The 41,128-nt window shown below is 60.8% G+C and carries 38 protein-coding genes; 12 read left to right on the plus strand and 26 right to left on the minus strand.

Annotated features, from left to right (window positions below; translation table 11 throughout):
• Positions 1–137 precede the first annotated feature (137 nt).
• The 14 genes from AC097O_RS23705 to AC097O_RS23770 all read right to left on the minus strand — a co-directional run bounded on the left by AC097O_RS23705 (position 138) and on the right by AC097O_RS23770 (position 13,169).
• Complete coding sequence (locus AC097O_RS23705) at positions 138–533, minus strand: GlcG/HbpS family heme-binding protein (protein WP_479595391.1); 396 nt, start codon at positions 531–533, stop codon at positions 138–140.
• Between the two features lie 9 nt (positions 534–542).
• Positions 543–1,514 (minus strand): aldo/keto reductase, encoded by a 972-nt coding sequence (locus tag AC097O_RS23710; RefSeq protein ID WP_479589398.1) that lies wholly within the window; start codon positions 1,512–1,514, stop codon positions 543–545.
• A gap of 2 nt (positions 1,515–1,516) precedes the next feature.
• Positions 1,517–2,392, minus strand: coding sequence for a class I SAM-dependent methyltransferase (locus AC097O_RS23715; RefSeq protein ID WP_479595392.1), 876 nt, complete (start codon positions 2,390–2,392; stop codon positions 1,517–1,519).
• Positions 2,373–2,942, minus strand: coding sequence for a DUF1415 domain-containing protein (locus tag AC097O_RS23720; RefSeq protein ID WP_479595393.1), 570 nt, complete (start codon positions 2,940–2,942; stop codon positions 2,373–2,375). Before AC097O_RS23720 ends, AC097O_RS23715 begins: the two co-directional genes overlap by 20 nt.
• 3 nt (positions 2,943–2,945) lie before the next feature.
• Complete coding sequence (locus AC097O_RS23725) at positions 2,946–3,596, minus strand: hypothetical protein (RefSeq protein WP_479595394.1); 651 nt, start codon at positions 3,594–3,596, stop codon at positions 2,946–2,948.
• A gap of 20 nt (positions 3,597–3,616) precedes the next feature.
• Positions 3,617–4,738 carry a deoxyguanosinetriphosphate triphosphohydrolase gene (locus AC097O_RS23730; RefSeq protein ID WP_479595395.1) on the minus strand — a complete coding sequence of 374 codons (1,122 nt, stop codon included), beginning with the start codon at positions 4,736–4,738 and terminating at the stop codon, positions 3,617–3,619.
• 81 nt (positions 4,739–4,819) lie between these two features.
• The gene (gene aroB / locus AC097O_RS23735) at positions 4,820–5,938 is read right to left on the minus strand and encodes a 3-dehydroquinate synthase (RefSeq protein ID WP_479595396.1); all 1,119 of its coding nucleotides are present in this window, start codon (positions 5,936–5,938) and stop codon (positions 4,820–4,822) included.
• Between the two features lie 48 nt (positions 5,939–5,986).
• A complete protein-coding gene (locus AC097O_RS23740; protein WP_479595397.1) occupies positions 5,987–6,523 on the minus strand; it encodes a shikimate kinase in 537 nt (178 codons plus the stop codon).
• Between the two features lie 2 nt (positions 6,524–6,525).
• Positions 6,526–8,073 (minus strand): Ig-like domain-containing protein, encoded by a 1,548-nt coding sequence (locus AC097O_RS23745; RefSeq protein ID WP_479595398.1) that lies wholly within the window; start codon positions 8,071–8,073, stop codon positions 6,526–6,528.
• A 28-nt stretch (positions 8,074–8,101) separates the two neighbouring features.
• Positions 8,102–10,225: a type IV pilus secretin PilQ gene (locus AC097O_RS23750; protein ID WP_479595399.1), complete on the minus strand. Its 2,124-nt coding sequence runs from the start codon at positions 10,223–10,225 to the stop codon at positions 8,102–8,104.
• Between the two features lie 26 nt (positions 10,226–10,251).
• Positions 10,252–10,797: a pilus assembly protein PilP gene (locus AC097O_RS23755; RefSeq protein ID WP_479595400.1), complete on the minus strand. Its 546-nt coding sequence runs from the start codon at positions 10,795–10,797 to the stop codon at positions 10,252–10,254.
• Positions 10,794–11,468: a type IV pilus inner membrane component PilO gene (locus AC097O_RS23760; RefSeq protein WP_479595401.1), complete on the minus strand. Its 675-nt coding sequence runs from the start codon at positions 11,466–11,468 to the stop codon at positions 10,794–10,796. Before AC097O_RS23760 ends, AC097O_RS23755 begins: the two co-directional genes overlap by 4 nt.
• Before the next feature lie 10 nt (positions 11,469–11,478).
• Complete coding sequence (locus AC097O_RS23765; RefSeq protein WP_479595402.1) at positions 11,479–12,093, minus strand: PilN domain-containing protein; 615 nt, start codon at positions 12,091–12,093, stop codon at positions 11,479–11,481.
• Positions 12,090–13,169 carry a type IV pilus assembly protein PilM gene (locus AC097O_RS23770; RefSeq protein ID WP_315191907.1) on the minus strand — a complete coding sequence of 360 codons (1,080 nt, stop codon included), beginning with the start codon at positions 13,167–13,169 and terminating at the stop codon, positions 12,090–12,092. The genes AC097O_RS23765 and AC097O_RS23770 overlap by 4 nt, the downstream gene beginning before the upstream one ends.
• Before the next feature lie 223 nt (positions 13,170–13,392).
• Here AC097O_RS23770 and AC097O_RS23775 point away from each other — a divergent pair, with 223 nt between their 5' ends.
• Positions 13,393–15,786, plus strand: a complete 2,394-nt coding sequence (locus tag AC097O_RS23775; RefSeq protein ID WP_479595403.1) for a penicillin-binding protein 1A — start codon at positions 13,393–13,395, stop codon at positions 15,784–15,786.
• Here AC097O_RS23775 and cyaY read toward each other — a convergent pair whose 3' ends face one another.
• Positions 15,787–16,116 carry an iron donor protein CyaY gene (gene cyaY / locus AC097O_RS23780; protein WP_315191909.1) on the minus strand — a complete coding sequence of 110 codons (330 nt, stop codon included), beginning with the start codon at positions 16,114–16,116 and terminating at the stop codon, positions 15,787–15,789.
• An 11-nt stretch (positions 16,117–16,127) separates the two neighbouring features.
• On the opposite strand from cyaY, the gene lptM reads away from it, so the two are divergent.
• From lptM to AC097O_RS23800, 4 genes are all read left to right on the plus strand, one after another.
• Entirely contained in the window at positions 16,128–16,337 is a 210-nt protein-coding gene (gene lptM, locus AC097O_RS23785) for an LPS translocon maturation chaperone LptM (protein WP_479595404.1), read from the plus strand.
• 135 nt (positions 16,338–16,472) lie between these two features.
• Positions 16,473–17,747: a diaminopimelate decarboxylase gene (lysA, locus tag AC097O_RS23790; protein ID WP_479595405.1), complete on the plus strand. Its 1,275-nt coding sequence runs from the start codon at positions 16,473–16,475 to the stop codon at positions 17,745–17,747.
• Between the two features lie 55 nt (positions 17,748–17,802).
• Positions 17,803–19,065: an amino acid deaminase gene (locus AC097O_RS23795; RefSeq protein WP_479595406.1), complete on the plus strand. Its 1,263-nt coding sequence runs from the start codon at positions 17,803–17,805 to the stop codon at positions 19,063–19,065.
• 72 nt (positions 19,066–19,137) lie between these two features.
• Positions 19,138–19,731, plus strand: coding sequence for a Uma2 family endonuclease (locus AC097O_RS23800; protein ID WP_479595407.1), 594 nt, complete (start codon positions 19,138–19,140; stop codon positions 19,729–19,731).
• A gap of 26 nt (positions 19,732–19,757) precedes the next feature.
• On the opposite strand, the gene AC097O_RS23805 is transcribed toward AC097O_RS23800, so the two are convergent.
• From AC097O_RS23805 to AC097O_RS23825, 5 genes are all read right to left on the minus strand, one after another.
• Positions 19,758–20,393, minus strand: a complete 636-nt coding sequence (locus AC097O_RS23805) for a protein-methionine-sulfoxide reductase heme-binding subunit MsrQ (protein ID WP_479595408.1) — start codon at positions 20,391–20,393, stop codon at positions 19,758–19,760.
• 4 nt (positions 20,394–20,397) lie between these two features.
• Positions 20,398–21,387, minus strand: a complete 990-nt coding sequence (gene msrP, locus AC097O_RS23810; RefSeq protein WP_479595409.1) for a protein-methionine-sulfoxide reductase catalytic subunit MsrP — start codon at positions 21,385–21,387, stop codon at positions 20,398–20,400.
• A 49-nt stretch (positions 21,388–21,436) separates the two neighbouring features.
• A complete protein-coding gene (gene ccsB / locus AC097O_RS23815; RefSeq protein ID WP_479595410.1) occupies positions 21,437–22,792 on the minus strand; it encodes a c-type cytochrome biogenesis protein CcsB in 1,356 nt (451 codons plus the stop codon).
• Position 22,793: 1 nt separating this feature from the next.
• Positions 22,794–24,902 (minus strand): cytochrome c biogenesis protein ResB, encoded by a 2,109-nt coding sequence (locus tag AC097O_RS23820; RefSeq protein WP_479595411.1) that lies wholly within the window; start codon positions 24,900–24,902, stop codon positions 22,794–22,796.
• 373 nt (positions 24,903–25,275) lie between these two features.
• Positions 25,276–25,914 (minus strand): c-type cytochrome, encoded by a 639-nt coding sequence (locus AC097O_RS23825; protein WP_479595412.1) that lies wholly within the window; start codon positions 25,912–25,914, stop codon positions 25,276–25,278.
• A gap of 167 nt (positions 25,915–26,081) precedes the next feature.
• Here AC097O_RS23825 and yihA point away from each other — a divergent pair, with 167 nt between their 5' ends.
• Positions 26,082–26,837, plus strand: coding sequence for a ribosome biogenesis GTP-binding protein YihA/YsxC (yihA, locus tag AC097O_RS23830; protein WP_479595413.1), 756 nt, complete (start codon positions 26,082–26,084; stop codon positions 26,835–26,837).
• A gap of 243 nt (positions 26,838–27,080) precedes the next feature.
• Here the strand turns inward: yihA and AC097O_RS23835 are convergent, their stop codons facing one another.
• A complete protein-coding gene (locus tag AC097O_RS23835) occupies positions 27,081–27,947 on the minus strand; it encodes a lysophospholipid acyltransferase family protein (protein WP_479595414.1) in 867 nt (288 codons plus the stop codon).
• Between the two features lie 26 nt (positions 27,948–27,973).
• Positions 27,974–28,816, minus strand: a complete 843-nt coding sequence (locus tag AC097O_RS23840; RefSeq protein ID WP_479595415.1) for a lysophospholipid acyltransferase family protein — start codon at positions 28,814–28,816, stop codon at positions 27,974–27,976.
• A 141-nt stretch (positions 28,817–28,957) separates the two neighbouring features.
• Between AC097O_RS23840 and metK the strand changes: the two genes are divergently transcribed.
• Together metK and AC097O_RS23850 are read left to right on the plus strand one after the other, a co-directional pair.
• Positions 28,958–30,142, plus strand: coding sequence for a methionine adenosyltransferase (gene metK, locus AC097O_RS23845; RefSeq protein WP_479595416.1), 1,185 nt, complete (start codon positions 28,958–28,960; stop codon positions 30,140–30,142).
• A 54-nt stretch (positions 30,143–30,196) separates the two neighbouring features.
• Positions 30,197–31,420, plus strand: coding sequence for a multidrug effflux MFS transporter (locus AC097O_RS23850; protein ID WP_479595417.1), 1,224 nt, complete (start codon positions 30,197–30,199; stop codon positions 31,418–31,420).
• Between the two features lie 139 nt (positions 31,421–31,559).
• Here the strand turns inward: AC097O_RS23850 and galE are convergent, their stop codons facing one another.
• From galE to AC097O_RS23865, 3 genes are all read right to left on the minus strand, one after another.
• Positions 31,560–32,576, minus strand: a complete 1,017-nt coding sequence (gene galE, locus AC097O_RS23855; protein ID WP_479595418.1) for a UDP-glucose 4-epimerase GalE — start codon at positions 32,574–32,576, stop codon at positions 31,560–31,562.
• A gap of 70 nt (positions 32,577–32,646) precedes the next feature.
• A complete protein-coding gene (locus AC097O_RS23860) occupies positions 32,647–33,159 on the minus strand; it encodes a hemerythrin domain-containing protein (RefSeq protein ID WP_479595419.1) in 513 nt (170 codons plus the stop codon).
• Positions 33,160–33,303: 144 nt separating this feature from the next.
• A complete protein-coding gene (locus tag AC097O_RS23865) occupies positions 33,304–34,296 on the minus strand; it encodes a hypothetical protein (RefSeq protein ID WP_479595420.1) in 993 nt (330 codons plus the stop codon).
• A 186-nt stretch (positions 34,297–34,482) separates the two neighbouring features.
• Between AC097O_RS23865 and AC097O_RS23870 the strand changes: the two genes are divergently transcribed.
• The 4 genes from AC097O_RS23870 (at position 34,483) to AC097O_RS23885 (ending at position 38,469) form a co-directional block, all read left to right on the plus strand.
• Positions 34,483–35,817 carry a diguanylate cyclase domain-containing protein gene (locus tag AC097O_RS23870; protein ID WP_479595421.1) on the plus strand — a complete coding sequence of 445 codons (1,335 nt, stop codon included), beginning with the start codon at positions 34,483–34,485 and terminating at the stop codon, positions 35,815–35,817.
• A 194-nt stretch (positions 35,818–36,011) separates the two neighbouring features.
• The gene (locus AC097O_RS23875; RefSeq protein WP_479595422.1) at positions 36,012–36,449 is read left to right on the plus strand and encodes a tyrosine-type recombinase/integrase; all 438 of its coding nucleotides are present in this window, start codon (positions 36,012–36,014) and stop codon (positions 36,447–36,449) included.
• A gap of 621 nt (positions 36,450–37,070) precedes the next feature.
• Positions 37,071–37,664, plus strand: coding sequence for a phospholipase effector Tle1 domain-containing protein (locus AC097O_RS23880; RefSeq protein WP_479595423.1), 594 nt, complete (start codon positions 37,071–37,073; stop codon positions 37,662–37,664).
• Between the two features lie 478 nt (positions 37,665–38,142).
• Positions 38,143–38,469 carry a hypothetical protein gene (locus AC097O_RS23885; protein WP_479595424.1) on the plus strand — a complete coding sequence of 109 codons (327 nt, stop codon included), beginning with the start codon at positions 38,143–38,145 and terminating at the stop codon, positions 38,467–38,469.
• Between the two features lie 743 nt (positions 38,470–39,212).
• On the opposite strand, the gene AC097O_RS23890 is transcribed toward AC097O_RS23885, so the two are convergent.
• Entirely contained in the window at positions 39,213–40,412 is a 1,200-nt protein-coding gene (locus AC097O_RS23890) for a tyrosine-type recombinase/integrase (RefSeq protein ID WP_479595425.1), read from the minus strand.
• Between the last annotated feature and the right edge of the window lie 716 nt (positions 40,413–41,128).

The following is a 41,128-nucleotide window of genomic DNA, read 5'->3' on the forward strand; positions in this document are numbered from 1 at the left end:
CAACTGGGCTGAGTCCTTTTGATTTCTGGTTCGTTTTGCAACTCCAGACTATCACTGTCAGCGGCTCTGCCCACCCCTTGCTTGCAGGGCAATTCTTCTTATCCTAGTGCCATGAGGTTCTGACCCCTATTAATTTTTCAGGCCAACAAACGTGCAACGAGGGCCTGGGCCACCAGCACATCCTCGTCTTCGCTCAGTGCGCTGACACCTACTGCGCCCACGACCTCGCCGTTAACGCGCAGGGGCAGTCCGCCGCCAAAGCCGGTAAAGCGCGGGTCGGACCAGTAGCCCATGCTGCGCCCGGAACTGCGGCTCCAGGCACCCAGGTCCGCCGTGGCTTGGCGGTCGCGCGCGGCGGTGTAGGCCTTGTTCTGGGCCACCACGCCGCTGTGCAGGCTGGCACCGTCCATGCGGACGAACGCCACAAGTTCTCCGTGGCTGTCGCTGATGGCGATGGACACGGGCTGTTGCTTACCGGCCTGTTCGGCGGTGGTCAACTGGAGGGCGTGCAAGGCGTTTTCTGAGGTCAACATGGCGTGCTTTCAGGGCAGTTCGCGGCCTCGGGCGGCCTCATAAAGCTGGTACCACGCGCCCCGGCTGAGGGTCACCTGGGTGGCCTGGGCGCAGGCGCGGATGCGTTGGGGGTCGGTGGTGCCGATCACCGGCTGGATGCGCGCCGGGTGCTGCATCAGCCAGGCCAGCACGATGGCTTCAGCAGCCACGCCGTGGGATTGGGCCAGTTGCTGCACGCAATCCGCCGCCCCGCGCACCGCGGGTGGCGCATCGGCAGGCGCTGCGCCGCTGAACCAGCCGCGCGCCAAAGCGCCCCAGGCCTGGAGCTGCAGGCCGTGCTGCTGGGCGTATTCCAGCGTGCCGTCCCACGCGAGCGACGATGCGCCCTGCGGGTCGTTGAAGCCGGTGGCAGATTCCAGCCAGTCGCGCTTGAGCAGGCTCATCTCCAGCTGGTTGACCACCAGCGGCTCGTCCAGCGCCTGTTGCAACCAGCCTACTTGCGCGGCGTGCATGTTCGAGACACCCAAAAAGCGCGCCTTGCCCGCCGCCTTGATCTGCTGCCAGGCCTGGGCCACCTCGGCGGGCTGCATGAGCGGGTCGGGCCGGTGCAGGATCAGCACGTCCAGGTAGTCGGTTTGCAGGCGGCGCAATATCGCGTCCACGCTGTCCACGATGTGCTGCGCCGACAGATCGTAACGCTTGGGGCCATCCGCATCGGCAAACCGGATGCCGCATTTGGACTGCAGCAACAGGCTTTGCCGCAGCGACGGCTGGCGCTGGAACAGGCGGCCAAAACTCTCTTCGGCCTTGCCCAACGTGTAAATGTTGGCATGGTCAAACAGGGTGATGCCCGCTGCCAGCGCAGCCTCGGTGGCGGCCTGGGCCTTGTCCACGTCCGATTCGGACAGTGGCTGCGCGTCCCAGCCGCCGCCCAGGCCCATGCAGCCCAGTACCAGCGGGCTGGCCTGGGGCAAAAAAGTGTTTAGGGGCAAGGTTGGCATGGTCAGGCTCCAGGTGTTTCGGGCAACTTGAATCGCGTCGCCAGCAGGGCCGACAGGCCAAACTCGGCCAGCAGGGCCGTGAGCCGCTCTGCCGCCGCACGCTTTTTCTGGCCAATGTGCTTGGCGATGATGAGCTCGTTTTTCATGCTGTGCTCCCAGCCGACCAGCTCGGTCACGGTGACCTGGTAGCCCCAGGCTTCCAGGTACAGGCAGCGCAGTACGTTGGTGATCTGGCTGCCCATTTCGCGGGTGTGCAGCGGGTGCCGCCAGAGTTCGGACAAGGGCGTTTTGCTGCCATTCAAGGCCTTGTTCTGGCGCAGGCAGGCAGCCACTTCGGCCTGGCAGCAGGGCACCAGCACCATGGCGCGGGCGTTTTTTTGCAGGCCAAAAGCAATCGCGTCGTCGGTGGCGGTGTCGCAAGCATGCAAGGCGGTGACCACGTCGATGCGCTCGGGCAGCAGGGCCGAATGGGTGGATTCGGCCACGCTCAGGTTCAGGAACGACATGCGCCCAAAGCCCAGGCGCGCGGCGAGTTCTTGCGATTTGGTGACCAACTCAGCGCGCGTCTCGATGCCATAGATGTGGCCGACACCCAGGGCCTTGAAGTACAGGTCGTAGACGATGAAGCCCAGGTAGGACTTGCCCGCGCCGTGGTCGGCCAGAGTCAGGCCGGTGCTGCTGGCAGGCAACTCGCCCAACAGCTTTTCAATGAACTGGAACAGGTGGTAGACCTGCTTGAGCTTGCGGCGCGAGTCCTGGTTGAGCTTGCCCTCAATGGTGAGGATGTGCAGCTCTTTGAGCAGCTCGACGGACTGGGCGGGATCGATTTCGGGCGGCAGCGTGGGTGCGGTTACCGGCTTATTTTTGGGGGTCTTCATCGGGTGATTTTCCCACGCCTAATGCATCCCATCCGCCCTGCCCTAGCGCCTCCATCGTCGCCTTGTTGCGCTCGAAGATGGTTTCCGCCTCGGGAAAGGCGGCCACAGCCCGGTCGATGCTGGCCTCGCGCAGCAGGTGCAGGCAGGGGTACGGGGCGCGGTTGGTGGCGTTGGTGATGTCGTCGAACTCGGTGAACGCAAACTGGAAGTCGGGGTGGAAACTGGCGATCTGCACCACGCCTTCCAGGTCCATCTTGCGCAGCAATCGCTCGGAACGGCCCACGAAGTCGTTGTAGTCCAGGAAGTCGTGCAGCACATGGGGCGCTATCAAAAGCGTAGTATCTCGTGCCGATGGGTCCAGCACGAGCAGCTCTTTTAGCTCATGAATCAAGTCTTGGCGCAAGCCTTCGGTGTCGGTGGCGGCGCTCACGGCGTAGTGGATCTGGCCCTTGGTGTGCACGGCTTTGGCGAAGGGGCACAGGTTCAGGCCGATCACGGCGCGCTCCAGCCAGCGGCGCATGTCGGCTATCACGGTAGCATCGTTTGCCATGGCCTAACGCAGAAAACGGCTGGGCTGGGCCACCAGCAGACGGGCCAGTTCGTCCAGCACGGCGGGGTTGATGTCGGCCGCCGCCAGCTCGGTGGTGTGCACCTCGAAACCGGTGGCGTTGCTGATGCGAAACGCGATGCGCGACTGCTCGTGGTCGGGGGTGACGCGCACGCTGCCCAGCAGCTCGGTGGTGTACTCGAAGCGGATGGCCAGCAGCTTGTTGGTGTCGGGGTGGCGCTGCTCCCGCCGGTCATGCTTCAGGTGGCCCAGCGCCAGCCGGGCTTCGACACGTTCCAGCTCGGGCGGGAAGTTGACGCTGACCGCCGCCTTCACCGGCGGCCCGGCCTGGGGCAGCACGCGCCAGCCCATGCCGATGTAGTCGGTCACATCGACACCGCGCACACGCTTTTGCCGCACGTCGCAGCGAAAGTCGGCCATCTTCATCGCGGGCCAGGGGGTTTTGCCGTCCAGCGTGAAGGCGGGCGCGGGCGGGTGGATGACGTTGAGCTGCTGGGCCAAATCGGCCAGGTAGGTGGCTACCGTCTGGCAGGCGGCCTCGGTTTGCGCCACGCGGGCCTCGGCCGACATCTGGGCGGCATTTTGCTGGCTGCGCAGGGCGTGGGCCTGGGTTTTGAGTTGGTTGAGGAAGCTCACGGGTGTCTCTTTGTTGTTATCTATCCAAGCAGTCTTTGCCCCGTCAGCCGCTCGTGCTCGCGGGCGGCGAAACGGTCGGTCATGCCAGCCAGGTAGTCGGCCACGGCACGCGGGGCCCCCAGCGCGGCCCGGGCCGCAAAGCCAGGGGCCATTTCCTGCGGCGCGGCCAGGTAGGCGCTGAACAGCTCGTGCACCATGGTTTGCGCTTGCGTGGTCATGGCCATCACCTGGGGATGGCGGTACAGGTTCTTCATCAAAAAGCGCTTGAGCTCCAGCGACTGCGCGCGCATGGCCGGGCTAAAACACAGCAGCGGCGCGCACCGGCGGGCAGCGTCCACGCTCTGCGGCTGCGCGGCTTGCAAGGCGGCCTGGGTGGCGGCGATCACGTCGTACACCTGGGCGCTGAGCATGCGGCGGATGGACTCGTACAGCACGCGGCGGCCTTTTAGCTGCGGGTGCTCGGCCAGGGTTTGCTGGTGGAAATGGGCGACCAGCGGCACGTCTTGCAACTGGTCTAGCGTGATCAACCCGGAGCGCACGCCATCGTCAATGTCGTGGGCGTTGTAGGCGATCTCGTCGGCCAGGTTGCAGAGCTGGGCTTCCAGGCTGGGCTGGGTGCGGTCCAGAAAGCGCAGGCCCACATCGCCCAACTGCTCGGCATTGGCGCGGGAGCAGTGTTTGAGGATGCCCTCGCGGGTTTCAAACGTGAGGTTCAGGCCGTCGAACAGCGGGTAGCGCTCTTCCAGCGCGTCCACCACGCGCAGGCTTTGCAGGTTGTGCTCGAAGCCCCCAAACTCGGCCATGCAGGCGTTCAGCGCGTCTTGCCCGGCGTGGCCAAACGGGGTGTGGCCCAGGTCGTGGGCCAGGGCAATCGCCTCGACCAGGTCTTCGTTCAGGTCCAGCGCACGGGCGATGGAGCGGCCCAGCTGCGCCACCTCCAGCGAATGCGTGAGCCGGGTGCGGAACAGGTCGCCCTCGTGGTTCAGGAACACCTGGGTTTTGTAGACCAGGCGGCGGAACGCGGTGGAGTGGACGATGCGGTCGCGGTCGCGCTGGAACTCGGTGCGGGTGGGTGCGGGTGCTTCAAAGAAGCGGCGGCCCCGGGTGAGGGCCGGGTCACAGGCGTAGACGGCTAATGGCATGAATTTATAAAGAATAGGCCTCTAGCGCTTATTCCATAAGCACGACAAGCTACCATATCAATAGCAAACATGGCGAGTGGCTTAGGCGCAGCAGGCATCCACCACCGCCCGCACCAGGGCATCGGGCGCGCCGCGCACGGTGGCGGTGCCGGGTGGGCCGATCAGCACGAACTTGATCTCGCCCGCTTCGGATTTTTTGTCCACCCGCATCAGTTGCAGGTAGCGACCGGCGTTGTCGGCAGTGTCCAGCACCGCGCCCACGGTGGGCAGGCCCGCGCGCTGGATGAGTTGGGTCAGGCGCTGCACCAGGGCCGCGTCGATCAGGCCCAGCCGCTGCGACAGTTGCGCGGCCATCACCATGCCGCTGCCCACGCCCTCGCCATGCAGCCACGCACCATAGCCCATGCCCGCCTCGATGGCGTGGCCAAAGGTGTGGCCAAAGTTCAGAATGGCGCGCAGCCCGGCTTCCCGCTCGTCCTGGCCCACCACAAAGGCTTTGATCTCGCAACTGCGCCGCACCGCATGGGCCAGGGCGGCCACGTCGCCTGCGCGCAAGGCATCCATGTGCGCATCCAGCCAGTCCAGCAAGGCCATGTCGGCAATAGGCCCGTACTTGATGACTTCGGCCAGCCCGGCGCTGAGCTCGCGCGGGGGCAGCGTGGCCAGCGTGTCCAGGTCGCAGACCACCTTGCAAGGCTGGTAGAACGCGCCCACCATGTTCTTGCCCAGCGGGTGGTTGATGGCGGTTTTGCCGCCCACCGACGAATCCACCTGCGCCAGCAGCGTGGTCGGAACCTGCACAAAGGGCACGCCGCGCATGTAGCTGGCGGCGGCAAAGCCGGTCATGTCGCCCACCACACCGCCGCCCAGGGCAAACAGCACAGTTTTGCGGTCGCAGCCGTGGCCCAGCAGCGCATCAAAAATCAGGTTCAGGGTTTCCCAGGTTTTATACGCCTCGCCATCCGGCAGCACCACGGTGTGGATGGTGGCGTAATGGCTGTGCAGCGCGGCCTGCAGGCGCTGGGCGTACAGCGGGCCGACGGTGGAGTTGGTGACGATCAGCGCCGTGGCCGCGCGCGGCAGGTCGGCCCAGGTGGCCGGGTTGTCCAGCAAGCCAGTGCCGATGGCGATGGGATAGCTGCGGTCGCCCAGGGCAATCTGGACGGTTTGGGTGGCGATGGTCTGTGTGGTTGCGGGCATAGCCACACAGTTTAAGGGGAAGCCCGGGCACTTACGCGCCCCGCATACTCAAGTTGGTGGAGCGCCGCCGAGTTCCAACTGCATGATGATCATGTTGACCAGAGTAGACACCGAAGGCCGCCCAGTTTCGATCACAAAGTGAGCCGTTTCGCGGTACAGCGGGTCGCGAATAGCGAACAAATCGCGCAGCCGGTTCAGAGGATCGGCCACTTGCAGCAAAGGCCGGTTTACATCGTGGCGCACCCGGCGGAAAACCTCTTCGGGGCTGGAGCGCAAATACACCACCTGGCCTCGGCTGTGCAGCGCCTCCCGGTTGGCAGGCCGCAGCACCGTGCCGCCGCCCGTGGCCAGCACGCCCGGGCCGTTCTGGGTCAATGCCTCGATCACCTCGGCCTCGACGTCGCGGAAACGCGGCTCTCCCTCGCGCTCGAAAAACTCACGGATCGAGCAGCCGATGCGCTGCTCGATCACGTGGTCCGAGTCGATGAAAGGAACCTGCAACCGCCGGGCAAGCTGGCGGCCGACGGTGGATTTACCGGAGCCGGGGAGGCCGACGAGGGAAACCCTACCTACACTAGAGGGCATTTTTACAAGGAGCGATATTTCACGGCAATCGGCCTCGTGCTAGAAATGGTACCGACGGTAAATTTGACCAGCAGTTGAACTGTACTGATCGTTGCACCATTTGCTACGCAAGGAGGACTGTCAGTTGAGGCAGTCGAAGCGGTAACACTAAATATCAAAGGCGATCGTACTGTCGATGGACGTGAATCAAGTATCGTGCCTCCGGACGTGATCGAAGCGGTCAAACCTGTCACCGAACCGGTCATACCCACGGTGGTGCCGGAAGGGGCCGCCAATACTCCTGGTGTTCCAACAAAATAATTAAATGTGTTAGCACAAACACCATTTACTGGCGCTACTCCTGCGAGATTCAATTCCGTTATCTCTGCACCTGAAGAATCTGCCGCACTAAATAAACCAAGCGAGCCAGGACTGACCGCAGACAAATATATCTCATCACTGATACTGGTTCCCGTTCCGACCTGCGTAGAGGCAACTACGGTAATCAGCTGCCCATCCGCAGGGCGAGGGTTTTGTACAGTGTAAGTAACAGAACATGCACCATTCAAGGTGACACAACCGCCCCTTGAGGACGATCCAACAGCGCCAGAGTCCGCAGTGAAAACAACCGGAACATTATCCGCTACCGGATTGCCATTTGTATCCACGATACGCACCGTAATAATCGAAGAATCACCAGAAAGATCCGCATTTAAATTAAATTTCGATGCAGACAAATCAAATCCCGCCTGAGTTGCAACTCCCGTAGTAACTAGCAACTGGTCTGACTGCGATGTTATAGACTTACCATCTACCGTAGCTTTTACAACAACCGCAGTTGCAATAGTCTTCGAAGAAACGGTTGTCAAAACTACGCCATCACTATCACTCGTTGCAGATGTAATATTTAGATTAACTGCAGTTGGAGGAATAACACTGAAATTGACCAACGCACCTTTTACTGGCGTATTATTTTTATCAACCACTCTGAATCGCAACGTAGCGGACTCAGAGCGACCACTCCCTCCCGATCCCGCCAAAACTATTGACTTATCGGCCGGGTTGGTATCCAGAAAATTAAGCGCATTAGCTAAATCCTGTGGGTTAACTACTCCCGTAGCTGGCGCACTGGTAATAGCAATTGCTTTTTGCGCTGTTACCGTGATAGTGGAGGACACCGTCGCCGACGCACCGACTAACGTTGCACCTTGAGACGAGATTGTCGTAGCACGAATTTCAACCGTTGCCTGCCCATTTGCATCAGTCAAAGCAGTGGCAGAGGTGGGAGAAACGGTTAAAAGTGCACCTCCTGTAAAGGTGACGATAACGCCTTTGATCGGAGCAGAATTTGCATCTAGCAAAGTCACTTTTGCAACAGCGACCTCCACCGTAGATATAGCACTGGCGCTGACTCCAGAGCCACTTAGAACTTCCAACGTCAAGGTAGGACCAGTCGTACCACCAGTGCCACCACCCGTGGAAGGTGTCCCACCCGGATTCCCCCCTCCCCCACAAGCCGCGATCACCAACGCCAGCAACACCAGCGCCCACACCTTTAAATAACGCATCATTTTTTCCCTGCTCCGTTGTCAGTATTTCTTAGCGCGAGCTTGCGCGTTCCACAATCATTTTTGGCGTAATGAAGACCAGCATTTCCTTCTTGGTGCTGGCTTGCGATTTGGACTTGAAGAGGTTGCCCAAATACGGAATATCGCCCAGCACGGGCACCTTGGTAATACTGTCGGTTTCGTCCAATGTAAAGATACCGCCGATCACCACTGTACCGCCGTTTTCTACCAAAACCTGTGTCTTGATGTGTTTGGTATCGATGGCAATACCGGCCGAGGTGGTCTCACCACGGCTGTCTTTGTTGATGTCCAGGTCGAGGATGATGTTGCCCTCGGGGGTGATCTGGGGGGTGACTTCCAGCTTCAGATTCGCCTTGCGGAAAGCTACGGAGGTGGCACCGCTGGAGGTGGCTTGCTGGTAGGGGAACTCGGTGCCTTGCTCGATCAGCGCCTTGGTCTGGTCGGCGGTGACGATGCGCGGGCTGGACACGAGCTTGCCCTTGCCGTCGTTTTCCAGGGCCGAGATTTCCAGGTTCAGGAAGCGGTTGGCAGCACTGCTGAAAATCGACAGGGCAAAGGCGGCTGCGTCGTAGCCGCCCTGGCCCACTGCAGGCATGTTCACAAAGTTGCTGGTGGTATCGACCGCCGAGCCACTGGAGCCGTTGCTGGCGACAACATTGTTGTAACTGGTGCCCACGGTGAAACGCGTGTTGCCCGACAAGCCTACGCTGCCGGCGGCCACACCCGCCGTGGTGGAGCTGCCCGCAGTGCTGCCGAGCTTGACACCCAAAGATTTGCCGAAGGTGTCGGAGGCTTCCACGATACGGGCCTCGATCAGCACCTGGCGCACGGCGATGTCCAGCTTTTTGATCAGGTCCTGCACCGCAGCGATGCGGCTGGGGATGTCGTTGACAAAAATCTGGTTGGTACGGGGCTCAGAAATCACGGTGCCGCGCGAGCTGAGGAAGCGGGGCATGTTGCTGTTGCTTCCGGTGGTTGAGCCGCCGAGTTGGGTGACGATGTCGCCCGCCTTGGCGTAATTGAGCTGGAACGACTGGGTGACCAAGGGCTCGAGCGCCTGCATGGAGGCGGCAGATTCCAGGTCTTTCTTGGTACGGGCGTCGATTTCGTCCTTGGGCGCTATCCACAGCACCGAGCCCGACTTGCGCATGCCCAGGCCTTTGGAGTCCATGATGATTTGCAGGGCCTGGTCCCAGGGTACGTCTTTCAGCCGCAGGGTCACGGAGCCGGTGACGGAGTCGGAGGTGACCACGTTGAAGTTGGTGAAGTCGGCAATCACTTGCAGCAGCGCGCGGACTTCGATGTTCTGGAAGTTCAGCGACAGTTTTTCGCCGGCATAGCCCGTGCCCTGGACCAATTTGGTGGGGTCGGTTTTTTGCTGCCGGATTTCGACCACGAATTGGCCGTCACTTTGGTAGGCGCTATGGTCCCATGCGCCCTTGGGCTCGATGAGCATGCGCACGCGGTCGCCCACCTGGGTGGTGGTGATGTTTTGCACGGGTGTACCGAAGTCGGCTACGTCGAGGCGGCGGCGCAGGCCCTCAGGCAAGCTGGAGTTCAGAAACTCCACCACCAGGTTTTGCCCTTGCTGGCGCACGTCCACACCCACCTGGGTGTTGCGCAAGGCCACGATGATGCGGCCGGCGTTGTCGTCGCCCCGGCGGAAGTCGATGTCTCGCAGCGGAGCCTTGTCACGGCTGCCTGCATCGGCAAAGGTAGGCGTTGCACTGGCAACGGGGGCCGCGGCTGCCACGGCATCCAGCACCACCAGGATCGACTTGCCTTTGAGTTCGGCCTTGTACGAGGTGGCCTGTTTCAGGTTAAGCACAATGCGCGAACGGTCACCGACCTGCACCACATTGACAGAGCGCAGGTTACCCTGGTTCACATCGATGGACGAGCGGCCAATGCCGTTGGACACGCCCGGAAAATCGAGCGCGATGCGGGCGGGTGACTGGATAGACACCCCCGACGGCAGGGCCGCCAGTGGTTCACTGAGGTCGATGCGGATGACCTCGGCGCCCCCCTGGATGGAGCCAGTGACGGACTCAATGGTGGCTTGCGCATGCGCGGCCACCGAGGTTAGTGCCAAGACCAGCGCCGCGGCAAACTTTTCCAGCTTACGGTCTAGCATGTGCCACCCCATTCGATTCTGCTTATTCATTTCGCTCCCTCTTGTAGCACCAAACTAGCGGGCCGCTCGATCCAGTCTCCGGTCGAGTCCTGCACAATTTCCCGTAACGTAAGTTCTGATTCATCGATCTTCATGACCCGGCCGTAGTTCAAACCCAGATAGTTGCCCACACGCACCTGGTAGAGCAGGTTATCGATTTTGACCAGGGCCACCGGCTGACCGGCTTTGCGCAAGCTGCCCACCATCACCATGGAATCCACCGGGTAGGCTTCCAGCGCCTCTTTGCGGCGCGACATCTCGGGCGCGATCAGCGCGGTGTTGGCCACGCTTTGGGTGGAGTCGCGCTTGAGCGCCTGCGTCAGCTTTTGCAGGCTGAACGGGTCCACCAGGCCTTCTTGGGTATAGGCCTGGGGGATAAATTTCTTGGGCTCCACCAAGGGGATGACGCGGGGGTGGACCTGGTTGCGCTGGTCCGCCATCCACTGCAGCAATTCATCCTCTCCGGAGACGCTGCACCCCGCCAGCAGGACTGCAGCCAAACTACCCAGAACCACAAAGGGAAACCATCTCATTTTTTGGCTCCCGGCTTTTGCGCAGCGATTTCTTCGGTATCGAGGTAGCGGAAGGTTCTGGCGGTCACTTCCATGGACAGCATGCCGTCCTGGCTGGCGGCATTCACGGGGCTGATGGATAGATTATTGAGCGTCACGATGCGGGATAAGTTGGCGACATCCGATGCGAAGGCCCCCATGTCGTGGTACTTGCCAGTGACCCGCACGGCAATCGGCAGCTCGGCGTAATAGTCTTTGACCACCACCTGGCCCGGGCGGAACACTTCAAACTGCAGGCTGCGTCCCAGACCGGCCTGGTTGACATCCGACAGCAAGGCGGCCATTTCGGCTTTGCTGGGTAACTGCTTTTCGAGCTGCGTTACGTACTGCTGGATCTGTTCGCGCTGCTTTTTGAGGGCCTCCAGATTCACGGCCTTGCCCAGCCGGGCGGTGTAGGTTTCGCGTAGCTGGGCTTCCTGGGTTTGCTCGGCGATCAGCTCTTCTTCGTAGCTGCTGAGCCAGGTGTACCAAAGGCCGGCGACCACCGCCAGCACCACCACAAAGAACAACAGATAGCGCGGCACCGTGGGCCACACAGACGGGTCGTTGGGGTTCAGGTCGCGAAACTGCCGCTGCAGCGAATCCTGCATGGCCTTGAAGTCGATATTCACGGAAGGTTTTTTTGTAGCCATGGCACTTTTGCTAGGGGCTGGCGACCGGAGCAGATGCCGCCGATTCAATGGTTTTTTGCACTTCGCTGGAACGCATCAAACGCACCCGTAAATTGAATTTGGCCACCCGCCGCTGGTCTCGCGCAGTCAGGCTCACGTTGCTTGCCACGATTTCCACCAGATCCGGTTTGGACAGCCAGGGCGTGTTGTTGGCCAGATTGCGTAGCAGCTCCGATACGCGCTCATTGGACTGGGCCACACCCTGGATGGTGACGCTTTGATTTTCCTGCTTCAGGCTGGTGATATAGGTTCCATCTGGCAGCTGTTTCACCAGTTCATTGAGTAAATGAACCGGCAGATTGCGGTCGGCTTGCAGGTCTTCTACGGCTTTCTGGCGCTCGGTCAGGGCTTTGATTTCCGATTCGATGTTGGCGATTTCCTTGATCTGGCCGTCCAGCACCGCAACCGCCTGGGTCAATTTCCCGTTGCGCTCTTGCTGGCCCGAGATCTGGGCCTCGTACCACAGGAACCCGGCACCAATGAGGGCTGCGCCCAGCAAAGCCGAAAGCGCCAACATCACCTGGAAGGTCTCGCGCCTGCGCGCCCGAGCCGCCTCGCGGTGCGGCAATAGATTGATCAGGATCACTGCAGAAACCTCCGCATGGCCAACCCACACGAGGTGAGGTACGAAGGCGCTTCGCGCAGCACTTTTTTCAACCGAACATCGTTGCCCATCTCCATGCCTTCAAACGGGTTGACCAGGCTGCAGGCAAAGGATGCATGCTGGGTGACGGCCTCGGTCAGGCCAGGCAAGGATGCGGAGCCACCGGCCAACAGCACGTGGTCCACCTTGTTATGAGGCGTGCTGGTAAAGAAGAACTGCAAGGCCCGGCCCACTTCCTGGGCCAGACTTTCCACAAAGGGCTGCAACACCACACTGCCGTAGTCCTCGGGCAGATCACCGCTGCGTTTTTTGCTCTCGGCCTCTTCCTGCGAAAAACCGTACTGGCGCACGATGAGCTGGGTCAACTGGGCCCCACCAAAGGCCTGGTCGCGCTCGTACAGCACTTCGTCGTTGCAAATCACCTGCATGCTGGTGGCCAGGGCCCCGACTTCAAACAAGGCCACCAGGGCATCTGCACCCCGGTTGGCCATGCGCTCAATCAGACGCGAGGTGGCCAACCGCGCCGAATACGACTCGATGTCCAGAATCACGGGGTTCAGTCCGGCAGCTTCGGCCAGACCTTGGCGGTCTTGCACTTTTTCCTTGCGCGAAGCGGCAATCAGCACGTCCACATCGCCCGCCGAACTGGCGCTGGGGCCGACCACGCAAAAGTCCAGGCTCACCTCGTCGAGCGAAAAAGGGATGTATTGGTTGGCTTCCGATTCGACCTGCACTTCAAGCTCCAGGTCTGACAGTCCGCCCGGCAGAACAATGCGTTTGGTAATCACCGCAGAAGGCGGCAAGGCCATGGCTACGTTCTTGGTGCGGGTGCCGCTTTTTTTCACCAGCCGACGCATGGCCTCTGCGACCTCGTCGAACTTTTCGATATTGCCATCGGTGATCCAACCGCGCTCCAAAGGCTCAATTGCGCAACGCTTAAGCACCAGGTTTCCGACCGCATCATGGTCCAGCTCGACCAGCTTGAGACTGGACGAACTGATGTCAAGACCCAGCAACGGCTGGGGTTTGCGACTGAACAACGATCCCAATGAGATCAAATCTTTCTCCCGGTACTGAGCAGAATGCTACAAAAATTAACATTTGACGGGGATGCTATCAGTAAGCCTAACCCCCAGCAAAGCATATTTCCACACGTAAATCTACAGAGCGTTGCCAAAAGTACACGCACGCTCTTGGCGAACAGCCCCGAGCGTAAGGGCAAAATGGGGGCGATTTGCGGTTGCCGCCCTCCCTTTTTTCTTTTTCTGCTCGCTGTGTCCTATGCCTTCAAAATCTCCGTCTAACACTCCCCCAGCAGCTCCGGGCTCACGGATATTGGCATGGGCCCTGAGCCTGCTGGGTTGGACGCTGGGCTTGGCACTGGCGGGCGTGTTGGTGCTGACCATGGTGGTGGGCGTGGCACTGGCCGTGGCCTACCCCAATTTGCCCGATATTTCCGAGCTTTCGGACTACCGCCCCAAACTGCCGCTGCGGGTGTACTCGGCCGAAGGCATCTTGCTGGCCGAGTTTGGCGAAGAACGCCGCAGCCTGACCCCCATCAAGGACATCCCGCAGGTGATGAAAGATGCCGTGCTGGCGATTGAAGACGCGCGCTTCTACCAGCATGGCGGCGTGGACTACAAAGGCATGGTGCGCGCAGCCGTGGCCAATATGGGCCGCATGAAAAGCCAGGGAGCCTCCACCATCACCATGCAGGTGGCGCGCAACGTGTATTTGTCGGCCGAAAAAAGCTACACCCGCAAGATCTACGAGATCTTGCTGACCTTCAAGCTCGAACACGCGCTGAGCAAGGACCAGATCCTCGAGATCTACATGAACCAGATCTTCCTGGGCAACCACGCCTATGGCTTTGCCACGGCGGCGGAAACCTACTTTGGCAAACCCCTGAAGAATCTCAGCATCGCCGAAGCCGCCATGCTCGCGGGCCTGCCCAAAGCGCCTTCGGCCTACAACCCGATCGCCAACCCCACCCGCGCCAAGATCCGCCAGCAGCACATCATCACCCGCATGGAAGAAAACGGCTTCATCACCGAAGACCAGGCCAACGCTGCCCGCAAGGAAGAGTTGCAGGTGCGCACCGGTAGTGCCGGTGACCGCATCCACGCCGAATACGTGACAGAGACCGTGCGCCAACTGATGTTTGCCCAGTACGGCGTAGAAACCTACACCCGGGGCCTGAACGTCTACACCACGCTCAATGCCCGCGACCAGGATGCCGCCTACAAGGCCTTGCGCCGGGGCCTGATGGACTTTGAGCGCCGCCAGATCTACCGCGGCCCGGAGAAGTTCGTCAATCTGCCCACCGACCCGGCCGACCTGGACGACGCGATCGACGACGCCCTGGTAGACCACCCCGACAACGGCGACGTGATGTCGGCCATGGTGTTGAATGCCAACCCCAAGAAGATCAACGCCGTACGCCAGAACGGCGACGTGGTGGACATCACCGGCGACGGCCTCAAACCTGCGCAGTCGGGCCTGTCCGACAAAGCCCCGCCCAACATCAAGATCCGGCGCGGCGCCATCATCCGCGTGGTGAAAACGGCCAAAGGCACCTGGGAAATCACCCAGTTGCCCGAAGTGGAAGGCGCATTTGTGGCGCTGGACCCGCGCGACGGCTCCATCAAGGCCCTGGTAGGCGGCTTTGACTTTCAAAAGAACAAGTTCAACCACGTGACGCAGGCCTGGCGGCAACCAGGCTCCAGCTTCAAGCCCTTTATCTATTCAGCCGCCCTGGAAAACGGCTTTACCCCCGCCACCATCGTCAACGACGCACCGCTGTTTTTTGACGCAGGCGTGACCGGCGGCCAGCCCTGGGAGCCCAAAAACTACGACGGCAAGTTTGAAGGCCCCATGACCATGCGCACCGCGCTGGCCAAGTCGAAAAACATGGTCTCCATCCGTCTGCTGCAGGCCATCGGCCCCAAGAAAGAGCAGGAATGGATCACAAACTTCGGTTTTGACCCCGAAAAACACCCCCCCTACCTGACCATGGCGCTGGGCGCGGGCTCGGTCACGCCCATGCAAATGGCCTCGGCCTACGCGGTGTTTGCGAATGGCGGCTACCGTGTCAACCCCTGGCTGGTGGCCAAGGTCACCGACCATAAAGGCAAAGTGCTGGTGGAAACCAAGGTCCCCGTGCTGGACGAGTCGGTGCGCACCATAAGCCCGCGCAACGCCTTCATGATGACCAACCTGCTGGGCGAGGTGACCCTGCGCGGCACGGCGGCGGCTGCCCAGCGCACCCTGAAACGCCCTGACGTATACGGCAAGACCGGCACCACCAACGACTCCATCGATGCCTGGTTTGCAGGCTACCAGCCCACGCTGACCGCCATCACCTGGATCGGCTACGACACGCCACGCAACCTGGGCGCGCGCGAAACCGGCGGTGGCCTGGCCCTGCCGGTGTGGATCAATTTCATGGAAACCGCCCTGAGCGGCGTGCCGGTGGTGGTGCCCGTGCCGCCCGAAGGCGTGACCAACGCCGGTGGCGACTGGTTCTATTCCGAATACGGCCGCAGCACCGGCGTGACCAGCCTGGGCGTGGACGATGCGCAGACCGCTCCGAGCAATGGCGGAAATGGCGCGGCCACACCGCCGCCCCCGGCCAACGAAGAGCGCAACCGCATCATTGATCTATTTAAAAACTAGCTACGGCTTAAATTCCAGCGCCAGCCCAGACTGCGCGCTGGCATCGCGCGTCAGGCTGGCAAAAAACTCGCCCTGGCCCTTGGTGTCTAGCCACTGATCGCTATCAAACTTGTAGTGGTAGCCACCCGACTTGGCGGCCAGCCAGACTTCCTGCAGCGGCTTTTGCAGATTGATGATGATCTGGCTGCGGTTGGGGAAGGTCAGGGTGACCATGCCGCCGGTGCGCTGGTTGTCGATATCGGCATCGGTGCTGTCGTTGATGCGGTCGCAGCTGGCCTCCACGGCTTGGAGCAAAATTTCCGCGCGGTCCATGAATTCGGGGTCGGTCATACAATTTCGCCATGTTGAAGTTAAGCCAAATTCTAGTCAGCCGCCCCGTCCTTGCCGCCACCATGGTCGCAAGCCTCGCCTTTCTGGGAGGCTGCGGCCAAAAAGGCGAGCTCTACCACCCCACGGAACCGGCCAGTACGCGCCGCGCCACGCTGCCCCAAACCTTGACTCCCGAGGTGCTGAAACCCTCCGCCCCAGCTTCCCCGGCCTCCGCACCGTAATTTCGATAATTTGCAGGCCTTACCCCCCAGATCCCTGCAAAACCCCGGCCACCCACCGCAAGCACCGTGCATTTGCTATGGATGGGCGCGGGCCACCGCACTACCATTGCGCTAACCTTTTTTGCATCCACACCCATGACATCCCCCCTGCCCGGCCACCCCCACATCGCCTACCAAAATAACGCCCTGTGCATCGAAGGCCAGCCGCTCGCCGCCCTGGCCCAGGCCCACGGCACGCCTTTGTTCGTCTACTCCAAAGCCTCCATGCTGGAAGCCCTGGCCGCCTACCAGCGCGGCTTTGCGGGCCGCAAGGCGCAGATTTGCTACGCCATGAAGGCCAATTCGTCGCTGGGCGTGCTGCAGGTGTTTGCCCAGGCCGGCTGCGGCTTTGACATCGTCTCCAGCGGCGAGCTGGCGCGGGTGCTGGCCGCCGGTGCGGTGGCCTCCAAGGTGATCTTCTCCGGCGTGGGCAAGACCCGGGCCGAAATGCGCCATGCGCTGGGCGTGGCCATCGGCTGCTTCAACGTGGAAAGCACCGCCGAACTGGAAGTTTTGAACGAAGTCGCGTTGTCCATGGGTCTGCGCGCGCCGGTCAGCATCCGCGTGAACCCCAACGTCGACCCCAAGACCCACCCCTACATCTCCACCGGGCTCAAGGGCAACAAGTTTGGCATTGCCCACGAAGAAACCCTGGCCACCTACCAGCGCGCCGCCAGCCTGCCCGGCCTGCGCGTGGTGGGCATCGACTGCCACATCGGCAGCCAGATCACCGAGGAAACCCCGTACCTGGACGCGATGGACCGCGTGCTGGACCTGGTGGATGCCATCGAGGCCGCCGGTATCACCCTGCACCACATCGACTTTGGCGGTGGCCTGGGCATCAACTACCAGGACGACACCCCGCCCGCAGCCGACGCGCTGTGGCACCAACTGCTGGCCAAGCTGGACGCACGCGGCTACGGCCAGCGCCAGCTAATGGTTGAGCCCGGCCGCTCGCTGGTAGGCAACGCGGGCGTGTGCCTCACCGAGGTGCTGTACCTCAAGCCCGGCGAGCAAAAGAACTTCGCCATCATCGACGCGGCCATGAACGACCTGCCCCGCCCCGCCATGTACCAGGCCTTCCATTGCATAGTGCCGCTGGCTCCCCGGACGGAGGCCACCACGCTGGTCGATGTGGTCGGTCCGGTGTGCGAAAGCGGCGACTGGATTGGCCGCGACCGCGACCTGGCGGTGCAGCCCGGCGACCTGCTGGCCGTGCTGTCGGCCGGGGCCTACTGCATGAGCATGGCCAGCAACTACAACAGCCGGGGCCGCCCTGCCGAGGTGCTGGTGGATGGTGCAGCCGCCCACCTCATCCGGACCCGCGAGTCGATTGCCGACCAGATCCGGTTTGAAAAGCTGGTCGCTTAAATTATCATTTTGATAGCACAAAAGCGCCATTCCATAAGCACAGGGCTGGTATTTCATGTCCATCATCCTCGATACGCACTTGAAGAGCTTCCCGGCGACCGCCCCGGTGCAGGCCAGCGACCTGGCAGGTAGGGGCTGGAACCTGTTGGCCAATGACCTGGCGTTTCCGCTGGCCGTACTGAACCGGTCTGCGCTGGCGCACAACATCGCCTGGATGCAGGCCTATGCCGAGCGCAAGGGCGTGGTGCTGGCCCCGCACGGCAAAACCACCATGTCGCCCGAGCTGTTTGCCCAGCAACTGGCTGCCGGGGCCTGGGGCCTGAGCTTTGCCACGGTGTACCAGGCGCGGGTGGGTGTGGCCGCCGGGGCGCGCCGCATCGTCATCTGTAACCAGGTGGTCTGCGATGCCGACTTTGACGCGCTGGCGGCGCTGCTGGCTTCGCAGCCCGGCCTCAAGATCTGGTTTCTGGTGGATTCGCTGGCGCAACTGGATTTGATCCAAGACTGGGCGCAGAAGCGCCAAGCCACCGTACCGTTTGATGTGCTGCTGGAAATGGGCATTCCCGGCCAGCGTACCGGCTGCCGTACCGCCGAGCAGGCCATGGCCCTGGCCCGTGCGCTGGCTGCGTCCCCGGCGGTGCGCCTGGGCGGCATCGAATGCTACGAGGGCGGCGTGGCCCGTTGCGACAGCGCCCACGATGCCAGCGAAGTCACGGCCCTGCTGCGCCGCGTCACCGAGGTGGTGCGGGCGGTGGATGCCGAAGCCCTGTGGCAGGGCGAAGAGCTGCTGGTGTCCGCCGGAGGGTCTGCCGTGTTCGACCTGGTGCTGCCGCTGCTGCGCACCCAGGGTTTGTCGCGCCCCTTTACCGGTGTGCTGCGCTCGGGTTGCTACATCACCCACGACGACGGCAACTACGCCCGGTATCTGAAAAAGTTGGAGCAGCGCGAGGGGCTGGACAGCTCCTTGCGCGCCGCCCTGTCGGTGTGGACGCTGGTGCAGTCGGTGCCCGAGCCCGGTCTGGCCCTGCTCACCTGTGGCCGCCGCGATATTTCTTATGACCTGGAAATGCCGCTACCGCTTATGCATGGGGCGCAAGCAGCTACTAAAAATATAGCAACACCGCCCGACTGGCACATCAGCGCATTGAACGACCAGCACGCCTACCTGCGCTTTGACCCCGCAGGGGTGGTGCCCCAGGTGGGCGACCGCGTGGTGCTGGGCATTTCACACCCCTGCACCACGTTTGACAAATGGCGCTGGATGGCGGTGGTGGAAGACGATGGCCGCGTCACCGGGGCCATTCACACCGAGTTTTGAAGTCACAACTGGCATTCCGCAGCCAACACCCGCTAAGATTCCCTAGTGACAGCAGCACACCAGGAAACTTACATGGGACTACCCCTGAGCCAACCCCACTTTGATGCCGATGCCTACCTGGCCTGGGAGGCCGAGCAGCCCCATCGCTCCGAATACGTGGCAGGAGAAGTGTTCGCCACGGTGGGCGTACGGCGCACGCATGCAACTGTAGCCTTGAATATAGGAGCCGCGCTACGAGAGCACCTGCGGGGCTCGCCATGCCTGCCCTTTATTGCCGACATGAAGCTGCACGTTGCGGCGGCCAATGCCTTCTTTTACCCCGATGTGATGGCTACCTGCGACGAGCGCGACCGCCGGGCCGACTTGTTTGTAGAGCACCCTAAGCTGATCGTGGAAATTTTGTCCGCCTCCACCGCCGCCTACGACCGGGGCGCCAAGTTTGTCGCCTACCGACAAATAGCGGCCTTGCAGGAGTTTGTGCTCATTGATGTGGACACCCGGCGCATCGAAATCTACCGCCGCCAACCCAACAATGAATGGCTGTTGCACGACTACGCGGGCGAGCCTAGCTGCCGTTTGGAGTCTGTGGGCTTGAGCTTACCGATGGAGACTGTGTTTGAAGATGTGGACACGGGCGCGGCAGAGGCGGCCTCGGCTGAGTCTTGACACCGATCAGATCAAAATACTGATTTTTATAGCACTACACGCTTATTCGATGGGCGCTGGAGGCCTTTTTTCTTGAAATATTGGGCCACGCGCCAGCCCAGCAGCACGGCGATGATGGCGGCGTACACACCCACCTCGGCAAAGTTGTTCTTGCCCGCCCGCATCCAGAAAAAGTGCAACAACCCCAGCCCGGCAATGGCGTAGACCAGCTTGTGCAAGGTCTGCCAGCGTTTGGCTCCCATCGCCTTGATGGCGCGGTTAAACGAGGTGGCGGCCAGCGGGGTGAGCAGCACAAAGGCCAGGAAACCCACCAGGATGAACGGCCGCTTGGCGATGTCTTTGGCGATATCGGGCACGTCAAAGCCCATGTCGAACCAGCTGTAGCTCAGCAGGTGCAGCACCACATAAAAGTACACGTACAGCCCCAGCATCCGCCGAAAGCGCGCCAGGCCAGGGGTGTTGGTGAGGGTGCGCAGGGGCGTGACGGCCAGCACGATGCAGATAAAGCGCAGCGTCCAGGAGCCGGTGGCGCGGATCAGGTGCTCGGCGGGGTTGGCCCCCAGGCCGTCGGTAAACGCGCCATAGACCAGCCACAGAAAAGGCAGCAGGCACAGCACAAACACACCCGGCTTGGCAGCGGGGTGGAGCAACAGCTTGTTCATGGTTTTAGAAGTTTTTGGTCAGGTCCAGCCCGGCGTAGAGCTGGCCCACCTGCGCCTCGTAGCCGTTGAACATCAGGGTTTTGCGCTTTTTGGCAAACAGGCCGTCTTCGCCGATGCGGCGCTCGGTGGCCTGGCTCCAGCGCGGGTGGTCCACGTTGGGATTGACGTTGGAATAAAAACCGTACTCGTTGGCGGCGGCCTTGTTCCAGGCGGTGGCGGGCTGCTTGTCGGTGAAGCGTATCTTGACAATGCTCTTGCCGCTCTTGAAGCCGTATTTCCACGGCAGCACCATGCGCACCGGCGCGCCGCTCTGGTTGGGCAGTACCTCGCCGTACATGCCGAAAGTAAGCAGCGCCAGGGGATGCATGGCTTCGTCCATGCGCAGGCCTTCCACGTAGGGCCACGACAGCACCCGTGAGCCCACAAACGGCATGGTCTTGGGGTCGGCCAGGGTGACGAACTCGACAAACTTGGCGCTGCCCAGCGGCTCCACCGCCTTGATCAGCGCGCTCAGCGAGTAGCCCATCCACGGGATCACCATGGACCAGCCCTCCACGCAGCGCAGGCGGTAAATACGCTCTTCCATGGGGGCCAGCTTGAGCAGGTCTTCCAGCGCGTATTTGGCGGGCTTTTTGACCAGGCCCTCGATCTCCACCGTCCAGGGCGTGGTTTTCAGGGTGTGGGCGTTTTGCGCGGGGTCGGACTTGTCGGTGCCGAACTCGTAGAAATTGTTGTAGGTGGATGCGTCCTTGTAGGGCGTGATTTTTTCCATCACCGCAGCCCCCGCCACCGCCGACTTGGCGCCGACCAGCGGGGCCAGCTTGCCTGAGCCCTGGGCCATGGCTTCACGGCCCGCCCAGGTGGCCAATGCTGCCCCGGCGACTCCACTGGCCATCAGCTTGACCATGTCGCGCCGCCCGGTGTAGACGCGCTGCGGCGTGATCTCGCTCGATGCGGGGTGGAGAAAGCCGTCGGAGTGGGTCTTGATCAACATGGTAGAAATCCTGGTGGTTTGGCTATCAGTCGTCCGAGACGCAAAAGTCTTACAAGGTTCCGTAGCTGTGGAGTCCACTCAAGAACATATTCACGCCCAAAAAGGCAAAACTGGTCACGCCCAGCCCGGCCAGCGCCCACCAGGCGGCCACGGTGCCGCGCAGGCCCTTCATCAGCCGCATGTGCAGCCAGGCGGCGTAGTTGAGCCAGACGATCAGGGCCCAGGTTTCTTTCGGGTCCCAGCTCCAGTAGCCGCCCCAGGCCTCGGCCGCCCACAGAGCCCCCAGCACGGTAGCAATGGTGAAAAAGGCAAAACCTACGGCGATGCACTTGTACATCACGTCGTCCAGCACCTCAAAGCTGGGCAAGCGGGCTGCAATGCGTTGGCGGCCCCACAAAATGCCGCCCATGATGGCCGCAGAAATCAGCAAATACACCGCCCAGTAACTGCCACCAGCCTCGGTGGTGGTTTTGCGGAACACCAGCGGCATGAAGCACAGCACCACGCCCAGCAGCCACAGGGGGGTGAGCTTGTGCCAGCGCGTTTCCAGCGCCTGCTGCTTGATGAGGTAGCCAAACGCCAGCATCGCCGCCATGGCAAAGGTGCCGTAGCCAATGAAGTTGGCGGGCACGTGCAGCTTCATCCACCAGCTTTTCAGCGCGGGCACCAGGGGCTGGATTTCATGCGCCTCGCGCACCACGGTGTACCAGAGCAAAAAGCCCACCGCCGCGCTGACCACCAGCATCACCATCGCCCCCATGGAGCGGGTGTGGTACTGGGCTTCAAAGTACAAATAAAAGGTGGCGGTGAGCCAGCAGAACAGCACGAACACTTCGTACAAGTTGCTCACCGGGATGTGGCCCACGTCAGCCCCGATCAGGTAGCTTTCGTACCAGCGCACCATGGTGCCCACCAGGGCCATGGTCACGGCCGCCCAGGTAATGCGGGTGGCTATGGATTCCATGCTGGCGCTGTTGCTGCCGGATGCCACCACGCCCAGCCAGTAAAAAATGGTGGCCATGAAGAACAGCACGCTCATCCACAAAATGGCCGACTGGCTGGACAAAAAGTACTTCAACCAGAACACGGTTTCGGAGCGCGGCAAGCTACCCTGCCCATCGACCTGGTAGGACCAAATCGCCAGCAGCGACAGCGCCGCCACCCCCAGCATCAGCACCCGTAAAGGTCGCCAGAACCAGCCGATCCAGATGGCGGCGGGCACGGTTCCCAGCAAGATGCCTTTTTCGTACACGTCCATGAAGTCCATGTAGCGGCTGAACGCAAACAGGCCACCGGCCACCACCAGGGCGGCAAACAGCCAGTCGAAAGCGCTACGGCTACCAAAGTAGGCCTCGTTGAGCTGGATGGTGGCAGGGGTTGCCGATGTCGTGGTGGAAGTGTTCATATCAGTCTTTCGCCCCAATCAGCTTGGCTTTGAGGTGGTCAAATTCGCGGTCGCCATCCATGGTCTTGCGGTTGGTGGACAAGGCCATGCTGGCTTCCGTTTGGCTATCTCCCTGGCTGAGCCAGACCCAGACGCGGCGCTCGCGCACGTACAGCATGGCAAACACGCCCAGGATCAGAAACGCACAGCCAAGATACACCACCGTCTTGCCGGGTGCGCGGGCCACCTGGAATACGCTGGCCTGCACCTGGGTGAAGTTGGTCAGCCCAAAGGCCATGGGCGCGGGATAGAACTGCACGTCGCTCAGGGCCAACACGGCCTGGGTCATGTAGCCCTGGGTCTTTTCCGAGGGCTCCAGGGGCGGCAGCCCGGCCTGGGTCTGGGCGCTTTGCAGCAGCTCGAACAGCACGCCATTCAAGATACGTACCAGCACGGCACCGGCTTTTTCGCGTTCGGCCTCGGGCACATTGGCTTCGATGAAGTCAGCAATCGCCTGCAGGCCGCCCTTGGCGTTCTTGCCGCCGGGCTCAGTCCCGGCAAACAGGGCCATGGCGCGGTTGGCCGACAGGCTGAGCTGCTGCGCCAGCTCGGGCCGCGCCGGGTCTACCGCCTTGGCGGCGTAGCGCTGCACCGCCTGGGCGCGCAGGGCCGGGTCAAGCAGCGCGGCGCGCAGGCGGGTAAAGCTGTCCATGCTGCCCTCGCCATCCACCGGGATGCGCAGGTAACGGAAGGCATCCACCGGGTTCTCGCGCATGCCCAGCAGGTAGACCGGCACGCCGTCGCCGGTATCCACCGGCAGCATGTAGTTGTGGAACTCGCGGGCCTGGCCTGCGGCGTCGCGCAGCTTGTAGGTGATGCTGGGGCCCACATTGCGCAGCACTTTTTGGGTTTGCGTCTTGTTGGCCGCGCCCAGGCGTGAGTCGATGGCATGGCGCAGATCGACCTTGCGCACATCCGCCCCCGAAGAGGTGGCGTCGGCCCCAAAGTTTTCCACGTTGATGACGCGCAGCGCGGTGTATTCCAGCGTGAGCTTCTCGCCACCGGCCCCCTGGGTGAGCTGCGAGGTGCCGCCGATGGTGCCCTCGATCTCGAACGGCTTGGTGGCCGCCCCCATGGGCATGGCCCGCAGCGAAACCTTGGAGCCGCCGTCGTCAAAGCTGGACTGGTAAATCTCCACGCCCTTGTAGTTAGCTGGGTGGTTGACCTCTACGCGGGCGGGAATGGCCGCGCCGGTTTCCTTGTCGCGGATGATGATGTCGCTGGCAAACAGCTTGGGCATGCCGGTGGAGTAGTACTCGACGATGAACTTCTTCAGCTCGATGGCAAACGGCAGGTCTTGCAGCACCACGCCATCGGCCCGGTTCAGGATGGCGGTGCTGCTTTGCCCGCCCTCGGCCACCAGGATGTTGCCGCGGAAGGTGGGATTGTTGGCATCCAGGCGGTGCTGCACCGGCACATCGGCGATCAGGCCGCCGCCGGTGTAGACCGATTTGCCGTTCAGCAGCATCTGCGCCTTGACCACCAGGTCGCCATCCAGCAAGCCGCCAATGCAGATCAGCACGATGGCGCTGTGCGCGGCGATGTAGCCCAGCTTGTTGGCCGCACCGGCCTTGGCGGCCACCATCCAACCGGTGTCACGTTGCTGCAACTTCACCTTCCAGCCGCCGCTGACCAGGGTCTGGCCGATGCGCCGGGCCGCCACTTCGGGCGATTCCGCCAGGCTGGCCTGGGCGTGGTGGGCAAAGGCTTTCAGGCTCTGGGCGCGGATACCTTCCTTAAAAATCTTGAAATCGGCCCAGATCTTGGGTGTGCTGCGCGCAATGCACAGCGAGGTGCTGAGCACCAAAAACGCCAAAATCAGCATGAACCACCAGGCGCTGTACACCGTGGTCAGGCTGGCTGCCGCAAACACCTGGGCCCAGAACGGCCCGAACTGGTTGACGTAGTTGACCAGCGGCTCCTGCTGCTTAAGCACCGTGCCGATCACCGAGGCGATGCAGATGACGGTCAGCAGCGAGATCGAAAACCGCATCGACGAAAACAGCTCCACCGCAGCGCGCAGCGCATGGGAGCGGGTCTTGACGCGAACGCCGTGGGTGCTGACAGACATGGAAGGAGGAACTCAAAGGCAAAAATAAAAAGGGCGGGCCGTCATCGAGGGCCCGCCCTATTAGGGGACGATTGGCGCGCTTGGTTCCCCAAGCGCCAGGCCTTAGAACGTGTTCAAGGTCTTTTTAGGGCCGCGCAGATACCTGTTCGGGATGCGCAGTTAGGCGCAAAACCCAAGCCAAGGCTTGTGCCTTGGCTGGTTTTGTAACAACGCTGAGCGCCCGAACAGGTATCTGCCCTGCGGGTTGGGGTGAAATCGGGCGATTTGTCTGCCAGAGCCCTTGCATGGGCAGAGAGCCCATGCTGCGGTCTCCGACAACCAACTCATCCCGATTGCACCCCAACGCGGTCCTAAAAAGACCGTGAACACGTTCTTAATGCAGGCCAGCGATGTAATCGGCCACGGCCTTGATTTCGCGGTCGTTCATCTTGGCGGCCACCATGCTCATTTGGGCGCTGTTCTTGCGGCCACCGTCGCGGAAAGTGGTCAACTGTGCGGCCACGTAGTCGGCATGCTGGCCACCCAGGCGCGGGTACTGGGCTGGAATACCGGCACCGTTGGGGCTGTGGCAACCGGCGCAGGCGGCGATCTGGCGGTCGGCAATGCCACCGCGGTAAATGCGTTCACCCAAGGCCACCAACTCTTTGTCTTTGGCGAAACCGGCTTTCACCTTTTTGGAGGCCGCCCAGTAAGAGATGTTGCGCATGTCGTCATCAGTCAGGCCGGCGGCAAAGCCCTTCATCACCGCGTTGTTGCGCTTACCAGACTTGAATTCCTGCAACTGCTTGAGCAGGTACTCGGGGTGCTGTTGCGACAGCTTGGGGTTGGCGGCGATGGCCGAATTGCCGTCCGCACCGTGGCAGGCGGCGCACACCGCGGTAAAGCTGGCCTCGCCTTTGACCAGATCGGGCTTGGCGGCCATGGGCGCTGCGGGTTTTTCCCCGGCAGCAAAAGCCGACACAAAAGGGCTCGCCAGCGCGGCGGCGGTCAACAGGGAGACAAGGAGCTTCATATTCGAGGGGGCCTATCGATTTGTCTTTTCGGGGGCGATTTTGGTGCACATCTGGCGTGAATCCAGGGCGCACAAGCCAATGATTCTACAATGCAGGTCCGGTTCTCTTTACGAGAACTCTTGAAAACGACAGCCGCAGCACCTGCACCCTGTCCTCCGAAGATTCCATGATTCCTACCTCTCCCCCGGCAGCCGACGGCGCGCCCTTGCCCAAATTGCCGCCTGCCAAAAGCCCGGCGGTCATCGCTGCGGGCTGGATGCACACCGCCAAGTTCCTGACCACCGCGCCGCAACTGCACCATCTGCCCCCGCTGACCGTGCCGGAAATCGCCTTTGTGGGGCGCTCCAACGCGGGCAAATCCACCTGCATCAACACCCTGACGCAGCAAAAGCAGCTGGCCTACGCCTCCAAAAAGCCCGGCCGCACGCAAAACATCAACCTGTTCAGCCTGGGCAAACAGGGCATAACCGACGCGGTACTGGCCGATTTGCCCGGCTACGGCTACGCGGCGGTCCCCAAGGCCGACAAGATCCGCTGGCAGCGCGTGATGGCCAACTACCTGGTCACCCGCGAGAACCTGGTCGGCATCGTGATGATGTGCGACCCGCGCCACGGCCTGACCGAGCTGGACGAAATCCTGCTGGACATCGTGCGCCCCCGCGTCGCCGAAGGCCTGAAGTTTTTGATTTTGCTGACCAAGTCCGACAAGCTCAACCGCGAAGAAGCCACCAAGGCCCTCTCCATCGCGCGCCTGCAGGCCGGTGGCGGCGAGGTCAAGCTGTTCTCGGCATTAAAGAAGCAGGGCATCGACGAAGCCAGCCAACTGCTGTGGCAGTGGGCGCACCCTGAGGGCAGCGATGCCCCCGCCCCCAAGCCCGCAGCGCCGGTGCTGGACGAGCCTGAAAATCTGGACGAAGACTGATATTTTCTGGACTCCAACCTGTTGAATTACAACAGTTTTCCTATGATTTTCAGATTTGTTGAAAATGTAGGAAAACTGTAATTTCCAGCCGTCTGCTAAGGATGGACTTGGCGAAGAAGCAGCAAGACAGTCCGGCAATTTGCCCAACAAGCAAAGGCTAATCGCCTAACCGACATTAATGATCTTTTAGGCCTCCAGTGCTTACTCCATAAGCGCAAGCAGCTCCTAAAACCATAGTAAAGCTCAATACACCTCAGGCGCGCCCGGCGGCCGGGTTTTGAAGCGCTTGTGCACCCAGAAGTACTGCGCGGGCATGGTGGCGATGTAGTCTTGCAGGCGGCGGTTCATCAGGGCGGTGTCGGCTTCGGCATCCGCGCTGGGGAAGTCTTCCCAGGCGGGCAGCACCTCCACCTCGTAACCCCAGTCGGTCATGCGGGTCAGCACCGGCACCACCTTGGCGCGGCCCAGGCGGGCGAAACGCGACAGCGACGGCACGGTGGCGGCGGGTACGCCGTAAAACAGCACAAAAAACGCGTCCTTGGCCCCGAAATCCATGTCGGGCAGCAGGTACAGCGGCTGGCCCTGGCGCAGCGAGGCGACGATTTCCTTCACACCCTGTCGGCGGTCAAACAGGCGGGCGTTGCCAAAGCGCTGGCGGCCCTGGGCGATCCATGCATCCATCACCTGGTTGCTTTGGGGGGTAAAGATGGTGTTGAAGTCGCGCGGAATCTGCTGCGACAAGGCGGTAGCCCCCGCGTCCAGCCCCACAAAGTGCGGCACAAACAGCACGGTAGGCGCATCGCCGCTGAGCTGCGCCACGTCGCCCACAATTTTGAGCCGCTGCAAGGTGCGCTCGGGCGCGCCGTGCCACAGCCAGCCCCGGTCCAGCCAGGCCTGCGTGAAATACACAAAGATTTTCCGCACCAGCGCCCGCCGCTCCTGCGCAGACTGCTCTGGAAAGCATAGTGCGAGGTTGGTGGTGGCGATGGCCCGCCGACCGCCCAGCAGGCCATACAACACCATCCCCAGGACCCAGCCCGCGCCACGCACCCAGGCCAGCGGCAGGCGCGCCAGCAGGCGCATGAACACAATCAATCCTTGGGACAGCATCAAAAATCCAAATCAAAAACGGAAAATCAGGGGCGCGCTTCTGGCCGCGGCTGCTTGTAGCGCGCGTAGCTCCAGAGGTACATGCCGGGGCGTTGGCGGATCAGGTCTTCCATGGCGGCGTTCAGCGCCGCAGCAGCCACCGCATCGCCCTGGTCCAGCGGCAAATGCAGGGGGTGCACATGGATGACATAGCCGCGCCCCCAGGGCAAACGGTCGCCCAAGGCTACCAGCATCGGCGCGCCGCTTTGCCGGGCCAGCCGCAAGGCCAGGGTCATGGTGTAGGCCGGGCGGCCAAAAAACGGGGCCCACACGCCCTGCCCCTCGCCGGGCACCTGGTCGGGCAGCATGCCCACCACCCGGCCCTGCTTGAGCGACTTGAGGATCATGCGCACGCCGCCGGTGGTGGTGGGCGCGGCCTCCAGCCCCGGTGCGGAGCGGGCGGCCTTGAGCAGGTCGTCCAGCCAGGCGAACTTGGACGGCTTGTACAGGATGGTCATCGCGCCGTACTTTTCGCTGAACCGGGCGGCGTGGGCCTGGGGCACCACCTCGAAGCTGCCCACGTGCGGGGTCATGAAAACCACGCCCTTGCCCAGCGCCAGCGCGTCCTCCAGGTGCTCCACGCCCTGCCATTGGATTTTGGGCAGCTTTTGGGCGCGGGGGCGCAACCACAGCCAAGGCAGTTCGGTGGCCAGCTTGCCCGCTTCGGCAATGGCGCGGCGGGCCTGGCGCGGGGCGATACCGGCCTGGGTCACGTTGGCGTTAAAGCGTTTGCGGTAGGTGGGCGATGCCAGATAGGCCAGCCAGCCCAGCAGCGCACCCAGCATGTGCAGCACCGCCAAGGGCAGGTGGGCGGACCATCGAAACAACATGGACATATTTGGTAACGGTAGAATTCAAAGGTCGCTGAGTTAAATGAACTACTTGCAGGGCGACGTTAAACACATCTGCTAAAGCGTTCGCCAAAGCTCCCAGGCTGGCAACGCGCCATCACCAACACAGGAGTTTACAAAATGGCGAACGACTTTCTCTTTACCTCCGAATCCGTCTCCGAAGGCCACCCCGACAAGGTAGCCGACCAGATCTCGGACGCGATTCTGGATGCCATCTTCAAGCAAGACCCCTTGAGCCGCGTGGCCGCCGAGACGCTGACCAACACCGGCCTGGTCGTGCTGGCGGGCGAGATCACCACCAACGCGCATGTGGACTACATCCAGGTGGCCCGCGACACTATCAAGCGCATCGGCTACGACAACACCGAATACGGCATCGACCACAAGGGCTGCGCAGTCATGGTCTGCTATGACAAGCAGAGCAACGACATCGCCCAGGGCGTGGACCATGCCAGTGACGACCACCTGAACACCGGCGCGGGCGACCAGGGCCTGATGTTTGGCTACGCCTGTAATGAGACGCCCGAGCTGATGCCCGCGCCCATCTACTACGCGCACCGCCTGGTCGAGCGCCAGGCCCAGCTGCGCAAGGATGGCCGCCTGCCCTTCCTGCGCCCCGATGCCAAGAGCCAGGTGACCATGCGTTATGTGGACGGCAAACCGCACAGCATCGACACCGTGGTGCTGTCCACCCAGCACCACCCCGACCAGTCGGAAACGCCCACGAAGATGAAGGCATCCTTTATCGAGGCGGTGATCGAAGAAATCATCAAGCCCGTGCTGCCCAAAGAGTGGCTGCAAGACACCAAGTACCTGATCAACCCCACCGGCCGCTTCGTCATCGGCGGCCCGCAAGGCGACTGCGGGCTGACTGGTCGCAAGATCATTGTGGACACCTACGGCGGTGCCTGCCCGCACGGCGGCGGCGCGTTCAGCGGCAAAGACCCCACAAAGGTGGACCGCTCGGCCGCCTACGCCGCCCGCTACGTGGCCAAGAACATCGTGGCCGCCGGTCTGGCGCGCCAGTGCCAGATCCAGGTGGCCTACGCGATTGGCGTGGCCCACCCGATGAACGTGACCATCTACACCGAAGGCACGGGCGTGATCCCCGACGCGCAGATCGCCGAGCTGGTCAAAGCCCACTTCGACCTGCGCCCCAAGGGCATCATCCAGATGCTGGACCTGCTGCGCCCGATCTACGAAAAGACCGCGGCTTACGGCCACTTTGGACGGGAAGAACCAGAGTTCACCTGGGAACGGACGGACAAGGCGCAGATTCTGCGGGCTGCTGCAGGCCTGAAATAAGCACGCTTTACGCTTCACTGGGATACTGGGGGGCTCACCACCCCGCTCCCCGTTATGAACCCTGATGCCGCCCAGTTGTGGCCCGCGCCACGCTGGGCCCTGGCAATTTTGTTGGCCCTGCTTGGCATGCTGGGGCCGTTTTCCATAGACACCTTCCTCCCGGCGTTTGCAGGGATTGCCGCATCCACGCACGCCACCCCGGCGCAGATGCAGCAGACGCTATCGGCCTACCTGTTTGGCTTTGCGTTCATGAACCTGTTCCACGGTGCGCTGTCGGACAGCTTTGGCCGCCGCCCCGTGGTGCTGACCGGCCTGGCGATTTTCACCCTGGCCAGCGCGGGCTGTGCGCTGTCGCAAAGCATTGGGCAACTGGTGTTTTTCCGCGCCTTGCAGGGCTTGTCGACTGGCGCGGGCATCGTGGTGGCGCGGGCGGTGGTGCGCGACATGTTTCCCCCGGCAGACGCGCAAAAGGTGATGAGCCAGATCACCATCTACTTCGGCGTGGCCCCGGCCATTGCGCCCATCATCGGCGGCTGGCTGTTTGTGCACCTGGGCTGGCACAGCATCTTTTGGTTTTTGACCGGCGTGGGCGTGCTGCTGTGGCTGGCCAACTTCCGGTTTCTGCCCGAAACCCTGCATGTTGCCCAGCGCCAGCCGCTGAACGCCCGCAACCTGCTGCGCGGCTACCGGCAGCTCATCGCGAACCCGCGCTTTGTGCTGCTGGCGCTGGCCAGCGGCGTGCCCTTCAACGGCATGTTTTTGTACGTGCTTTCGGCCCCGGAGTTTCTGGGCAGCTTGCTGGGGCTGGGGCCGACGCAGTTTTTCTGGTTTTTTGTGCTGACCATCGGCGGCATCATGGCCGGGGCATGGATGAGTGGCCGTATGGCGGGCAAGATTCCAGCCAAGACGCAAATCCGCCACGGCTTTGTGATCATGGTGGGGGTGTCGGCGGTGAATGTGCTGGCCAATCTGCTGTTCACCGCGCACGTCAGCTGGGCGCTGTTCCCGGTGGCGCTGTTTGCGTTTGGCTGGGCCATGATGGTGCCCGCCGTGACGCTGCTGGTGCTGGACCTGGTGCCCGAGCGGCGCGGCATGGCCTCCAGCCTGCAGGCCTGTTTGGGCTCTACCGCCAACGGGCTGGTGGCCGGGGTGCTGGCACCTCTGGTGATGCACTCGGCCATTGCGCTGGCGCTGGCCTCTGCGGCCTTGCTCAGCGTGGGTTTGCTGGCCTGGATGGGGTTACACCGGCGCTGGCCGGAGGTGGGGCGGGCGGTGTAGGGACCATGCATAAAACGCACAACACCCCACCACGTACGCTACGGTATTAGGAGCTTCTCACGCTCAATCCATAAGCACGGGCAGCCAAAAACACCTGTAACCAGATATCTTTCAGGTATTCCAAAACCACACAAACCCATCAAGCCGCCGCGCTAAACCCCGTGGGGTTGGCGCTCTGCCAGCGCCAGGCGTCGGTGCACATGGCATCCAGCCCGCGCTCGGCGCGCCAGCCCAGCAGCTCCCGCGCCGCAGTGGGTTCGGCATAGCAGGCGGCAATGTCGCCGGGCCGCCGGGGGGCAACCTGGTAGGGCACGGGCTTGCCGCTGGCTTTTTCGAACGCGCGCACCATGTCCAGCACGCTGTAGCCGATGCCGGTGCCCAGGTTCACGGTCAAGAAGTCGGGCACGGCCTGCAGGCGCTCCAGCGCTTTGAGGTGGCCCACGGCCAGATCGACCACGTGGATGTAGTCGCGCACGCCGGTGCCGTCGGGGGTGGTGTAGTCGTCACCCCACACGTTCAAAAATGCGCGCTGGCCCACGGCCACCTGGGCCACAAAGGGCAGCAGGTTGTTGGGGGTGCCGCGCGGGTCTTCGCCGATCAGCCCGCTTTCGTGCGCGCCCACGGGGTTGAAATAGCGCAGGATGCCGATGCGCCACGACGCGTCGCTAAGGTGCAGGTCGCGCAGCAGGTCTTCCACCATCAGCTTGCTGCGGCCATAGGGGTTGGTGGCCGAGAGCGGGTGGTCTTCAGTGAGCGGCAGGCGCTGCGGGTCACCGTAGACCGTGGCCGACGAGCTGAACACCAGCGTCTTCACGCCGCACGCGCCCATGGCTTCGAGCAGGCGCAGGGTACCCACCACATTGTTGTCGTAATAACGCAGCGGCTGCGCCACCGACTCGCCCACCGCCTTGAGGCCCGCGCAGTGGATGACTGCCGTGGCCCCACTGGACTGCAGCGCCGCCGTCAAGGCCGCCACATCGCGGATGTCGCCTTCAATCAGCCGGGGTTTTTTGCCCGTGATGCGCTCCACCCGCGCCAGCGACTCGGGCTGGCTGTTGCAAAAGTTGTCGAACACCGTCACGTCCAAGCCTGCGTTGAGCAACTCTACGCAGGTATGGGAGCCAATGTAGCCAGCGCCACCGGTCACAAAAATCATGGAAAGCCTTTGGTTGTGCAAGGCGCTCATGTTAGAGCCAAAGCGCCCTGCCAGGCCCCATGGCGCTGCATCAGGCGGACATTGCGGCCAGCAGCTCGGTCTTGCGCGAGGCCATTTTTGCGCCCAGGGCCAGCAGGTCCATGCTGGTCTTTTTGGCCTTGGGAAACATTTCGGTGTGCTCCTCTTTCACGTGGTGCTTCACGTATTCGGACAGCACCTTGATCTTGGCATCGAACATTTCGCCGTTGGGGGTCTGCCCTTCCACCTGGGCGATCAGGTCCTTCAGGGTGGCGTGCTCCACCGTGGCTTCGGGCACCAGCTCGGAGTCGTTCAAGGCGCGTTTCACGGCGGGGTAGAAGATTTCTTCTTCCAACTGCGCGTGCACACTCAGCTCCTTGCAGATGGTGCTGACCAACTCTTTTTTCTTGCCGACGGCGCTGGTGATCTCGTACTCGGCAAACAGATCGCTGACCCGCTTGTGGTCGGCCCGCAGCATGGCGGTGGCCTCCTGGGGTTTGGACGGTGCGGACTTTGCGGGTGTTTTGGCGGGGACTTTCGCAGATGCTTTGGTGGTAGTTGACATGGTGTGGCTCCTTGGAGGTTGTGTGGGAATGCTTGCTTTGCCGTCTAGCTGACGAAAATGGCAATCAAAATGATGATGGGGATAGGGATCCCGAGAAATAGCAAAAGCAGTGAACGCATGGAATGTCTCCTTGGGGTTGCGTGGTTAAAACAGGTCGCGCTGGCGGCCACCGAAGGTCGCGGCCAGGCTGGCCATGAAGGCTCCCATCAGCAGCGAAACGAATAGCCACAGGGCGCTGTAGGCCGACGCTTTGCGGGCCTTGTCGGCCGCATTGCGGGTGGCAACCTCTACCTCTTTGGCGCTGGCCTGCACCCGAGCGAACGCTTCGGTAACCCGCTTCTCGGCATCGGCCTGGGGCAGTCCGGTTCGCTGTGCAACCAGCTGGCCTACATACTTTGCATCGTCGGCCGGGAGCTGGCCCTTGCCGATGGCAGTGGCCAAAATGCGCCCCACTTCGGCGGAGGAGGACGCGACCTCGTCCTGGGTGGCTTGGACGGGTGTAATGGCGGGTGTGTCGGCGGGTGCACTTGCAGGTGCGCTGGCTGCAGGCGCTTGCATGCTTTTCCGGAACAGGCCGTCCACCAGATAGCCCTGGTCGGCAAACCCACCGTCCGGCTTGGCGGCAGCGGTCAATGCAGGCATGGCATTGGCCGCCGTGCCCGCAGCACCCGACACTACGCTGGCACCGGCCTGCACACCCCCATTGACGATGCCGCCAATGGCCGATGTCAGCATGGCCGCCGTCACCAGGGTCGCCAGCGCCCAGGCCAGAAATCCGTGGGCGGTGTCACGAAAGTACACCTCGTCGGTATGGGTGCCCGCCCATCGCACGCGCAGGCGTCCGGCCAGGTAGCCACCCAGACCCGCAGCCGCCAGTTGGGTAAAGGCAATCCACACAATCGTCGAGATGCCGAAGGTGCTGGCTGTAGCGCCCTGGCCAGACCAGGGCGACACAGACGACAGCCCCAGGCCGACGCCCAGGATCAATAGAATCAAAGACAGCGCAGCAGCCCCGGCGGCCCCTGCAACAATGGCCGCCCATGAGACGGCGCTGACGGATGGAGCCGGGCTTTGGGCATATGCAGGTGCAAGCCCTGGGGCCCCGTTCGGCGAGGCAGGCAGGTTGGTGTGAATCACGTGGTGTCTCCAAAAGATGAGATTGCATGGTGCGACGGCCCGCCAGGGGTGGCTGTCGGTTCAGCCCGTGGCCTGCAGTAGGACGGCATGCCGCAGGCGCATGGGCATTTGGGCGAAGAGAAGAGCCTAATTTCGCTATGTGGCCTACCGCCTATACGCGGTGGCCGATTCGCCCTATAAGCAGGGATGCGCCTCTCCGCTTTCATCCTCTCGAACATGGAACCCATCCTGCAGGAGTGGCAAGACTTTGCCGCCACCCTGGTGCCCCCAGGACAAACCATGAACAAGGTGGCGCTGCGCGACCACATCAAACTCATACTGGAAAACGTAGCCGCCGACCTGGACCTGCCCCCGACCGATGCCGATGGCACCGACAAGTCGAAAAGCGTGGATGCCTCAGCGACCGAAGAGACCGCAGCCACCGAGCACGGCAAGGAGCGCCTGGCCTATGGCTTCGGGCTGGACGCAGCGGTAGCCGAGTACCGCGCCCTGCGCGCCAGCGTGACGCGCCTATGGCAGAAGTCGCTGAAGGACGAAACCATTCCCGCCACGGCCGTCCGAGACCTGATCCGGTTCAACGAGGCGCTGGATTTAGCCATCACCGAATCGGTGACCAGCTATGCCCATGAAAAGGAGCAGCTCACCCGGGTGTTTGACACCATCTTGTCGTCATCGCCTGACCTCAGCTTCACCTTCGACCTGGAAGGCCGCTTCGCCTATACCAACCAGGCCATGACGGCGTTGCTGGGCCGAGGTATGGGCCAGATCACCGGCAAGTTGTGCGCCGATGTGGGCCTGCCGGGGGCCGATGCGTTGCAACACAGCATCCACGCCGTCATCCACACCAAAAAGCCGGTGCGCGGCGAGATGCGCTATACCGCAGACGGCGTGGATACCGACATCTACGACTACATCTTCGCGCCCGTGCTGGACGCGGCAGGCGAAATCGAGGCGGTGGTCGGCACGGCCCGCAACGTCACCGACCGCAAGGCCACCGAAGAACACAACTGGCGCAGCGCCAACTACGACAGCCTCACCGGCTTGCCCAACCGCAGACTGTTCCTGGACCGGCTGGACCTGCAGCTACGCCACGCGGCCCGCTCCCAGTGCCTGCTGGCGCTGCTGTTCATCGACCTGGACCACTTCAAGGACATCAACGACACGCTGGGCCACGAGGCAGGCGATGCACTGCTGCGCCAGGCGGCGCTTCGCATTCAATCGTGCCTGCGCAACGAAGACACGGTGGCGCGCCTGGGCGGCGACGAATTCACCGTCATCCTGCCCGACCTGGGCAGCCCCGAGCACGCCAAAGCCGTAGCCACCGTGATCCAGCGCGAACTGGCCCGCCCCTTCGACATCGCCCACCCCGCCCCCCAGGTGTCCGGCAGCATAGGCGTGGCCTTTTACCCGCAAGACGGCCTGACGGTGGGCGAGCTGGTCAAAAGCGCGGATTCGGCCATGTACCTGGCCAAGCAGGCCGGGCGGGACCAGTTCAGCTTTTGCGCGGCGCGGGAGGGGTGAGGGGGGGTATTTTCGGAGACCCGCCCTGCCGGAAATTTGGAAAATCCAGATTGCTCGCAGGATATTGGTCAAGAATATCTAACCAACGCAAATCGCAACTCCTGGCCAAATAGGCAGGAGCAACGACACCGGCAGCACACATTTCCCCATTCGCACGCAAAATTGCGCACAGACGGGGAAATGCGCATGCCACCGTGATCGATGCAATGGACCTGGCCTTGCTCACCGGCCAGCGCCCGGCCGACGTGCTAAAGCTCAAGCATGCGGATATCCGCGACGGGGCGCTGTGGACCGTGCAGAACAAGACCAGCGCCCGCCTGGGCATCGAGATAACCGGGGAGCTGGCGGCCACCATCGCCAGGATCAACGCCCGGCCCTACGAGGCCACCAGCGCCTACCTGATCCAGAACGCAAACGGCCAGCCACTCACCAAGGATGCGCTGCGCTCACGCTTCGACAAGGCCCGCACGCTGGCCGGGGTGACTTTTCAGTTTCGGGATATCCGGGCCAAGGCGGCGACCGATACGGGCGATCTAGCTCACTCGCAAAAGCTGCTGGCGCACAAGAATCGGGAGATGACAGAGCACTACGTCAAGGCCCGGATGGGCAAACGGGTGAAGCCGCTGAGATAACCGCCCTGCTGGGCGAAACGGGCCATTTTTCGGGGTGTGCTTTTCTACTGTCTGCGCAGAATTGTAGAGAAACACCCGGAATTGTAGAGTGGCCCCAGCACCCCAAACGGGCGCTAAGGCGCATGAATAATGGTAGGACGTGAGTGACTTGAACACTCGACCAAAGGATTATGAGAACAAGGGAGCCCAGCTTCCAGACCTCCGTAAGTCCATGAATTTAAAGGCTTTCTTCCGCTCCCACCACCCTTTAGGCCTTAGAACCGAACGTATACCGAACTGTTATGGAGCCCCTGCTTTTTGACAGGGATTTTTCCCATGCAGATCAACGAGTTACGCTCGATCAGCCGAACCGAAACCGAATGCTCGGCCAAACTGATCTTGACGCGCCACTTAGCGGTCGATCAGCAGCCTCACACACCTCGCTTTTATTCTACGCCCTAAGCATTCGATAGCCATTAAGCAGGGCTATAGCGATCGCCGTGGGTTACTCAACGTCGTCCACTCATCATTTTTAATACCACTCTGTCAATGCTCCGCATCGGTATCTGCGTCCTCAATTTTATGGATGCATGCACTCCAAGAACAACATACATTCTCTTTACAAAGCGTCGAAAGAGACACATGACGAACATCATATTTTGTGCAGATGGCACATGGAATGGTACGGACGTAGACGATGACAAGGATGGCGTACCCGATGCCACCAACGTTCTCAAGCTCTTTCATTTGCTCAAAGGTGACACGTCCATTGATTCCCGGCGACTCAAAGACGAAGCAGAAAAGTCTTTGGTGGAAGGTGGCGTGACACGGCAGATTGCCAAATACCTCCACGGCGTAGGTGATTCGTCAAACCCTTTACTGAAGCTGCTCGGGGGTGCTTTCGGTGTCGGCATCATTACCAGAATTGTGCGTGGATACACCTTTATCAGCCGGAACTGGGAGCCTGGGGATGCCATTTTCATCATTGGCTTTAGTCGAGGTGCTTATACCGCACGTGCTCTGGCGGGATTAATAACAAGTGTTGGCCTTTTAAATCCAAAGAAAAATAAGCTTGATGATAAAGATCTGGCCTACAGTCTTGGAGTGGCCGCTTGGCGGAAGTATCGAGAAAACGCTAGTGCCAAGCAGAAAGCTGATTCAATCAAAGAACTGTTCGCTAGCTTCATAGCCACACTACCGGGATATGCACCCATACCGCTCCCCCCCAAAAACTGATAAAGGCCCGCATAACAGCCGTTGCCGTCTGGGTGTTGATGCCAACTGCAGAATGAGCAACGCTACCAGTAATTTCATGACCACCCCAAGTCCTTGCAGAACGAAGCTGGATGCGCCTTTCCCGACACATGTGACCTATCAGTTCGGCATTGGCATAAGCGCGATGAACTGGTCAATTCAAGGTCAGCAGTAACAGCATCACGATTGATACTATTTACGCAGGAGTTCGAGCAGGAGGCCTGTCCGCGTGGCAAGAAAATGCCGCATTAAAAGCATCAGGAGAAAAGAGAATAATAAAAAAATATCCAACAGCGGCGACAACTAGCTGGACCGAATGGAAAAATACACCAAAAGTATTCTAATAGCAACCCATACAAAAAAGCAAGAACAACTGCCAACCACTTCTAAAGCCCGAAAAAATCACCGTCGCACTTTCTAAAAACAGAAACGCCGAAAAATAATTAAACAAGAGTAGATTATGTCAATTGAACTAGCATTAATTGGGGCAATGCTAACTTATAAAATTAGCTGCCTAACTGTGGGGGCATTATTTTGCTATATGGGTTACCGACTTTTCATCCAAAGTATTTGGGGGAAATCTGGTGATCTTAACGCAAATTTTGGAAATAATAAAATTGTTCTAAAAAGTGCAGCTCCTGGGACATTTTTCGCAATTCTTGGAGCGGCTATTGTTGTTTCATCAGTATGGCAAGGTATAAACTTCGACTGGCATAAGGTAAACGACAGTAGTTCGCTTTCATCGTCTAAAGCCCCAAAACTTCCAGAGCAAGAAGAGTCAAAATGAAAAAAATATTCTCATATATTACATTCACAATTGCCCTCATATCGGTCATCAATATAGCTTGGGCTGATCTGCGCAACCCAAATTACATTCAGGCGAAAGAAGCCTATGTCAGAGGCTCGTGGGCAGACGCACTGACATTACTAAAAAAATATCAAGCTGAAGATGCGAGCTTTCTCTTAACAAGTCCATTAAACAGCAGTGCTATTTCCGCAGCGGTATCTTTCTGCGAGAGTAAAGTCACACCAAGGCCCACTCAAGGCTCGGTCCACCTCATTTTGGGCGGTATTCATGGTGAAGGGTCAGCTACTGCCCCAGCTGTTGCGCCCAGTCTACCTGCATCGCCATTAGGACAACCTTCTGGGTACCCTGCTGGATATGGCATGCAAGTCTGTGGATGCTGGGGCCCGTCCCCCCTTCCCTCTGTGCTTGAGCCTAAATGTGCAAGTGGTCAAGTGCGCTTGAACATATGCCCAGAATTTTGTGCATCAGGACAACAATATGCGTACGTCTGCTCTTGATTAATTAAAAAATTATATTGAAAATATAATTAATTATAGGATTATTTAACACATTACTTTTGCTGGTATTAATTTATTTAATAAACACAAAACTTGCAAAATTATTCCCCAGTGAACGTATACGGATAATTACGCCCTCCTAGGTCGAAAAAAAGAGAAATGAGATCGACAACCATAGGCAGAAATGGGGAGTCCTAAAAATAGAGGACCCCACCATTTCCTAGCCTAGGCTGACGCTGCTGTGGGCATTGCCCCCTTGATCATGCTGGATGCAGTGTTGGCCGCGTCCATCAGGGAGGTCGAGCTCAGGTGGGCATAGCGCTCCGTCACGGAGTGGCTTGAATGGCCCAGAATCTTTTGCACCTCGTACAAGCTACGTCCGTTGTTGACCAAGAACGATGCAAATTGGTGCCGAAGATCGTGTAACCGCAGCTTAGGTAGCGCCGCCTTGATCCTGATCCGATCCCACACCTTGTGGACATGGCCAAGACGCTCACCAGTTCTGCCGCTTATGAACAGGTGTGGATGCTCCCGATCAGGATCTTGATTTCTCAGGATACCCAGCAACTCGATGGCACTATCGTTAAGCGGTACCGACCGAACCCGCTTGCTCTTGCTGGTCGCAGCAGAAATACGCCATACCCGTGATTGCGTGTCAACTTGGTCCCACGTCGCATCCAGCGCCTCGTTCAGTCGGGCACCTGTACAGAGTAAGAACAACGCCACATTGCACACGGACCGATTGTCATCAACCTGCAAGACATTCAACAGACCCTGTAGCTGTTCCGAGTCCATGTAGTGCTCCAGCCGATTGTCAGCATTGAACAGCTTTATCCGTGCGATGGGACTGACCGGAATCACATCCCATTCCACGGCCTTGTTCATCATCTGGCGAAGCAGCTTCACCACATGGTCAGCAGATGCTGGTGATAGCTTTTTATCCAGCAAACCCGCATGGAATTCCTGAGCTTCCTGGCGACGTAACTCACTCAAGCGCCGAGCACCAAATTTCTCCCTCACGTACTTCTCAAACAGCCCAACATCTTTTTTCCATGATCGCTTGCGAGGTGTCACATAGGGTAGATATGAATCATCGAAGAAAGCCGCCAAGGTGGGTACAGCCTTCTTTGCCTTTTCCTCACCCCGTGGGTCTGAGCCCATGGTGATGGATGCCTTCAACTGCTTCGCCTTCCTGCGTGCTTCCGCCAAGGAAAATTCCGAGGTACGCCCTAGCTTCTGGTGGCAGGTCTTGCTGGCGGCATCCTTGTAGCGCAGGTAGTAGGTACCCTGCCCAGGACTGCTGGCACGAACTTCGATATACAGGCCCGTACGCAGGGGATCGACGAGCTCATCCTTCTGTTTTCCTGGAGGGCATGCCAGGTGGTTGTCGATATAGGACTGGTCTAGATTTCTGATGATTGCCATGGTTTCCTTTCTTAGGTGGATTTGTGTGGTGACTGAATGGACGGCGTGCTGCAATAGCGGCACCGGGTGTTGAAAATCGGTTTCTTCATAGTGGTGTTGGACAAGGTTTGGGTTGACAGAGGTGTGTAGCTACCGGGATAGCTCAGGGATTTGGCGAGCGGCCTTTGGCCCACATGGAAGACTGAGCATGGGAAACAGGCAAGCCGAAGCCACACAGGCGGCACAGATGGGTGCGTCTATGGGGTGCCCTGCTCAGGTCAGGTCGGGTCACTACCCGTGCTCATAGGGAAGGCACGGCGGCAGCAAGGTGGTGGGAAAGGTGGGAAAACCCCACGCCAGGGGGCCCGCCCTAGAGGATCTATGGAGAGAACCACCAGGACGGAACTACTTTTTCCTTTAGGAAAGGTTGTGGTCTAAAAAACCCACCTCTACCACCTCCCTGGGGAAGACATCACAACCATTTCTGCGCTGTGAAGCTCCAGCAAAGATGAAGGCCTTAGAAGCGGCTATCGGTCACCAGTTGAGCCGCCACTTCTGCTTCGGTGGGTTTGAACTTCACCCCTCGAAAAATTTCAATTCCATGCAGCGTGGCGTGGGTGTGTGCTGGTCAAGTTTTTTCGGACACCGCGATAGGTTGTTTGATTGCCGATTGCTGCTCGAAAGCATTGGGTGGCAAGTTGCCCAGTTTGGAGTGCAGCCGCACGCTGTTGTAGAAG

The sequence above is a fragment of the Rhodoferax sp. LS1P39 genome (genome assembly GCF_056521425.1).

Coding starts and splice junctions, on each gene's coding strand:
- AC097O_RS23705 (WP_479595391.1), bottom strand. CDS start 533: ATGTTGACCTCAGAAAACGCCTTGCACGCCCTCCAGTTGACCACCGCC.
- AC097O_RS23710 (WP_479589398.1), bottom strand. CDS start 1,514: ATGCCAACCTTGCCCCTAAACACTTTTTTGCCCCAGGCCAGCCCGCTG.
- AC097O_RS23715 (WP_479595392.1), bottom strand. CDS start 2,392: ATGAAGACCCCCAAAAATAAGCCGGTAACCGCACCCACGCTGCCGCCC.
- AC097O_RS23720 (WP_479595393.1), bottom strand. CDS start 2,942: ATGGCAAACGATGCTACCGTGATAGCCGACATGCGCCGCTGGCTGGAG.
- AC097O_RS23730 (WP_479595395.1), bottom strand. CDS start 4,738: ATGCCATTAGCCGTCTACGCCTGTGACCCGGCCCTCACCCGGGGCCGC.
- aroB (WP_479595396.1), bottom strand. CDS start 5,938: ATGCCCGCAACCACACAGACCATCGCCACCCAAACCGTCCAGATTGCC.
- AC097O_RS23740 (WP_479595397.1), bottom strand. CDS start 6,523: ATGCCCTCTAGTGTAGGTAGGGTTTCCCTCGTCGGCCTCCCCGGCTCC.
- AC097O_RS23745 (WP_479595398.1), bottom strand. CDS start 8,073: ATGATGCGTTATTTAAAGGTGTGGGCGCTGGTGTTGCTGGCGTTGGTG.
- AC097O_RS23750 (WP_479595399.1), bottom strand. CDS start 10,225: ATGCTAGACCGTAAGCTGGAAAAGTTTGCCGCGGCGCTGGTCTTGGCA.
- AC097O_RS23755 (WP_479595400.1), bottom strand. CDS start 10,797: ATGAGATGGTTTCCCTTTGTGGTTCTGGGTAGTTTGGCTGCAGTCCTG.
- AC097O_RS23760 (WP_479595401.1), bottom strand. CDS start 11,468: ATGGCTACAAAAAAACCTTCCGTGAATATCGACTTCAAGGCCATGCAG.
- AC097O_RS23775 (WP_479595403.1), top strand. CDS start 13,393: ATGCCTTCAAAATCTCCGTCTAACACTCCCCCAGCAGCTCCGGGCTCA.
- cyaY (WP_315191909.1), bottom strand. CDS start 16,116: ATGACCGACCCCGAATTCATGGACCGCGCGGAAATTTTGCTCCAAGCC.
- lptM (WP_479595404.1), top strand. CDS start 16,128: ATGTTGAAGTTAAGCCAAATTCTAGTCAGCCGCCCCGTCCTTGCCGCC.
- lysA (WP_479595405.1), top strand. CDS start 16,473: ATGACATCCCCCCTGCCCGGCCACCCCCACATCGCCTACCAAAATAAC.
- AC097O_RS23795 (WP_479595406.1), top strand. CDS start 17,803: ATGTCCATCATCCTCGATACGCACTTGAAGAGCTTCCCGGCGACCGCC.
- AC097O_RS23800 (WP_479595407.1), top strand. CDS start 19,138: ATGGGACTACCCCTGAGCCAACCCCACTTTGATGCCGATGCCTACCTG.
- AC097O_RS23805 (WP_479595408.1), bottom strand. CDS start 20,393: ATGAACAAGCTGTTGCTCCACCCCGCTGCCAAGCCGGGTGTGTTTGTG.
- msrP (WP_479595409.1), bottom strand. CDS start 21,387: ATGTTGATCAAGACCCACTCCGACGGCTTTCTCCACCCCGCATCGAGC.
- ccsB (WP_479595410.1), bottom strand. CDS start 22,792: ATGAACACTTCCACCACGACATCGGCAACCCCTGCCACCATCCAGCTC.
- AC097O_RS23820 (WP_479595411.1), bottom strand. CDS start 24,902: ATGTCTGTCAGCACCCACGGCGTTCGCGTCAAGACCCGCTCCCATGCG.
- AC097O_RS23825 (WP_479595412.1), bottom strand. CDS start 25,914: ATGAAGCTCCTTGTCTCCCTGTTGACCGCCGCCGCGCTGGCGAGCCCT.
- yihA (WP_479595413.1), top strand. CDS start 26,082: ATGATTCCTACCTCTCCCCCGGCAGCCGACGGCGCGCCCTTGCCCAAA.
- AC097O_RS23835 (WP_479595414.1), bottom strand. CDS start 27,947: ATGCTGTCCCAAGGATTGATTGTGTTCATGCGCCTGCTGGCGCGCCTG.
- AC097O_RS23840 (WP_479595415.1), bottom strand. CDS start 28,816: ATGTTGTTTCGATGGTCCGCCCACCTGCCCTTGGCGGTGCTGCACATG.
- metK (WP_479595416.1), top strand. CDS start 28,958: ATGGCGAACGACTTTCTCTTTACCTCCGAATCCGTCTCCGAAGGCCAC.
- AC097O_RS23850 (WP_479595417.1), top strand. CDS start 30,197: ATGAACCCTGATGCCGCCCAGTTGTGGCCCGCGCCACGCTGGGCCCTG.
- galE (WP_479595418.1), bottom strand. CDS start 32,576: ATGATTTTTGTGACCGGTGGCGCTGGCTACATTGGCTCCCATACCTGC.
- AC097O_RS23860 (WP_479595419.1), bottom strand. CDS start 33,159: ATGTCAACTACCACCAAAGCATCTGCGAAAGTCCCCGCCAAAACACCC.
- AC097O_RS23870 (WP_479595421.1), top strand. CDS start 34,483: ATGCGCCTCTCCGCTTTCATCCTCTCGAACATGGAACCCATCCTGCAG.
- AC097O_RS23880 (WP_479595423.1), top strand. CDS start 37,071: ATGACGAACATCATATTTTGTGCAGATGGCACATGGAATGGTACGGAC.
- AC097O_RS23885 (WP_479595424.1), top strand. CDS start 38,143: ATGTCAATTGAACTAGCATTAATTGGGGCAATGCTAACTTATAAAATT.
- AC097O_RS23890 (WP_479595425.1), bottom strand. CDS start 40,412: ATGGCAATCATCAGAAATCTAGACCAGTCCTATATCGACAACCACCTG.